General features: G+C 60.3%; 58 protein-coding genes and 1 tRNA gene (2 of these 59 cut by a window edge). 35 read left to right on the top strand and 24 right to left on the bottom strand.

Annotation, left to right across the window (positions count from 1 at the left end; genetic code table 11):
- From FBZ97_RS30365 to FBZ97_RS30385, 5 genes are all read right to left on the bottom strand, one after another.
- Positions 1 to 1,221: the 5' portion of an ABC transporter ATP-binding protein gene (locus FBZ97_RS30365; RefSeq protein WP_113390794.1), read on the bottom strand. Its footprint begins 573 nt before the window's first position; only the first 1,221 of its 1,794 coding nucleotides appear in the window; the start codon lies at positions 1,219 to 1,221; its stop codon lies off the left edge, out of view.
- Positions 1,222 to 1,429: 208 nt separating this feature from the next.
- Positions 1,430 to 2,452, bottom strand: a complete 1,023-nt coding sequence (locus FBZ97_RS30370) for a glucokinase (RefSeq protein ID WP_113390795.1) — start codon at positions 2,450 to 2,452, stop codon at positions 1,430 to 1,432.
- A 34-nt stretch (positions 2,453 to 2,486) separates the two neighbouring features.
- On the bottom strand, positions 2,487 to 2,867 hold the full coding sequence (locus FBZ97_RS30375; protein WP_113330590.1) for a methylglyoxal synthase: 381 nt from the start codon (positions 2,865 to 2,867) through the stop codon (positions 2,487 to 2,489).
- Between the two features lie 99 nt (positions 2,868 to 2,966).
- Positions 2,967 to 4,001 (bottom strand): penicillin-insensitive murein endopeptidase, encoded by a 1,035-nt coding sequence (mepA, locus tag FBZ97_RS30380; protein ID WP_145323286.1) that lies wholly within the window; start codon positions 3,999 to 4,001, stop codon positions 2,967 to 2,969.
- A gap of 143 nt (positions 4,002 to 4,144) precedes the next feature.
- Positions 4,145 to 4,714: an isochorismatase family protein gene (locus FBZ97_RS30385; RefSeq protein WP_145323288.1), complete on the bottom strand. Its 570-nt coding sequence runs from the start codon at positions 4,712 to 4,714 to the stop codon at positions 4,145 to 4,147.
- 52 nt (positions 4,715 to 4,766) lie between these two features.
- On the opposite strand from FBZ97_RS30385, the gene FBZ97_RS30390 reads away from it, so the two are divergent.
- The 9 genes from FBZ97_RS30390 to pncB all read left to right on the top strand — a co-directional run bounded on the left by FBZ97_RS30390 (position 4,767) and on the right by pncB (position 14,706).
- Complete coding sequence (locus tag FBZ97_RS30390) at positions 4,767 to 5,387, top strand: TetR/AcrR family transcriptional regulator (RefSeq protein WP_145323290.1); 621 nt, start codon at positions 4,767 to 4,769, stop codon at positions 5,385 to 5,387.
- Positions 5,388 to 5,496: 109 nt separating this feature from the next.
- Positions 5,497 to 7,335: an extracellular solute-binding protein gene (locus FBZ97_RS30395; protein ID WP_145323292.1), complete on the top strand. Its 1,839-nt coding sequence runs from the start codon at positions 5,497 to 5,499 to the stop codon at positions 7,333 to 7,335.
- Positions 7,336 to 7,506: 171 nt separating this feature from the next.
- The gene (locus FBZ97_RS30400; RefSeq protein ID WP_113351489.1) at positions 7,507 to 8,601 is read left to right on the top strand and encodes a microcin C ABC transporter permease YejB; all 1,095 of its coding nucleotides are present in this window, start codon (positions 7,507 to 7,509) and stop codon (positions 8,599 to 8,601) included.
- Positions 8,601 to 9,755, top strand: coding sequence for an ABC transporter permease (locus tag FBZ97_RS30405; protein ID WP_113397335.1), 1,155 nt, complete (start codon positions 8,601 to 8,603; stop codon positions 9,753 to 9,755). Before FBZ97_RS30400 ends, FBZ97_RS30405 begins: the two co-directional genes overlap by 1 nt.
- Before the next feature lie 69 nt (positions 9,756 to 9,824).
- A complete protein-coding gene (locus FBZ97_RS30410; protein ID WP_145323294.1) occupies positions 9,825 to 10,115 on the top strand; it encodes a hypothetical protein in 291 nt (96 codons plus the stop codon).
- A complete protein-coding gene (locus FBZ97_RS30415) occupies positions 10,112 to 10,609 on the top strand; it encodes a PIN domain-containing protein (protein ID WP_145323296.1) in 498 nt (165 codons plus the stop codon). Before FBZ97_RS30410 ends, FBZ97_RS30415 begins: the two co-directional genes overlap by 4 nt.
- Positions 10,606 to 12,234, top strand: a complete 1,629-nt coding sequence (locus tag FBZ97_RS30420) for an ABC transporter ATP-binding protein (protein WP_145323297.1) — start codon at positions 10,606 to 10,608, stop codon at positions 12,232 to 12,234. The genes FBZ97_RS30415 and FBZ97_RS30420 overlap by 4 nt, the downstream gene beginning before the upstream one ends.
- An 11-nt stretch (positions 12,235 to 12,245) precedes the next feature.
- Positions 12,246 to 13,205, top strand: coding sequence for a glyoxylate/hydroxypyruvate reductase A (locus FBZ97_RS30425; protein WP_145323299.1), 960 nt, complete (start codon positions 12,246 to 12,248; stop codon positions 13,203 to 13,205).
- Between the two features lie 196 nt (positions 13,206 to 13,401).
- A complete protein-coding gene (pncB, locus tag FBZ97_RS30430) occupies positions 13,402 to 14,706 on the top strand; it encodes a nicotinate phosphoribosyltransferase (protein WP_113351483.1) in 1,305 nt (434 codons plus the stop codon).
- 30 nt (positions 14,707 to 14,736) lie between these two features.
- On the opposite strand, the gene FBZ97_RS30435 is transcribed toward pncB, so the two are convergent.
- Entirely contained in the window at positions 14,737 to 15,708 is a 972-nt protein-coding gene (locus FBZ97_RS30435) for a hypothetical protein (protein ID WP_246661904.1), read from the bottom strand.
- Between the two features lie 238 nt (positions 15,709 to 15,946).
- On the opposite strand from FBZ97_RS30435, the gene FBZ97_RS30440 reads away from it, so the two are divergent.
- Positions 15,947 to 18,061 carry a mechanosensitive ion channel family protein gene (locus tag FBZ97_RS30440; RefSeq protein WP_246661905.1) on the top strand — a complete coding sequence of 705 codons (2,115 nt, stop codon included), beginning with the start codon at positions 15,947 to 15,949 and terminating at the stop codon, positions 18,059 to 18,061.
- Positions 18,062 to 18,159: 98 nt separating this feature from the next.
- On the opposite strand, the gene FBZ97_RS30445 is transcribed toward FBZ97_RS30440, so the two are convergent.
- Complete coding sequence (locus FBZ97_RS30445; RefSeq protein WP_145323303.1) at positions 18,160 to 19,227, bottom strand: LacI family DNA-binding transcriptional regulator; 1,068 nt, start codon at positions 19,225 to 19,227, stop codon at positions 18,160 to 18,162.
- Positions 19,228 to 19,378: 151 nt separating this feature from the next.
- On the opposite strand from FBZ97_RS30445, the gene FBZ97_RS30450 reads away from it, so the two are divergent.
- A complete protein-coding gene (locus FBZ97_RS30450) occupies positions 19,379 to 19,666 on the top strand; it encodes a hypothetical protein (protein ID WP_145323305.1) in 288 nt (95 codons plus the stop codon).
- 31 nt (positions 19,667 to 19,697) lie between these two features.
- Here FBZ97_RS30450 and FBZ97_RS30455 read toward each other — a convergent pair whose 3' ends face one another.
- From FBZ97_RS30455 to FBZ97_RS30470, 4 genes are all read right to left on the bottom strand, one after another.
- Positions 19,698 to 20,426, bottom strand: a complete 729-nt coding sequence (locus FBZ97_RS30455; RefSeq protein WP_145323307.1) for an SDR family NAD(P)-dependent oxidoreductase — start codon at positions 20,424 to 20,426, stop codon at positions 19,698 to 19,700.
- Positions 20,423 to 21,544: an alkene reductase gene (locus tag FBZ97_RS30460; protein ID WP_145323309.1), complete on the bottom strand. Its 1,122-nt coding sequence runs from the start codon at positions 21,542 to 21,544 to the stop codon at positions 20,423 to 20,425. The genes FBZ97_RS30455 and FBZ97_RS30460 overlap by 4 nt, the downstream gene beginning before the upstream one ends.
- A gap of 136 nt (positions 21,545 to 21,680) precedes the next feature.
- On the bottom strand, positions 21,681 to 22,487 hold the full coding sequence (locus tag FBZ97_RS30465) for an alpha/beta hydrolase (protein WP_145323311.1): 807 nt from the start codon (positions 22,485 to 22,487) through the stop codon (positions 21,681 to 21,683).
- A gap of 84 nt (positions 22,488 to 22,571) precedes the next feature.
- Complete coding sequence (locus FBZ97_RS30470) at positions 22,572 to 23,453, bottom strand: LysR family transcriptional regulator (protein WP_145323313.1); 882 nt, start codon at positions 23,451 to 23,453, stop codon at positions 22,572 to 22,574.
- Positions 23,454 to 23,551: 98 nt separating this feature from the next.
- Here FBZ97_RS30470 and FBZ97_RS30475 point away from each other — a divergent pair, with 98 nt between their 5' ends.
- The 4 genes from FBZ97_RS30475 to FBZ97_RS30490 all read left to right on the top strand — a co-directional run bounded on the left by FBZ97_RS30475 (position 23,552) and on the right by FBZ97_RS30490 (position 26,361).
- Complete coding sequence (locus FBZ97_RS30475; protein ID WP_145323314.1) at positions 23,552 to 24,301, top strand: sulfite exporter TauE/SafE family protein; 750 nt, start codon at positions 23,552 to 23,554, stop codon at positions 24,299 to 24,301.
- 79 nt (positions 24,302 to 24,380) lie between these two features.
- Positions 24,381 to 24,965 (top strand): isochorismatase family protein, encoded by a 585-nt coding sequence (locus FBZ97_RS30480; protein WP_145323316.1) that lies wholly within the window; start codon positions 24,381 to 24,383, stop codon positions 24,963 to 24,965.
- 68 nt (positions 24,966 to 25,033) lie between these two features.
- A complete protein-coding gene (locus FBZ97_RS30485; RefSeq protein ID WP_145323318.1) occupies positions 25,034 to 25,483 on the top strand; it encodes an Rrf2 family transcriptional regulator in 450 nt (149 codons plus the stop codon).
- Entirely contained in the window at positions 25,480 to 26,361 is an 882-nt protein-coding gene (locus FBZ97_RS30490) for an NAD(P)/FAD-dependent oxidoreductase (RefSeq protein ID WP_145323471.1), read from the top strand. The genes FBZ97_RS30485 and FBZ97_RS30490 overlap by 4 nt, the downstream gene beginning before the upstream one ends.
- 48 nt (positions 26,362 to 26,409) lie before the next feature.
- Here FBZ97_RS30490 and FBZ97_RS30495 read toward each other — a convergent pair whose 3' ends face one another.
- Positions 26,410 to 26,862, bottom strand: a complete 453-nt coding sequence (locus tag FBZ97_RS30495; RefSeq protein WP_145323320.1) for a helix-turn-helix domain-containing protein — start codon at positions 26,860 to 26,862, stop codon at positions 26,410 to 26,412.
- A 109-nt stretch (positions 26,863 to 26,971) separates the two neighbouring features.
- On the opposite strand from FBZ97_RS30495, the gene FBZ97_RS30500 reads away from it, so the two are divergent.
- Positions 26,972 to 28,270, top strand: coding sequence for an MFS transporter (locus FBZ97_RS30500; protein ID WP_145323322.1), 1,299 nt, complete (start codon positions 26,972 to 26,974; stop codon positions 28,268 to 28,270).
- Positions 28,271 to 28,281: 11 nt separating this feature from the next.
- Here the strand turns inward: FBZ97_RS30500 and FBZ97_RS30505 are convergent, their stop codons facing one another.
- On the bottom strand, positions 28,282 to 29,184 hold the full coding sequence (locus tag FBZ97_RS30505) for a LysR family transcriptional regulator (protein ID WP_145323324.1): 903 nt from the start codon (positions 29,182 to 29,184) through the stop codon (positions 28,282 to 28,284).
- A 122-nt stretch (positions 29,185 to 29,306) separates the two neighbouring features.
- Between FBZ97_RS30505 and attM the strand changes: the two genes are divergently transcribed.
- Positions 29,307 to 30,098 (top strand): N-acyl homoserine lactonase AttM, encoded by a 792-nt coding sequence (attM, locus tag FBZ97_RS30510; protein WP_145323326.1) that lies wholly within the window; start codon positions 29,307 to 29,309, stop codon positions 30,096 to 30,098.
- Positions 30,099 to 30,114: 16 nt separating this feature from the next.
- Here attM and FBZ97_RS30515 read toward each other — a convergent pair whose 3' ends face one another.
- Both FBZ97_RS30515 and FBZ97_RS30520 read right to left on the bottom strand, forming a co-directional pair.
- Positions 30,115 to 31,056 (bottom strand): NmrA family NAD(P)-binding protein, encoded by a 942-nt coding sequence (locus FBZ97_RS30515; protein ID WP_186449570.1) that lies wholly within the window; start codon positions 31,054 to 31,056, stop codon positions 30,115 to 30,117.
- A 255-nt stretch (positions 31,057 to 31,311) separates the two neighbouring features.
- Positions 31,312 to 32,145, bottom strand: coding sequence for a helix-turn-helix transcriptional regulator (locus FBZ97_RS30520; protein WP_113391007.1), 834 nt, complete (start codon positions 32,143 to 32,145; stop codon positions 31,312 to 31,314).
- Positions 32,146 to 32,238: 93 nt separating this feature from the next.
- Between FBZ97_RS30520 and FBZ97_RS30525 the strand changes: the two genes are divergently transcribed.
- On the top strand, positions 32,239 to 33,135 hold the full coding sequence (locus tag FBZ97_RS30525) for an SDR family oxidoreductase (protein ID WP_145323328.1): 897 nt from the start codon (positions 32,239 to 32,241) through the stop codon (positions 33,133 to 33,135).
- A 123-nt stretch (positions 33,136 to 33,258) separates the two neighbouring features.
- Here FBZ97_RS30525 and FBZ97_RS30530 read toward each other — a convergent pair whose 3' ends face one another.
- Positions 33,259 to 33,885 carry a TetR/AcrR family transcriptional regulator gene (locus FBZ97_RS30530; RefSeq protein ID WP_145323330.1) on the bottom strand — a complete coding sequence of 209 codons (627 nt, stop codon included), beginning with the start codon at positions 33,883 to 33,885 and terminating at the stop codon, positions 33,259 to 33,261.
- 220 nt (positions 33,886 to 34,105) lie between these two features.
- On the opposite strand from FBZ97_RS30530, the gene FBZ97_RS30535 reads away from it, so the two are divergent.
- The 3 genes from FBZ97_RS30535 to FBZ97_RS30545 are packed head-to-tail and all read left to right on the top strand — an operon-like array spanning position 34,106 to position 36,834.
- Positions 34,106 to 35,692 (top strand): FAD-dependent monooxygenase, encoded by a 1,587-nt coding sequence (locus tag FBZ97_RS30535; protein ID WP_145323332.1) that lies wholly within the window; start codon positions 34,106 to 34,108, stop codon positions 35,690 to 35,692.
- Between the two features lie 30 nt (positions 35,693 to 35,722).
- Positions 35,723 to 36,259, top strand: a complete 537-nt coding sequence (locus FBZ97_RS30540) for a dihydrofolate reductase family protein (RefSeq protein WP_113391011.1) — start codon at positions 35,723 to 35,725, stop codon at positions 36,257 to 36,259.
- 41 nt (positions 36,260 to 36,300) lie between these two features.
- The gene (locus FBZ97_RS30545) at positions 36,301 to 36,834 is read left to right on the top strand and encodes a TetR/AcrR family transcriptional regulator (protein WP_246661906.1); all 534 of its coding nucleotides are present in this window, start codon (positions 36,301 to 36,303) and stop codon (positions 36,832 to 36,834) included.
- Between the two features lie 26 nt (positions 36,835 to 36,860).
- Here FBZ97_RS30545 and FBZ97_RS30550 read toward each other — a convergent pair.
- Positions 36,861 to 36,950: transfer RNA gene (locus FBZ97_RS30550), tRNA-Ser, on the bottom strand.
- Positions 36,951 to 37,183: 233 nt separating this feature from the next.
- On the opposite strand from FBZ97_RS30550, the gene FBZ97_RS30555 reads away from it, so the two are divergent.
- The 9 genes from FBZ97_RS30555 (at position 37,184) to deoA (ending at position 45,832) form a co-directional block, all read left to right on the top strand.
- Positions 37,184 to 37,501: a hypothetical protein gene (locus tag FBZ97_RS30555; protein ID WP_069610959.1), complete on the top strand. Its 318-nt coding sequence runs from the start codon at positions 37,184 to 37,186 to the stop codon at positions 37,499 to 37,501.
- Between the two features lie 370 nt (positions 37,502 to 37,871).
- Positions 37,872 to 38,867 (top strand): BMP family ABC transporter substrate-binding protein, encoded by a 996-nt coding sequence (locus FBZ97_RS30560; protein WP_092714625.1) that lies wholly within the window; start codon positions 37,872 to 37,874, stop codon positions 38,865 to 38,867.
- Positions 38,868 to 38,946: 79 nt separating this feature from the next.
- Positions 38,947 to 40,458, top strand: a complete 1,512-nt coding sequence (locus FBZ97_RS30565; RefSeq protein WP_113391014.1) for an ABC transporter ATP-binding protein — start codon at positions 38,947 to 38,949, stop codon at positions 40,456 to 40,458.
- A 7-nt stretch (positions 40,459 to 40,465) separates the two neighbouring features.
- Positions 40,466 to 41,569 carry an ABC transporter permease gene (locus FBZ97_RS30570; protein ID WP_113330623.1) on the top strand — a complete coding sequence of 368 codons (1,104 nt, stop codon included), beginning with the start codon at positions 40,466 to 40,468 and terminating at the stop codon, positions 41,567 to 41,569.
- Positions 41,570 to 41,579: 10 nt separating this feature from the next.
- Positions 41,580 to 42,551, top strand: a complete 972-nt coding sequence (locus FBZ97_RS30575; RefSeq protein WP_113330647.1) for an ABC transporter permease — start codon at positions 41,580 to 41,582, stop codon at positions 42,549 to 42,551.
- 4 nt (positions 42,552 to 42,555) lie between these two features.
- Positions 42,556 to 42,948, top strand: coding sequence for a cytidine deaminase (locus FBZ97_RS30580; protein ID WP_145323334.1), 393 nt, complete (start codon positions 42,556 to 42,558; stop codon positions 42,946 to 42,948).
- Positions 42,945 to 43,751, top strand: coding sequence for a purine-nucleoside phosphorylase (locus tag FBZ97_RS30585; protein ID WP_145323336.1), 807 nt, complete (start codon positions 42,945 to 42,947; stop codon positions 43,749 to 43,751). The genes FBZ97_RS30580 and FBZ97_RS30585 overlap by 4 nt, the downstream gene beginning before the upstream one ends.
- A complete protein-coding gene (gene deoC, locus FBZ97_RS30590; RefSeq protein WP_113330625.1) occupies positions 43,748 to 44,521 on the top strand; it encodes a deoxyribose-phosphate aldolase in 774 nt (257 codons plus the stop codon). Before FBZ97_RS30585 ends, deoC begins: the two co-directional genes overlap by 4 nt.
- 3 nt (positions 44,522 to 44,524) lie before the next feature.
- Positions 44,525 to 45,832 carry a thymidine phosphorylase gene (gene deoA / locus FBZ97_RS30595; protein ID WP_145323338.1) on the top strand — a complete coding sequence of 436 codons (1,308 nt, stop codon included), beginning with the start codon at positions 44,525 to 44,527 and terminating at the stop codon, positions 45,830 to 45,832.
- 47 nt (positions 45,833 to 45,879) lie between these two features.
- Here deoA and FBZ97_RS30600 read toward each other — a convergent pair whose 3' ends face one another.
- From FBZ97_RS30600 to FBZ97_RS30630, 7 genes are all read right to left on the bottom strand, one after another.
- Positions 45,880 to 46,404, bottom strand: a complete 525-nt coding sequence (locus FBZ97_RS30600) for a TIGR02281 family clan AA aspartic protease (RefSeq protein WP_113351456.1) — start codon at positions 46,402 to 46,404, stop codon at positions 45,880 to 45,882.
- A gap of 126 nt (positions 46,405 to 46,530) precedes the next feature.
- A complete protein-coding gene (gene upp / locus FBZ97_RS30605) occupies positions 46,531 to 47,160 on the bottom strand; it encodes a uracil phosphoribosyltransferase (RefSeq protein WP_015338410.1) in 630 nt (209 codons plus the stop codon).
- 109 nt (positions 47,161 to 47,269) lie between these two features.
- Positions 47,270 to 48,250 carry an adenosine deaminase gene (locus FBZ97_RS30610; protein WP_145323340.1) on the bottom strand — a complete coding sequence of 327 codons (981 nt, stop codon included), beginning with the start codon at positions 48,248 to 48,250 and terminating at the stop codon, positions 47,270 to 47,272.
- Positions 48,247 to 49,467, bottom strand: coding sequence for a phosphopentomutase (locus tag FBZ97_RS30615; protein WP_145323342.1), 1,221 nt, complete (start codon positions 49,465 to 49,467; stop codon positions 48,247 to 48,249). The genes FBZ97_RS30610 and FBZ97_RS30615 overlap by 4 nt, the downstream gene beginning before the upstream one ends.
- 132 nt (positions 49,468 to 49,599) lie before the next feature.
- Positions 49,600 to 50,172, bottom strand: coding sequence for a TadE/TadG family type IV pilus assembly protein (locus FBZ97_RS30620; protein WP_145323475.1), 573 nt, complete (start codon positions 50,170 to 50,172; stop codon positions 49,600 to 49,602).
- 14 nt (positions 50,173 to 50,186) lie between these two features.
- The gene (locus FBZ97_RS30625; protein WP_145323344.1) at positions 50,187 to 50,807 is read right to left on the bottom strand and encodes a TadE/TadG family type IV pilus assembly protein; all 621 of its coding nucleotides are present in this window, start codon (positions 50,805 to 50,807) and stop codon (positions 50,187 to 50,189) included.
- A 154-nt stretch (positions 50,808 to 50,961) separates the two neighbouring features.
- Positions 50,962 to 51,390 carry a pilus assembly protein N-terminal domain-containing protein gene (locus FBZ97_RS30630; RefSeq protein WP_145323346.1) on the bottom strand — a complete coding sequence of 143 codons (429 nt, stop codon included), beginning with the start codon at positions 51,388 to 51,390 and terminating at the stop codon, positions 50,962 to 50,964.
- Between the two features lie 403 nt (positions 51,391 to 51,793).
- Between FBZ97_RS30630 and FBZ97_RS30635 the strand changes: the two genes are divergently transcribed.
- The 5 genes from FBZ97_RS30635 to FBZ97_RS30655 form a co-directional block, all read left to right on the top strand.
- On the top strand, positions 51,794 to 51,985 hold the full coding sequence (locus FBZ97_RS30635) for a Flp family type IVb pilin (RefSeq protein ID WP_145323348.1): 192 nt from the start codon (positions 51,794 to 51,796) through the stop codon (positions 51,983 to 51,985).
- 208 nt (positions 51,986 to 52,193) lie between these two features.
- The gene (locus tag FBZ97_RS30640; protein ID WP_145323350.1) at positions 52,194 to 52,385 is read left to right on the top strand and encodes a Flp family type IVb pilin; all 192 of its coding nucleotides are present in this window, start codon (positions 52,194 to 52,196) and stop codon (positions 52,383 to 52,385) included.
- Between the two features lie 88 nt (positions 52,386 to 52,473).
- Positions 52,474 to 52,986 (top strand): prepilin peptidase, encoded by a 513-nt coding sequence (locus FBZ97_RS30645; RefSeq protein WP_145323352.1) that lies wholly within the window; start codon positions 52,474 to 52,476, stop codon positions 52,984 to 52,986.
- A gap of 164 nt (positions 52,987 to 53,150) precedes the next feature.
- Positions 53,151 to 53,966 (top strand): Flp pilus assembly protein CpaB, encoded by an 816-nt coding sequence (gene cpaB / locus FBZ97_RS30650; protein WP_145323354.1) that lies wholly within the window; start codon positions 53,151 to 53,153, stop codon positions 53,964 to 53,966.
- A gap of 14 nt (positions 53,967 to 53,980) precedes the next feature.
- Positions 53,981 to 55,463 carry the 5' portion of a type II and III secretion system protein family protein gene (locus tag FBZ97_RS30655; RefSeq protein ID WP_113391041.1) on the top strand. The gene runs 44 nt beyond the window's last position, so the window shows 1,483 of its 1,527 coding nt (coding positions 1-1,483); its start codon is at positions 53,981 to 53,983; its stop codon lies off the right edge, out of view.

Here is a 55,463-nt window from a genome sequence, read left to right on the forward strand (position 1 = left end):
GCTGCCAGCCTTGGGATCATAGAAGCGCGGGATGAGATTGATGACAGTGGACTTGCCGGCGCCGGAAGGGCCGACGAGTGCGGTGGTCTGGCCACCCTCGGCCGTGAAGTTGACACCGCACAGGACGGCCTCGTCGCCATAGGCGAAATGAACGTCGCGAAATTCGATGCGAGCGTCGGTTACGACGAGCGGTTTGGCATCGGGGAGGTCGCGCTGGCGCGGCTCCATGTCGAGCAGCTCATAGATCATCCGCGCGTTGACGACCGCGCGCTCCAGCTGCACCTGCAGCTTGGCAAGGCGGCGGGCCGGATCATAAGCGAGCAGCAGCGAGGTGGCGAAGGAGAAGAACACGCCCGGCGAGACATTGTCGTAGATCGAGCGGTAGGCGGCATAGGCGAAAAGGCTGGCGATCGCAAAACCGGCGACCGTTTCGATCAGCGGTCCGTTGCGCTCCGAAAGACGGGCGATGCGGTTCTGCCGGTGCTCTGCAGCGGTGATCAGCTTGTTGATCTTGCGTTCGAGCTCCTCTTCCATCGTGAAGGCCTTGACGATGGAAACGCCTTGAATGGTCTCCTGCATCGCGCCGAGCACATGGCTGTTCAGGACCACTGCGTCGCGCGTGGCAGCGCGCAGGCGCTTGGAAATATAGCGTAGCGTGAGGAAAAGCGGCGGCGCGATGACGACGAATGCAATGCTGAGCACCGGGTCCTGGAAGACCATGACGCAGAGCAAGGAGATGAAGGTCAGGAGGTCGCGCGCCGTCGACGTGATCGTCAGGTTCATGACATCGCGGATACCAGAGACGTTCTGGCTGATGCGGGCGGCGAGCTGGGCGGAGCGCGCTTCGTTGAAGAAGCCGACCGACAGTGTCATCAGGTGCGAATAGAGGCGGCGCTGGTAGCGGGCGATGATGTTGTTGCCGATCTTCGACAGGATGACCGACTGGAAATATCCGGCAAAACCGCGCACCACGAAAACGAGGAAGATGCTGAAGCAGATTTTCCAGGCATCGACGATATCGCGGGCGATGAAGGCGCTGTCGATGACAGATTTGACGATGTAGCCGATGTAAGCAGTCGAAAGCGCAACGAGGATCAGGCAGGTAATCGCGATGGCGTAGCCGCGAATATGATCGCGGCCGTTCTCGGCGATAATGCGCTTCAGCATGCCGGTGATGGCTTCGCTGTCGACGTTTTTGCTTTTCGGGTCAGGCAATTTCAATAATCGGCTTCCTGTCTTGAACCAAGCGAGCCGCATCTGGCACGTGCTTTCGCGGTTCTATTAAAGACTTAGCACGGCTTTGGCTAGACGTGGCCTGCCGGGCTGGTTAAGGCCGATCGCGGAGCCGCGCCCATTATAGAGGATGCCGGCCCCTTCAAAAAGTATGGTGCGCCGGGTTTCAGCGCACCATGAGCTGTTTGGCAAGCAATCAACGCCGCCAGCGACGGCCGTCCGTGGCAAGGCCAAAGCTTGTCGGTTTGCGGGCATAGATCGCAAGGCCGGAAAGTGCTGCCAGCGGATTGACGACCACATGGGTCGGAATCGTCTTCATCAGCTCCGTGTGCGGTGCCTTGTCCTCGAAGGCGGCGCGGAATTCCGGCTTCTGCAGCGCCGGCAGGATCTTCTGCGGAATGCCACCCGAGAGATAGACGCCGCCGCGCGCCATGAAGATCATGGCGATATCGCCGGCGACGCGGCCAAGATAGGTGACGAACAGCGTCAGCGTCTCCTCGGCCTGCCTGTTGGTGCCGGCAAGCGCGTGGTTGGTGATGTCAGCTGGCTCCTTCAGGCTCGGTTCGATGCCGTCAGCCGCGCAGATCGCATGATAGAGGTTCTGCAGGCCGCGACCGCAGATCACCTGCTCGGCCGAGATGCGGCCTTCGATGGGTTCCAGATGCGGCCAGATCTGCAGGTCGCGTTCCGTGCGTGGCCCGAGATCGATATGCCCGCCTTCGCCCGGTACTGGCACCCACTGATGCTGGGTATGGACCAGGGCTCCGACGCCAAGACCGGTGCCCGGCCCGAGCACGGCGCGCGATGCAACCATGTTACCGGAAGCTTTGCCGATGGTCTGGCGATGCTCATCGGAAATCTCGGCGATCGCGAGCGCCTGCGCCTCGAAGTCGTTGATGACGAGCACGTCCTCGATGCCGAGATTGGCGATCATCGTCTTCGGACGGATCACCCAATCGCAATTGGTCAACGGAATCTCGTCACCCTGCACGGGACCTGCCATGGCAAGAATTGCCGAGCGGGGCCGAACCTTGCTGTTTTCGAGGGCGAGCTTGATCGCATCGTCGATCGTGGCGAAATTCGCCGTCTGCACGACCGGGAAGTGCTCCTGTTCGGAGTCCGCATCGACGAGGATGGAGAAACGCGCATTGGTGCCGCCGATATCGCCGATCAGGATTGGGAAAGGCAGGGGGGCATCGCTGTGATTGAGCTCGGGCATGGCCAGGTCCGTGGTCTGCCGCCGGCAAGGCGGATTAATGGTTCAGGGTTTTGATCAGCCGCTCGGCAGTGGATTCGTTGAGCGCCATCGGAATGTCGTAGAGAACGGCAAGCCGCGTCAATGCCTTCACGTCGACGTCGTGCGGCATGGGGGTGAGGGGATCGATGAAGAAGACGAGCATATCGATCTCGCCGGTGGCGATGAGCGCGCCGATCTGCTGGTCGCCACCGAGCGGGCCGCTTTTCAGCCGGGTGACCTTGAGGTCCGGGCAGGCATCCAGCACGCGGCCGCCTGTCGTGCCCGTGGCGACGATGTTCCAATCGGCAAGGGCGGCTTCGTTACGCCGCGCAAATTCTGCCATCGCATCTTTTTTCTGATCATGCGCGATCAATGCGATGCATTTGCTGCCGGCCATGAAATCCTTGCTCCGCTCGATGTTTTCAATCGATTTACGCGCCTTCTATACCAAGGGGGCGCGTTTTGAAAGACGCCTCCGGCAAGGACGGTGCAGGACTTACTGCTGCGGAATCTGACCGGGCGGCGTATCGCCCGAAACCGGCATTGTGTCCGTCTCCACTGAAGCGTCGGCAGCTTTCGCGCCGGAGGCGGTGGAGCGTGCGGAAGCAATCGCAGGCGCCGCCAATACGGCCTGGCAGGCCTTGGGCAGATCGGCAACCATGACTTCGCGCGGCTTTTGGGGCGGCTTGTCGCTGGGCTTCGGCTTGGCCCAGGGCTCAGGCCCGAACCACCAGGCGAGCGACTTGTCGCAGCCATCACCGGCGGCGACCGGCGCCTGCCCTGTGCAGCCGATGGAGCCGGCGGGGCAGCGGAGGCGAATATGGAAATGCGAGTCGTGCCCGTATTCCGGGCGCAGCTTGCCGAGGTTGGTGCGATCACCTGTCCATGTCTCGCACATCTTCTTCTTGATCGCCGGGTTGACGAAGATGCGCTCGACCTCCGGATAGCTCGCTGCGCGCATCAAGAGGCGGGCATGCGCCGGGGTCCAGACCTTGTCGTTGATCGTCAGGAACTTGTCCTTGGCGAGCATCGTGGTGAAAGGCAGGGCTTCGCGCTCTTCCGCCGTCATCTTCCGTCGCGGCATCGGCGTCAGCCAGACGTCGGCGTCGAGGCCGATCTGATGCGAGGCATGGCCGTTGATCATCGGGCCGCCGCGCGGCTGCGAGATATCGCCGACAAGCAAACCCGGCCAGCCGTCATTCTTCGCAGCATCGCGCGAGAGGCGCTCGAGCAGGCCGATCATCTCCGGTCGTCCCCAGCGACGATTGCGCGACAGGCGCATCGCCTGCCATGTCGGGCCGTCCGCGGGCAGGGCGACTGCGCCCGCAAGGCAGCCCTTGGCATAGAAGCCGATCGATTGCGGCGGTCCCTGCGTCGGCAGCGTCACGGCGCCGAAAACAGCCTTGGCGCTGCCGGGGGAAGGGGTGGCCTGCTGTGCCAGCGCATCGCCGGCGACAAGGCCCATCCCGATCAAGGTGGCGAGAGAGAATTTGCCGATCGTTCGAAAGGCGCGAGCCAGAAGTGAAGCCATGCATATCCTTGAAAGGCGGTCGGCATTAGCCGAAGTGATTTGCCGTGAGACTATCCTGAAACAGGATGGAAGTGAATCCGCGCCAATCACGGATGGCCACCGGTCGGCCGCCTTTGCTTGCATAGACCTTTGCTTCGGATGGATCAGTTCGCCAGGATTTCCGCCGTCTTGCGGATACGCGACAGCCGCGGCAAGACCTTCGTGCAGGCGAAATCCTGCATGTCCTGCGAGAAGGTCGTGACCGCATCTTCGGCAACAATGACGGCGTAGTTTGCCGCGAAGGCATCGCGTACGGTTGCTTCGACACCGAAATTGGTGGCGACTCCGGTCAGGATCAGCGTCCTGACGCCGCGACGGCGAAGCTGCAGGTCCAGTTCCGTGCCGTAAAAGGCACTCCACTGGCGCTTGACGATGGCGACATCGGGCGTCAGCGCTGCCATCTCGGCCGGAGCCTCGAGTGCGGCCGGCGGCAAACCTCCTGGGGGAAGCGCAAAGCTTTCGTCTGTCGGCTGATTGACAGCATCGGCATAGTCTGTGGAAAATCCAACCGTCACGAAAACGGTCGTTCCGCCATCGGCCTTCAGTCTGTTTGCGATGGCGACCGTATTGGTGACGATCTGCTGGGCGGAGTAGGGCGCGAGCGGCCGGCTGAGGACGAGGCCTTGCAGGTCGATAGAAACGAGAGCGGTAGTTTTGGGGTCGTAAAGTGACATCGGGCGGTAGCTCCATAAAATATGAGGATATCCTCACAATGGAAATATGAGGATGGCCTCACAAAAATCAAGTGAAGAATTGAAGACGCGCACGCCGAAGCGGCAGCGCGGCCATGATCGGGTCGTCATACTGCTGGAGGCGGCCGCAAAGGTTTTCGCGCGCAAGGGCTATGAGGCGGCAACGATGACGGAGATTGCGGCCGAGGCAAATTCCTCTATCGGCTCGCTCTATCAGTTCTTCCCGACCAAGCCCCTGCTTGCCGAAGCACTGCATATAGAACGCCTGGAGCGATTGAAGGCCGGGCTTCGAGGTATGGCCGAGCGGAGCACCGGCCTTTCCGCAGCCGATAGCGGCGAGGCGATCTTCCATGCACTCGGTGCTTTCATGGAGGAATATCCGGAGTTTTCGGTACTGGCCGGTCGCCGTGATATTCCCAAGGAGCGCAAGGCGCGCTCACGGGCAGAGCTGAAGGAGCTGATCGCCAGCGTCCTGCGGCAGGCGCAGCCGCCGATATCGGACGATATCGTGCTGATGTCGGGTATCGTGCTCGAACTGCTTCGCATCGTCGTCGCCGTCGCCGCCGAGCCCGATGCTGCCGAGGATCGCCGCGTCGCCGGCGAATTGCGGCTGATGTTGCGCAAACGTCTTGAAGAAGCTGCGGCAAAGGGTTGATTCCCGGAAACAGTCTTCGGCCTCTTTACGAAGAGGCGCATTATTGCGTCCTGTTTTTTGCCCTCATTTGCCTTATGCTGATTCTCCAGAAATCATCGGGAGATCATGAATGGCGTTGTCGCGGTTGAAAGCAGGCTTGGCCGTTTCTCTTTTTTGCCTGCTGGCAATGCCTCTAGCCACGAAAGCCGAAGAGCCGCAATTCCGCATCGGCACGGCCATTCTCGGCGACTTGAAATATCAGCCCGGCTTCAAGCATTTCGATTATGTCAATCCGGATGCGCCAAAGGGCGGGGAGCTTAAGCTTTCGGACGAGGGCACGTTCGACACGCTCAATCCGGTGCTGTTTAAGGGCAACCCCGTCAGCGGATTGTCAATGGTTTTCGATACGCTGATGAAATCGTCCAATGACGAGGTTGCCACCTCCTATGGCTTGCTTGCCGAGGGCGTCTCCTATCCAGATGACATATCGAGCGCGACCTTCCGCTTGCGCGCCGAGGCGAAATGGGCCGACGGCACACCAGTAACCCCTGATGATGTGGTTTTTAGCTTCGATCGCACCAAGGAGCTCAATCCTCTCGCGACCAGTATCTATTCTCACGTGACGCGAGCTGAAAAGACGGGCGACAGGGACGTCACCTTCTACTTCAATGAAAAGAACAATCGGGAACTTCCTTTTATTGCCGGCCAGCTGCTGATCGTGCCGAAACATTGGTGGGAGAGCGCCGGCGCCGATGGAAAGCCACGCGATATCTCCCGCACAACACTCGAGCCGGTCATGGGATCCGGACCGTATAAGATCGTCTCCGTGCAGCCGGGATCGTCAATCCGATATGAACTGCGAGATGACTATTGGGGCAAGAACCTGCCGGTCAATATCGGCCAGAATAACTTCGGGACGGTTTCCTACACCTACTACGCCGATAAGGATGTGGAATTCGAAGCCTTTCGCGGCGGGAATACGGATTTCTGGCGGGACCAGTCGGCAAGCCACTGGGTGACCGCATACGACTTTCCCGCCGCCAAGGACGGCCGCATCAAGCGCGATGAACTGCCCAACTCGCTGCGTTCGGTCGGCATCATGCAGGCAATGGTGCTCAATCTCCGGCGGGATCAGTTCAAGGATCAGCGTGTACGTGAGGCGCTGAACTACGCCTATGACTTCGAAGAGATGAACAGGGCGCTTGCCTTCGGCCAGCTGAGCCGCGTCAACTCCTTCTTTTTCGGCACCGAGCTTGCCTCTTCGGGGCTGCCCGCGGGCGAGGAGTTGAATATCCTCAACAGCGTCAAGGATAAGGTGCCGCCCGAAGTCTTCACCACGCCCTATACCAATCCGGTCGGCGGCGATCCACAGAAGGCGCGCGACAATCTGCGCAAGGCGATCGCGCTTTTCAAGGAAGCCGGTTATGTGTTGAAGGGCAATCGCATGGTCAACGAAAAGACCGGCAAGCCGTTCACGATGGAAATTCTGCTCGGCAGTCCTTCGCTGGAAAGATCAAACCTGCCCTACGTTCAGAACCTGCGCCGCATTGGCATTGATGCGACCCTCAGAACGGTCGATTCATCGCAATACATAAATCGCATTCGCAGCTTCGACTATGATGCGACCTGGAACGTGTGGGGCACGGCGCTGCCGCCCGGCAGTGAACAAATCGATTACTGGGGCTCGGCTTCCGCAAACCGCCAAGGCTCTCGCAACTACGCCGGCATTTCCGATCCGGGTGTCGATATATTGATCGGTAAGCTTGTCTCTGCCGCGACCCTCGAAGAAAAGACTGCTGCCGCCAAGGCGCTTGATCGCGTACTGCTCGCCCACCACTACGTCGTCCCGCTGTTTTATGGGACGACGAACAAGATCGCCTATTGGGACAAATTCGAGCATCTGCCCGAGCTGCCCTATTACTCGATCGGCTTTCCCGATGTCTGGTGGTCGAAAAGCGCCGGAAAGTGAGCCTCTCTTGCAATGAGGGGCTCGCTGGCTCCAAATGCTCGAGGCTGATTCGGATGGTTTCCAGCTGAAATGATTGCGCCGGTCTCGATCCGGCGGAAGGGACTATGATTTGATCGACGGACGGATTGAGGCGAGGCGGAACATACCCCTGCTTGCGGGAGCGGCGGACTGATGGGCGCCTATATTCTGCGACGCCTCCTGCTGATGATCCCGACCATCGTCGGCATCATGGCGATTTCCTTCACCATCGTGCAGTTTGCGCCGGGCGGTCCCGTCGAGCAGGTCATCGCGCAGCTGACCGGTCAGGGCGACAATGCCAATGGCCGCCTGTCGGGTGGCGGTACGGACCTGGCTGCACAGCAATCCTTCGATGACAGCAGCTCGAAATATCGCGGCGCACAGGGTCTCGATCCCGAGCTGATCGCCAAGCTCGACAAGCAGTTCGGCTTCGACAAGCCGCCGCTGGAGCGCTTCGGTCAGATGATGTGGAATTATATCCGCTTCGATTTCGGCGAGAGCTTTTTCCGCAATACCACCGTCATCGATCTCATCGGCCAGAAGCTGCCGGTGTCGATCTCGCTCGGCATCTGGATCCTGATCTTCTCCTATGCCATTTCCATTCCGCTCGGCATCCGCAAGGCGGTGCAGGACGGATCGACCTTCGATGTCTGGACGTCGGGCATCATCATCGTCGGCTATGCCGTCCCGAGCTTCCTGTTCGGCATCATGCTGATCGTGCTCTTTGCCGGCGGCTCCTTCTTCGACTGGTTTCCGCTGCGCGGCCTCGTTTCGGATAATTTCGCCGATCTCAGCTGGTGGCAGAAGATCCTCGATTATCTCTGGCATCTGGTGCTGCCGCTGATTTCGCTGTCGCTCGCCGCTTTCGCCACCACGACGCTGCTGACCAAGAACTCCTTCATCGAGGAAATCAAGAAGCAATATGTCATCACCGCCCGCGCCAAGGGCCTTTCCGAACGGCGCGTGCTCTATGGCCATGTCTTCCGCAACGCCATGCTCATCGTCATTGCCGGCTTTCCCGGCGCCTTTATCTCCGCCTTCTTCACCGGCTCGCTGCTGATCGAAAATATCTTCTCGCTCGATGGCTTGGGGCGCCTGAGCTATCTCTCTGTCGTCCAGCGCGACTATCCGGTGGTCTTTGCCACTCTCTTCATCTTCTCGCTGCTCGGCCTCGTCGTCAGCCTCGTCTCAGATCTAATCTACACCTGGATTGATCCGCGCATCGATTTCGAGCGGAGGGACGTGTGATGGACGCAGCCAATCAGCAGACGCTTCCGACGACGGTGAAGCCGCCCCGCAAAGGCCTTTTCTCGCCCACCAACATTCGCCGCTGGGAGAATTTCAAGGCAAACCGCCGTGGCTACTGGTCGCTCTGGATTTTCCTGGTCCTGTTCGTCCTCAGCCTCGGGGCCGAATTCATCGTCAACGACCGGCCGATCCTCGTCTCTTACAAGGGAGAGATCCTAGCGCCGGTCTTCGTGGATTACCCCGAGGAGAAGTTCGGCGGTTTCCTGGCGCAGACGGATTATCGCGCCCCGGATATTCAGGATGAGATCAATGCCCATGGCTGGATGATCTGGCCGCCGATCCATTATTCCTATCAGACCGCCAATTCCAACCTTCCCACAGGAATGTCGGCGCCGACGCCGCCTTTCTGGGCAATGAGCAAGGAGACGCGCTGCTCGGGCTATCCCGGCGGCGTTGCCGATCCGAACTGCAACTGGAGCAATTTCAATTGGCTCGGCACCGACGATCAGGCCCGCGATGTACTCGCCCGCCTGATCTACGGTTTCCGCATCTCGGTGCTATTCGGCCTGGCGCTCACCATCTGTTCGGCAGTCGTCGGCGTCTGCGCCGGTGCGATACAGGGCTATTTCGGTGGCTGGACCGATCTCCTGATGCAGCGTTTCATCGAAATCTGGTCGTCCATGCCGGTGCTCTATATCCTGCTGATCATCGCCTCGGTGCTGCCGCCGGGCTTCTTCATCCTGCTCGGCATATTGCTGCTGTTTTCCTGGGTAGGGCTCGTCGGCGTCGTGCGCGCCGAATTCCTGCGGGCGCGCAATTTCGAATATGTGCGCGCCGCCCGCGCGCTCGGCGTCAACAACCGCACCATCATGTATCGCCACCTGCTGCCGAACGCGATGGTGGCGACGCTGACCTTCGTTCCCTTCATCCTGTCGGGCTCGATCACCACCCTGACCTCGCTGGATTTCCTGGGCTTCGGCATGCCGCCCGGCTCGCCGTCGCTGGGTGAAATGATCGCCCAGGGCAAATCCAATCTGCAGGCTCCCTGGCTGGGGCTCTCGGCCTTCTTCACCATGTCGATCATGCTGTCGCTGCTGATTTTCATCGGCGAAGCCGTGCGCGACGCCTTCGATCCGAGGAAGACGTTCCGATGAGGAGTGCTCGCAATTGGTCAGCGCACAAGATAAACTGCAGTCGGCGACGACAGGCAATGGATGGATGCGATGAATAAGGTGGTACTGGAACATTATCCGGCGTCTAGGTTGCCGGACGATATTCGCGGCAATCTGCCCAAGGAAGCATTGGTGCGCGTTGTGGTGGAGGCGGAAGAGAAGTCTTCCACCGACAGCCGTTCGCCATTTGCTTCGCTCTCTCCGAAAAGTGCACAGTCCGCGAATCTCAAGGCTCTCTTACGGGATCGCAGGGCGCACCCCGATAGATACGCCGGAACTGCCACGACTGAAGAGATCGTTGCCCGTATTCGTGAACTGCGCGATGAGTGGGATGATAGATGACCGCACCACGGGGCATCTATTGGGACACGAATGTCGTTGTCGCGTTGATGGAGCAAAGCGGCATCGTTCACGATCTTCTCTGGGCCATCTTAGAGGTGATCGAGAAGAAACCCGTCTACGTCTCCACCAGCGCGCTGACCTTTGCCGAATTGAAGGTCAAACCGTTACAGCAGCAGAATTTCGAGCTTTTGAGAACCTATGAAGAATGGTCGTCGTCGCGTTCCTGGCTGGACATCTGGTCCATCACGCCGCCGATCCTTGATGGTGCGGCCTTGCTGCGGGCAACGCGTGGCGGTTTGAAATTGCCGGATGCGATCCACCTCGCTACCGCGCTTCATAGCCGTTGCACTCACTTCCTGACTGCGGACAAGGGGATCGGCGATATCACAGACCTTGTCCATCCTTTCTCGGGGCCGTTGGATGTCACCCCTTTGACGATCCTTCGCCCCGATGAGCCCACTCTGACATCCCTCCTAAAAAGCATGGCCGAATGACCGAATCGCTGCTGTCAGTCCGCAATCTCTCCGTCGCCTTTCATCAGGGCGGGCAGACGTCGATCGCCGTCGATGGCGTCTCCTTTGATATCCGCAAGGGCGAGGTCGTGGCGCTGGTCGGCGAATCCGGCTCAGGCAAATCGGTCTCGGCCAATTCGATCTTGAAGCTCTTGCCCTATCCGGCTGCAAGCCACCCTTCCGGCGAGATCCTGTTCAAAGGCAGGGACCTGCTGAAGGCATCGGACAACGAGCTGCGCGCCGTGCGCGGCAACGACATCACCATGATCTTTCAGGAGCCGATGACCTCACTCAATCCGCTCCACACCATCGAGCGGCAGATCAGCGAGATCCTGGCGCTGCATCAGGGCATGGTGGGCGAGCCGGCCCGCAGCCGCACGCTGGAGCTCTTGAACCAGGTCGGCATCCGCGAACCGGAAAAGCGCCTAAAGGCCTATCCGCATGAGCTGTCGGGCGGCCAGCGCCAGCGCGTAATGATCGCCATGGCGCTTGCCAATCGTCCCGAACTCCTGATCGCCGACGAGCCGACGACGGCGCTCGACGTCACCGTGCAGGCACAGATCCTCGAACTGCTGCGCGAGCTCAAGGGTCAGCATGGCATGTCGATGTTGTTCATCACCCACGATCTCGGCATCGTCCGCAAGTTCGCCGACCGCGTCTGCGTGATGACCAAGGGCAAGATCGTTGAGACCGGCACGGTGGAGGATGTCTTCACGCGGCCGCAGCATGATTATACCCGCCATCTCCTCGCCGCTGAACCACGCGGTGAACCGCCCGCAAGCGATACGAACAAGCCCGTGGTCATGGAAGGCAACGATATTCGCGTCTGGTTCCCGATCAAAGCGGGCTTCATGCGCAAGGTTGTCGATCATGTGAAGGCGGTCGATGGCATCGATCTGAAGCTCCGCGCCGGCCAGACGCTCGGCGTCGTCGGCGAATCCGGCTCAGGCAAGACCACGCTCGGCCTCGCGCTCGCCCGGCTTATTTCCTCCAAGGGCCGTATCGCCTTCGTCGGCAAGGATATAGCCGGCTATTCGTTCCGCGAAATGCGGCCGCTGCGCAACCAGCTGCAGGTGGTCTTCCAGGATCCTTATGGATCGCTCAGCCCGCGCATGTCGGTCGGCGAGATCATTGCCGAGGGGCTCAAGGTGCATGAGCGGTCGCTTTCGGCCGATGAGCGCGACAAGCGCGTCTGCTGGGCACTGGAGGAGGTCGGCCTCGATCCGTCCACCCGCTGGCGTTTTCCGCACGAGTTCTCCGGCGGTCAGCGTCAGCGCATCGCCATCGCCCGGGCCATGGTGTTGAAGCCACGCTTCGTCATGCTCGACGAGCCCACCTCGGCGCTCGACATGAGCGTGCAGGCGCAGGTGGTCGATCTGTTGCGTGACCTGCAGCAGAAGCACGATCTCGCCTATCTCTTCATCAGCCACGACCTGAAGGTGGTGAAGGCGCTCGCCAACGAGCTGATCGTCATGCGCTTCGGCAAGGTCGTCGAGCAGGGCGCATCCGCCGATATTTTCCGGGCGCCGAAAGAGGATTACACCAGGGCGCTTCTCGCTGCCGCCTTTAACATCGAGGCGGTGCCGACCGCCGCCATCCAGCAATAGAGACCATCATCATGCCGGCCAAAAGCCCCGTTCTCGTCGACCTCAAATTCAACCCCGAGACCGTCGCCAGGGCACTCGAAACCGCTTTTGCCGATCGCGGCAGCATCAATCTCGCTGACCCCGCCAGCAAGGGGCTGGATCTGAGGCATGTCGACTATGCGCTGCTGTGGAAGCCGGATGCCGATCTTTTCGAGCGCGCGCCCAATCTCAAGGTCATCTTCTCGGGCGGCGCCGGTGTCGATTCCATGATGTCGATTGCTGGTCTGCCTGACATCCCGATGGTCCGTTTCGTGGATCGCAGTCTCACGACGCGGATGAGCGAATGGGTAGTCATGCAATGCCTGATGCATCTGCGCGATGTGCAGGGGCATTTCAGGAATCAGCGACAGCATGTCTGGGCGCCGCAGCATGGTCCGGAAGCCGCTGACGTTACTGTCGGCGTCATGGGCCTCGGTGTTCTCGGCTGCGATGCAGCCGCGAAATTGAAAGTTATGGGCTTCAACGTCATCGGCTGGTCCCGCAGCAAGAAAGAGATCGACGGTATGGAAACCTTCGATGCCGCCGGGCTGGATGCGTTTCTGGCACGTACCGACATTCTCGTCGGCCTGCTGCCGCTGACGGCAGAGACGACGGGAATTTACAACGCTTCGCTCTTTTCAAAGCTGCATCGCAACGGCCCGCTCGGCAAGCCGGTCTTCATCAATGCCGGCCGCGGCAAGAGCCAGGTTGCGGCCGATATCGCTTCGGCTGTTCGCACCGGCATCCTCGGCGGCGCCTCCCTCGATGTCTTCGCCGTCGAGCCTCTGGCTGCGGACGATCCGCTTTGGGACCTGGAAAATGTCATCATTACGCCGCATGATTCCGCTGTGTCTGACGAAAAGGCACTGATGCGCTACGTCGAGGAGCAGATCGCCCGCTTCGAACGCGGCGAACCGCTGCAGCATCTGGTAGATCGCGGTCGGGGTTACTAAGTCTATGGCGGTGGTCGGGGCCTTATGTCTCGGCTGGCGCCGGCAAAATGCGACGCATTTGCCCTGGTATCAATTTTCTTTCAGCGACTGGACTTTCGCTCAACATTTTTTGATAACAGGGCGCTACAACCGCATGCCGGCACGCCGCTGGCGAAAAGCATGACGTCCGCAGGGCAGGAGACGGGGCAGGAACGACATGACCAAGACGGATATCGCCACCCGCGTCTATAACCATACCTGGAAGCTTGATCCGATCATCCGCAGCCTGATCGACACGGATTTCTACAAGCTCCTCATGCTGCAAATGATCTGGAAGCTCTATCCAGATGTCGATGCCACCTTCTCGCTTATCAATCGCACCAAGAGCGTTCGCCTCGCAGAAGTGATCGACGAAAAAGAATTGCGTGAGCAGCTCGACCATGCCCGCACGCTCCGCCTCTCCAAGAAGGAGATGATCTGGCTGGCGGGTAACAGTTTCTACGGCCGCGCCCAGATCTTCGAACCGGAATTCCTCGCCTGGCTGTCGAATTTCCAGCTGCCGGAATACGAGCTCTCGAAGCGCGACGGCCAGTATATTCTCGATTTCCACGGCTCGTGGAAGGAAACGACGATGTGGGAAATCCCCGCGCTCGCCATCATCAACGAGCTTCGTTCGCGCTCGGCTCTAAAGGCGCTCGGCCCCTTCACGCTCGATGTGCTCTATGCCCGCGCCAAGGCCAAGATGTGGGAAAAGGTGGAGCGGCTGCGCGAGCTGCCCGGTTTGCGCATCTCCGATTTCGGGACGCGCCGCCGTCACAGCTTCCTCTGGCAGCGCTGGTGCGTCGAGGCATTGAAGGAAGGCGTGCCGCACGCATTCACCGGCACGAGCAACGTGCTATTGGCCATGGATTCCGATCTCGAAGCCGTCGGCACCAATGCCCATGAGTTGCCGATGGTCGCCGCAGCACTTGCGAAAAATGATGAAGAGCTCGGAAAGGCACCCTACAAGGTGCTGCGTGACTGGAACCGCCTCTATGGCGGCAATCTGCTCGTCGTCCTGCCCGATGCCTTCGGTACGGCTTCCTTCCTGCGCAATGCGCCGGAATGGGTGGCCGACTGGACCGGCTTCCGCCCCGACAGCGCCCCGCCGATCGAAGGCGGCGAGAAGATCATCGAATGGTGGAAGAAGATGGGCCGCGATCCCCGCCAGAAGCTGTTGATCTTCTCTGACGGCCTCGATGTCGATGCCATCATCGACACCTACAAGCATTTCGACGGTCGCGTCCGCATGAGTTTTGGTTGGGGCACCAACCTTACCAACGATTTCGCCGGCTGCGCGCCCACCGAACTCAAGGGCCTCAATCCTATTTCGATCGTCTGCAAGGTCATCGAGGCAAATGGCCGCCCGGCCGTGAAGCTCTCGGACAATCCCCAGAAGGCGACGGGCGAGCCTGCGGAAGTCGAGCGTTATCTGAAGTTCTTCGGTGCAGAGGATCGCGTCGATCAGGAAGTGCTGGTTTAAGGCGTTTTCCGTCCGCAATGCGTAAAAGGTCTAGTGGCGGATCGCCGCTTCCATCCGGGCGACACGGCGAAATAGCGTCCAGCGGCCATTTTCCCAGCGATATTGATCCGGCGAAATAACGTAGGGCACGTCGCTGAGATCGGCGCTGATCAGCTCCAGAAGCTGCAGGCCCTCGATATCGTTCTCATGCGTGAAGAACACCTTGTCGCGCGACAGGAAGGCGGCGATCGGCGCGGCGCCGCCGGATTGCTCCTGCACCTGCGCCCAGAAATTCGGCAGGAACGCAATGCTGGACTCGAACTGGCCGTCCACCTCGACATATTGGAACCGGCTGCGTTTGGCGATCTGAACGCCGGTCTTGGCAAGGAATTTCTGCAGGTTGGCCTGTGCCGTTTCGGCGAGTTCTCGGACATCGATGCCCCAGTCGTCGAGTGCTTCGGCCATCACGTAGTTGACCGTCGTCTCGCCGTTGACGACGAAGAGCTTGATCAGGTTTTCGGCCTCGTCAAGGTAGACGAATTGTGGTGGATTGGGCTCGTCCTTGGCGGCCTGCATCATCTGCTGCCGCGCAACCTCGACGAAATCGCGCGCTTTCAGGACCGGCAGGACCTTGGCGAGCTCGCCGCTGTCGACCATGGCTTCCGTCATGTTGAGATAGTTGAGGAGCGCCTGCGCGCGTGCCGGCCCGCGCTTTTCGCGCAGCGCCAGCAGCGCATTGCTCAGGAATTTCGTCATCGTATCGCCGTTGCGGCTGTGCAGCGTCAGACTGCCGGCGGCAGCATCGTAATCCACGCGGATCAGATCGCCGAAGAACGGCAGGCGTTCCTGCAGATAGGCGGCAAAGGCTGCTTCATCCTGCAAAGCTTCGTCGGGAATGTTGAGATCGAGGGTTTTGGCAACGGCCGCGCTCTCTGGCTCCTGCATCGGATAGGGTTGGCCGGGGCGCATTTCCGCGCGCTTGCCTCTGCCGAAGAGCCTTTTCAGGAAATTGAACACGCGCATCCCCGAGTACCGAACGGTATTGCTGTAGAACCTAGCGCGGCAGCCGTTGCGGGGCAATGGCGGCATGATGGGGGTGGGGGTCGTAAGTGCCTGCTTGCCCGTACAAAAAACGCGTATAGTCTGCAGGAGCGGGCCGAATGGTCAGATTGCGGGAAGGGCAGCGTAAATGAGAAATGTCGGGGGCGGCAGGTGGACGATCGGAGGCCTGTTTTTTTGTCTTTTTGCATTGGCTGCACCTGTGACTGCGTTCGCGCAGAATGCCGCTGCCCCACAGCCGGCCGCCCCGCCGCCCGACAAGGTTCGCGAGCTGATCCAGCTGATGAACGAGCCGGATGTCAGGCAATGGCTTACTGCGCAGCTCAATAGTCAACCGACACCCGCCAGCGATAAACCCGCAACCATCAGCGATCCGACGCCGACCGACGGCAATCAGATGTCGGTTCTATCAGGCATGCTCGGCCATACGCGGCATCACCTTGAGCTAGTCTCCGGCGCTGCGATGACGTTGCCCTACGAGGTCATGACCGCATCGGAAAAGCTGGAAGGCGAAGGCAAGTCGGTCGGCCTCGTGCGCATCATCATTCAGATTGTCCTGCTCTTCTTCCTGGGGTTGGCGGCCGAACTCGCCGTTGCACGCTTCATCAACACCAGGCATATGCAGCGCACCGAGAGGGCTGCCGGTACCGAGACGGAACTGCAGGCAGCGCGCTTCCAGTTTCTGGGCGGCGTCGTGCCCGCCATCATCCATGGCCTGGTGACGCTCGTTCCGCTTCTTGCCTTCGATTGGCCGCCAGCCATTGAAAATTTTGCCATCGCTTGCGTCATTGCGATGGTGTCGATCAGGCTGGCCATCTCCATCGGCAAGCTTGTCATGGAATTGATAGCGATGCGTCGCGCCAACGACGTTCTGGATGAGGACGGCGGTGCCGCCCGCATCGCCGAACGGCGGCGCGTCGCCTCCTATTGGTATCGACGCTGCACGCTGTTTGCCATCTATTTTGCCTGCGGCTGGGCGATCATACAGGCCGTCACGTCGCTGGACTTTTCTGTCGGGGCGCGCGACCTCATCGGCTACACCCTGGGCATCGGTCTGTTTCTGATCGCCACGGCTGCCGTGTGGTCGAGGCCGCTTCCGCCGGAAAAGCGTGGAGCGAAGACGATTTCCTGGCTGCTGACGATTTTCTTCGCGGCGCTATGGTGTCTCTGGGTGGCCGGTTTCGATGGCCTTTTGTGGCTCGGCATCTATGCGATATTGCTGCCGCGCGTCCTCTCGGTATCGACGAAGGCGATCGAAGCCTTGCATGATGCCGCCGACGGCATCTTCGGTACCGGCAAGATCGCGGCCGTGTTGCTCGACCGCGGCTTGCGCGCGCTGATCATTACCTTTGCGGCTTTATGGCTCGGCCACATGCTGGGGGTCGAGGCGCATGCGATGATGAGTGGCAGCGAATCGAATGTCGGCCGCATCGCTCGCGGCATTCTGGGCGGCATCATCATCCTCCTGGTTGCCGATCTCGTCTGGCAGCTGGCAAAAACCTATATCGACGGCAAAGTCATGCAATCCCTGCCGGCCGCCGGCGAATCGGATGAGATGAGGGCGAGCCGCGCCCGGCTGCAGACGCTGCTTCCGATCTTCCGCAACATTCTTGCCGTCGTCATCGGCATCATTGCGGTCATGATGGTGCTGTCGGGCCTCGGCGTTCAGATCGGGCCGCTGATCGCCGGCGCCGGCGTTGTCGGCGTCGCGGTCGGCTTCGGCGCACAGACCATAGTCAAGGATGTCATCAGCGGTATCTTCTACCTCTGGGACGATGCTTTCCGCATCGGCGAATATATCGAAAGCGGCCATTACAAGGGCGTGGTGGAATCCTTCAGCCTGCGTTCGGTCAAGCTGCGTCACCAGCGCGGCCCGCTGGCGACGATACCCTTCGGCTCGCTCGGTGCGGTTAACAACATGAACCGCGACTGGGCAATCGATAAGATCATCGTCAAGGTGACCTACGATACGGATCTCGTGAAACTGAAGCGCATCATCAAGGACATCGGCCAGCGCCTGCTCGACGACGAGGAGCTGAAACCGAGCATCATCCAGACGCTGAAGATGAAGGGTGTCGAGCAGTTCGGCGATTTCGCGATCGAGATCAGGCTGGCCATCACCGCCAAGCCCGACGAGCTCTCCGTCATCCGCCGCAGCGCGCTGGCCTTGATCAAGCAGTCCTTCGACGAGAACGGCATCCAGTTCGCCTTCCCCACCGTGCAGGTGGCAAGCGACAAGGACGCCGCTGCCGCCGCTGCCCGGCAGCTCATCGAAATGCGGGCTGCAAACGTGGATGGCGCGCAGCAGGCGAGCTAGAGAAATTCCAGCAAAAGTGCGAAGCGGTTTTGCGTCCGGAATTGCGTGAAAACAAAGAGATAGAGCGGTTCAGAGATTCCGTGAAAAACTGAACCGCTCTAGATCCGGTCGTGTCTCGGAGCCGCCGTGCTGCCGCGCACGATCAGCGTGACGCCGATCATCTCGCGCTCAGCCGGTACGGCATCGTGAAGAACGGCCTGCACCGCGCGTTCCGCGATCTCGGCAAAGGGCTGGGCCATCGTCGTCAGGCCCGGCTCCACCATGCCGCCTTCCGGCACGCCATCGAAGCCGATGACGGAGACGTCCTGCGGCACCGAAAGGCCCCGTGCCCGCAGCCAGTTGATCGCCAGAAGCGCGATGTTATCGGACATGGCAAGGATCGCCGTCGGCGGTTCCCTCGCAGAAAACAGGTGGTCAAGCCCGGCTTCGACGCTTGGCTTGTCGTTGAGCGTCTCAAAGATCGGCACGTTTTCGCGCCCAATTCCGAAGGCTTCGAGTGCCTGCCAATAGCCGAGCGCGCGATCGCGCGAGGTGGAATACATCGCCCGCCCGATCCCGGCGATGCTGACCGGCCCGACATGATCGTCCGAAAGTTCGGTCGCGAGCACGCCGAAACGTCTGTGGCCGAGTTCCGCCAGATGCCGGGCCGCAACGGCTGCACCACCCAGATTGTCGACGCTGATCGAGGGGATCGAGGCATCTTCGTCATTCAGAGCGAGAGCGACGAAGGGCAATTGCCGCTCGCGCGTCAACTGAACCAGCTTTTCGCCGCCTTCCACGCAGAGCAGAATGAAGCCGTCCACCAATGCACTCTTGATATTCCAGTCCACCGTCTGCCGGTCTTTGGCCGAAACCAGAGCGAGGCCCGTACCGCTGGCATCGCAGACCTGGGACACGGCAGCCAGGAGCGCCCTGGCCCAGGGATCGTTGAAGAAATAGGAAAGCGGCTCGACGGCGGCTACACCGATGGCATTGACCTTTCCGGCCCGCAGCAGCCGGCCTGTCAGGCTCGGCCCGGCATAGCCAAGCCGCTTGGCCGTCTCGAGCACATGCTCGCGCATTTCTTCGCGCACCACTTCGGGCCGGCTGAAAACATTGGAGGCGGTTCCCTGCGATACGCCTGCTGCCTTGGCGACGTCCGCGAGCCTGATGGTGCCTTTGGCCAATGAAATCCTCCAATTGTTTCCGGCGGATACTAGCAATGAAGTTGTATCGGTTCAATTCTTCTTGACAGCGGATTTTTGAAGCGTAGGATTGAACCGATTCAAGAAAGCCGCGTAACCTGGAATTGAATCGATTCAAAATAAGGACAAACCAGTGCTGACCAATTATCTCTTCAAGGATCTCTATGATGAACGATGGGGTGATCCCTGCAATCCGAATGCCGTCGATCCGCCTTCAGAACGTGGAGGCGGGGCTGACAAACAGAGCGTGCTGAGCCGGCTGGCGCAGTTCTTCCGCGGCCGGAAGCGACCATCGGCGTGGTCCTTCACGATTCCGAGCGAGATATCGGCCGCGGAGAGCGAAGCAGAGATCCAGCATCGCACCGGGTTAGAAGACCCGAAATTCCTGGCCATCGCTAAAGCCCTGTCGCGGAATTGCTAGAGCAACGCCATGAGTTGCTCCGACGGCGGCCTCAGAAGTTTTCCTTGTAAGGACGCAGATCGAGTTCCTGTGTCCAGGCAGAAGGATGCTGCCGGTGAATATGCCAGTAGCTCTCGGCAATGGCATCGATGTTCAGCAGCCCATCGGCATCCGCATCCGGCCGGCGCGAACGTAGCCGCTCGCCGTCTATGCCGCCATCGATGATGGTGTGGGCGACATGAAGGCCGAGCGGTCCGAATTCCCGCGCCATGCTCTGGCTGATCATTCGAAGACCGGCTTTGGCAGCGGCGAACTGGGCGAAACCCGCCTTGCCGCGCAGGCTCGCGGAGGCGCCGGTGAAGATCACGGTGCCGCGGCCGAGCGGCGCCAGATGCCGCGCGGCCTCACGGCCGACGAGGAAGCCGCCAAAGCAGCAGACACGCCAGAATTCCTCGAACTGAGCGGCCGTCAGATTACGAAAACCGATCTGGCGATTGATGCCGGCGTTGAAGACGACGAAGTCAGGCGCGGCAATATCGTCTCGAGCGGTAAAGGCATGATCGAACAGCCGGATGACCGCAGCTTCATCCGTGGCGTCCGTTTCGATCGCCTCGGCACTGCCGCCGGACGCCTGGATGGCAGCCGCCACCTGATCGATCTTTGCCGCCGTCCGGCCGGCAATGACGACATGATAGCCCTTGTCCGCGAGAAGCCGGCAGAGCGCCGCCCCCAGCCCCTGTTCGGCTCCTACTCCGACGATGATAGCGCTCGGCGTGCTCATTCGGCGGCCTCCCTGGCATCCAGCCTCGGATAATCGGTGTAACCCTCGGCGCCGCCGCCGTAGAAGGTCGGGCGATGATAAGGATTGAGCGGGGCACCGAGGCGAATGCGCTCCGGCAGGTCGGGATTGGCGATGAAGAGACGACCGAAGGCGATGGCATCGGCATGGCCGGCGGCAAGTGCTGCCTCGGCAGTATCCGGCCGGAAATTGCCCGCGGCGATCAGCTTGCCGGACCAGGCGGGTCGAAAGAGTTCCGCAGCCGAGGGCACATTCTTGTGGTCTACTTCGGCTTGGCCGGCACCACTGGCGCGCGGCTCAATCAGATGCAGATAGGCGAGGTTGAGGCGGTCCAGTTCGCGAATGACATGGCCGTAGAGGCGCAATGGATCGTCCTCGCCGCTGTCATTGGCGATGCCGAAGGGCGAAAGGCGCACACCGACGCGATCCGAACCCCAAACTTCGGACACCGCCTCGACCACCTCAAGCAGCAGCCGCGTACGATTCTCGATCGAGCCGCCATATTGGTCAGTGCGCTGGTTGGTGCGGGCCTGCAGGAACTGTTCGATCAGATAGCCATTGGCGCCATGAATCTCGACGCCATCAAAGCCCGCCTGCTTGGCATTGGCGGCAGCCTGGGCGTAGACGTCGATCAAAAGCGGCATCAGGTCGATATCGATCGCCTGCGGCGTCTCGAAGGGAACGCGCTCGAAGGAAGCGGTAAACGCATCACCCTTGGCGGCAATGGCTGAAGGAGCGATCGGCGCCGCTCCGCCCGGCTGGTGTGAGGAATGGGAGATGCGGCCGACATGCCAGAGCTGCAGGAAGATCTTGCCGCCCTTGCAATGAACCGCATCCGTCACGGCCCTCCAGCCGGCGATTTGTTCGGCCGTGTGGATGCCCGGCGTTGCCGGCATGCCCTGACCTGTTCGGGAAATCTGCGACCCTTCGGAAATGATGAGCCCGCCCTCGCTGGCGCGCTGGGCGTAATATTCGGCATTCAATGCCGAAGGCACATTGCCCGGCTGGCTCGCCCGCATGCGGGTCAGCGGCGCCATGACGACGCGATGCGCAAATTCATAAGGGCCAATGGAAAGAGGCGAAAACAAAGTGGCTGTCATAAAATTCTCCTGCCTGGAGCCAAAATTGCTCCCCGGGGCGGAAGGGCCTGTCAGCGGCGATTCGGTCTCGGGAGTTCGAATAAGATGATGATCATCATTTATCCGAACGATCGGACGTGCGCAACTGAATCTGCCGTCAGGCTGAAATCGTTGCAAGAAAGCCGAGCAGGGCGGCGTTGAACTGCGCCGGACGCTGCAAGGGGGCAAAATGGCTGACGCCGGGCAGAAGGATCAGCTTCGCGCCTGGAATGTGCCGCACGAGATAATCGGCATGCTCCCGCTTAATGAACTCGTCATGCTCGCTTTGCACGATGGCGACAGGCACATTGATCTCCGTGAGATCTTTGACCGTGTAGTTCGGCTCGGTCCGCTGCATCAGGCCAACCGCTTCGACGAAAGCATCGAACTCGCTGGGTGTGGCGGAGAGGGCGGCATAATCCTTCGTATGGCGGGAGAAGCAGCGCTCAATGATCGGCGTCGCCACGAATTCCTTGGTACCGCTCGGGTCCATGTTGCAGGCAAAGAAGAAGACACCGGAAACGCGTTCCGGATGGGTTTTTCCAAGCACCATGCCGATACAGGCGCCGTCGCTCCATCCGGCGATTGCCGCCTTGTCGATCTTCAGCCTGTCCATGACGGCGAGAACGTCTGTGGCCATGAGCTCGTAGGTATAAGGCCGCTCGTCGCGTGTGCTGCGGCCATGGCCGCGGCTGTCGATGACGATAGGCTGATGGCCAGCGTCGAAGAGCGCGGGTACTTGGTAGCCCCAATTGCCGCTGTTTCCGAGCCCGCCATGCAGGAGGATCACCGGAGCGCCGCTGCCGTAGGACGCATACCAGATACGCGCGCCATCATGATCGACATGGCCTTCCACCTCGGTATGCGGCAAGGGAGCGGCCCCTTCGGCTTCGAAGCGGTGAAGCTCGTCGTCGTGAAATTCCATACCGACCTCCCATTGCGCCGTCTCTCCCCGACAGCCACGTGGCGAGACTAGTCGATCCCAACGCGTCTTTTCAACAGGCTACGGTCATATCGTTGCCAGATGCTCGAAAAGATCGCGGGCCGGCGACGGAAGCTCTTCGAGGGAGCGTGCGCAGAGTGAAAGCCGGCGCGTTGCCCATGGGTCGGTGAGGCGGAGGGCTGCAATTTTCGCGGATCGGCTGCAGCGACGCGCCGCCGTTTCGGGCACGATGCCGAGGCCGATGCCCTGGCCGGCCATGTGGCAGATGGCTTCAAATGTCCGCATCCGCACCCGCATTTTCAACCGCCTGCCGAGTCGGGCCGCCTGCGCGTCGATGTGATCCTGCAGCGCTCCGCCGGCAAGTCCGACGAAATGCTCATGCAGGATCTCCGTGAAAGCGATCTGCTTTGCCGCTGCCAGCGCATGATCGCTAGATATCACCACCACCAGCCGGTCGATCGCGAAGGGTCGCAATGTCAGGCCGGAGGTATCGGCCGCGTCCGACAGGATACCTATCTCGGCCAGCCCGGCCGAAACGGCCCGGGCGATCTCGATGCTCTGGCGCTCCTTGAGATCGATGTCCGTTCGCGGGTTTCTGGCCATCCATTCGGCAAGGCGCGGCGGCAGGTATTCGACAATCGCCGCGGTGTTGGCGAGAAGCCGGACGGTTGCGCGCAGGCCGCTTGCGTGCTCGCCAAGCTCGCCGCGCATTTGCGTGAGCTGCCGCTGGATCAACCGGGCATGATGGGCCAATGCCTCACCGGCGGGCGTCGGACTCACGCCGCGTCGCCCGCGCTCCAGAAGCCGTACGCCGCCATTTGCCTCCATGTCACGCAGCCGCTCGCTGGCGGCCGGCAACGAAAGCCCGATATCGGCGGCTCCATGCGTGATGCTGCCGGCATCGACGACGGCGAGGAAAAGGCGAAGGTCGGTCAGATCGAAGCGCATGACGTGCAGATTACCGCATGTCCAGTCTTCGGAATAGCCGAAGGCTGGCTTCGCATCATCCGCATTGTGCCAGTCTTTGTCTCTGCTACTGAAAGGGAATGATGGATCATTCGATATGGCTTCTCGCGGCGATCTTCGCGACCTTCTTCATCGCCGGCATGGTCAAGGGCGTCACCGGCATGGGGCTACCGACCGTGGCGATGGGCGTGCTGGGCACACTCATCTCGCCGCTAACGGCAGCGAGCCTCCTGATCGTGCCCTCCTTCGTCACCAATGTCTGGCAGCTTCTAGCCGGTCCGAGCTTCGGTGTGCTTGCGCGTCGTTTCTCTCCGCTGGTGAGCACCATCATCGTCGGAACCTTCGCCGGCTCATATCTGCTCGCCGCTGGCGATACGCATATGACCTCGGCAGCACTGGGAGCGGCCCTCCTTCTTTATGCTGGTTACGCCTTGCTTGCCCGCCAGCTTCGCGTGCCGCAGACACTGGAACCGCTGCTATCGCCGGTCATCGGCATGGTCACAGGCCTCTTGACGGGCGCGACCGGCGTTTTCGTCGTGCCAGCCGTGCCCTACCTGCAGGCGCTCGGGCTGGAGAAGGAAGTTCTGGTCCAGGCGCTCGGCCTCTCCTTCACTGTCTCCACCGTGGCATTGGCCGCCGCGCTTGCCTGGCACGGCGCATTCCATGTCGACAATCTCGCACTCTCCACCCTGGCGATCGCCCCGGCGCTTGCCGGTATGTGGGCCGGCCAGGTCATCCGCAATCGCGTCAGCCCGGCCACTTTCCGCCGCGGGTTTCTGGTCTGCCTTCTGCTGCTTGGCGCCGAGATGATTGTCAAAGCCGCTTTTTGAGGCGGTCTCATATTGCTGGGTTGCCCTGCAGGTACCCATATGCTTCCGAGTTTGTTTCAAGGTAAGGCCTGACCGATCGATGGAAAGAGAGCAGCAAGAGATTTCCGATGACCGTCCGCCGGCCGATGCCCTGCTTGTTGTCGACGTGCAGAATGCTTTCGTGGAGGGACCGAGTGCGGTTCCCGGCCATGCCACCTTGAGAGCGATGGTCGAACTCCTGCTGGATAAGGCGCGGTCGGCATGGGCGCCGGTGATTTTCCTGCAGAACGATGGTCCGCCCGGTGCACTGGATGAGCCGTTTCAACCGGGGTGGAAACTCCATTTTCCGCCGCTATCTGGCGAGGTGGTCATCAGGAAAACGGAGGATGATGGCTTCGACGGCACCGATCTTGACGCTATTCTGACCGCTTTCGGCGCGAAGCATCTGGTGATCTGCGGCGCGCTCTCGGACATGTGCGTTGCCGCAACGGCGCGGGCGGCGCTTGAGCGCGGTTATGGTGTGCTGCTGCCGCATGATGCGCACGCCACTTATGATGTTCCCGCCGGGCCTGGCTCGCAGGGCGTGCCTGCAGCCATGGCGGCAAGGGCAGCCGAATGGTCGCTCGGCGACGAGATTAGGATTTGCGCTTCGGCACGCGAGGTTCGTTTCAAACAGCGGGCTTAGCCGCAGCCCTGCTTCATCACAACAGGCCACCCTTGAATGTCGGATCGAATCGTAATAATTGAAGTTACATGAAACGCGATAGCCGACTTTCTTCCGTTCTCCACGCCCTGCTCCACATGGCCGAGCAGGATGGACCATTGACCTCCGAAGCCCTGGCGCAATGCATGCACACCAATCCTGTCGTCGTGCGTCGTACCATGGGGCTATTGCGCGAGGTGGGCATTGTCCATTCCGCCAAGGGGCACACTGGCGGCTGGACGATTGCGGCCGATCTCAAAAGCGTCACGCTGCGCCAGTTGCATGAGGCACTCGGCGAACCGGCCGTCTTTGCCATCGGCAATCGCAACGAAACGCCGGAGTGCCTGGTCGAGCAATCGGTCAATTCCGTCCTCGATGATGCTTTTGCCGAAGCCGAGGTCTTGCTCCTCCAGCGCTTTGAAAACGTCACACTTGCCGATCTCGCCGCCGAATTTGCGCGGCGTCACACGCAATGGCGCTCAGAAAGGGCTTTATCATGACCTATGACGTCATCGTCATTGGGGGCAGCTACGCGGGAATGGCGGCCGCCCTCCAGCTTCTTCGTGCCCGCCGCAAGGTGCTTGTCATCGATGCAGGCAAGCGCCGCAATCGTTTTGCCCGGGAATCCCACGGATTTCTCGGCCAGGATGGCGTCGACCCCGCCGAGATCGCCCGCAAGGCGCGTGAGCAGCTTTCCGCCTATCCGACGCTGACCTGGATCGAAGGCACGGCCGAAAAGGCTGAGGGCGAGAAAGATGCCTTTGTCGTCACCACCGCTGACGGTGCACGCCATGACGGCCGGCGCCTTCTCTTCGCAACCGGCGTCTCCGATGCCTTGCCCGAGATCGAGGGACTGGGCGAACGTTGGGGCAAAAGCATCTTCCATTGCCCCTATTGCCATGGCTACGAGCTCGATCAAGGCCGCATCGGTTGCATCGCCACCGGCTCGATGTCGCTACATCAGGCGCAGTTGCTGCCGGAATGGGGAGACGTGACGTTCTTCCTCAACGGCAGCTTTGTCCCCGATGAGGTGCAGCGCGCCGATCTCGCCGCTCGTGGCGTGACGATCGAGGAAACCCCGGTCGCAAGGCTGGAAGGAGAGGCCGACGTGCGGCTCAGCGATGGACGCCTGCTGCCGTTTGCCGGGCTCTTCACTGCGTCGCGTGTGTCGCCCTCAAGCCCGATTGCGGAGCGGCTTGGCTGCGCGTTGGAGGAAACGCCTTTCGGGATCCAGATCCAGACAGACGCCATGAAGGAAACGACCGTGCCGGGCGCCTTTGCCTGCGGCGATGCCGCTCGCTTCCCGCATTCGGTGTCGCTTGCCGTCGGCGACGGCGCCTGGGCAGGTGCGCAATTACACCGGTCGCTGGTGTTTTAAGCTTCGGTTCGAAGGACTATTCGTCTGCCGAACACCGGCGTTCTTGTCCTATTCCGCTTCCGGCACCTTCAAGATAATTGTTTCGTCCGGGCCGATGGATCTGCCGTCCTGCGCCCGTATGTCGAGCTGCACCGGCTGACCCGTCGCCCGGTCCACCAGCAGTGAATGCTCTTCCGCCGGCGCGAAGAGATGGCGCTCGCCGAACTTCCGCAATGCCACCATGACCGGGAAGAGATCCTTTCCCATCGCCGTCAGCCGATATTCCATGCGCGAGCCGCCTTCGCTTGTTGGTACAAGCTCCAGGATGCCGCTCGCGACAAGCGTGCGCAGGCGCTCGGTGAGAATATTCTTGGCGATCCCCAGGCTCTTCTGAAACTCGCCGAAGCGGGTCAGCCCATCGAAGGCGTCGCGCACGATCAGGAGCGACCACCAGTCGCCGATCACGTCGAGCGAACGCGCGCTTGGGCAATAGTCACCCTTCAGGCTTTTCCGCGCGACCATCGGCTCAGCCTTTCCGGTCTTTTGTTCGCAAGAATGGTTGCATGATTAAACCAATAATGTTACTCGATCGTTGGTTTCATTATTAAACCGAAGAATCGGGAGTTTTGCAATGACGATCGATCAGGACGCGCCGCCGGCCGGCAGCGCGGAGGACATTCTGCGCCCTCACTCCTCACGAAAGGGTTGGTTTAAGGGCGCCGAATACTCCGGAGAGGCCAATTCGCCTTTGACGCGAGCGACGATTTTCCTGTTTGCCGTCGCGAGCGGCCTCGCTGTCGCCAATGCCTATTTTGCCCATCCGCTTCTCGATGTCATGGCTGATGATCTGAAGCTGTCGCGCACGGCTGCCGGCCTCATCGTCGGCGCAACACAGCTCGGCTATGGGCTCGGCCTGATCCTGCTGGTGCCGCTCGGCGACCTTGTCGACCGGCGCAAGCTCATCATCGTGCAATCGCTGTTGAGCGTGGCGGCCCTCATCAGCGTCGGCTTCTCGTCCAGTGCGGCGATGCTGCTCGCCTCCATGGCCGCCGTCGGCTTTCTGGCCGTCGTGACACAGGCGCTGGTCGCCTATGCGGCGAGCCTCGCGCACCCTACCGAGCGCGGCCATATCGTCGGCATGGTCACAAGCGGCATCGTCCTCGGCATCCTGTTGGCGCGCAGCGTTGCCGGCACGCTGACCGATTTCTCCGGCTGGCGGACCGTCTACATCGTCTCCGCCGTGCTAACATTGGTAATCACGCTTCTCCTCTGGCGCGTGCTGCCGAGGCAAGAGAAGCCGAGGCGCGGACTTTCCTATGTCGGCCTCATCCGCTCGTTGGGCACTCTGCTGATTGAAGAACCGGTCCTGCGCATCCGCGCCGTGATCGCCATGCTGATCTTCGCCAATATCACCACGCTGCTCGCCCCTCTGGTGCTGCCGCTGACCGAGCCGCCTTACTCGCTGTCTCACACCGAGGTCGGCCTGTTCGGCCTGGCCGGAGCGGCGGGCGCGCTCGGCGCCGTCAGGGCAGGGCGCTGGGCCGACCGCGGCCATGGTCAACGCACGACAGGCATTGCACTGGCGCTGATGCTCGTTGCCTGGCTACCGATTTCAATGCTGGATCGTTCGATCCTCTGGCTCATTCTCGGTGTCCTCGTCATCGATTTCGGCCTGCAGGCGGTGCACGTCACCAATCAGGGCATGATCTATCGTGTCAGGCCGGACGCGCAGAACAGGTTGACCGCCGCCTATATGATCTTCTACTCCATCGGCAGCGCAGTGGGATCATCGACAGCGACGATCATCTATGCTCATGCCGGCTGGCCGGGCGTCTGCATCTCGGGTGCTGCCATCAGCCTGACAACGCTGCTCTTCTGGGCGCTGACCTTGCGGGCAACGCCAAAAGTGGCGACCCAGGGCGTCGGCTAGCTTTCCAGCGCTCAGGCTTGCTTGATCAGAATCCCCGGCAACTGTTCTTCCAGCAAGGAGAGAACCGCCAGAATCCGCGGCGGAATCGGTCTTATCGCCGGATAGAGCGCATTGAGATCGAAGCCCGGCACTGTAAAGCCGGGCAGCAGACAGATCAGTCTGCCATCGGCAAGATCCTCGGTGCAGACCGGCTCCTGCAGCACGCCGATACCGGCGCCATCGAGCAGCAGGCGGTGCAGCGGCCGCCAATGGCTGGTGCTCAAGGCGATATCGACGGCGGCAAGTTCGGACTGTCCGTCCGGGTCGATCAATGGAATCCGGCCGTTGTTGAACAGGCCGGAGACCCGCAGGAAGGCGTGGTCGGCAAGTTCGTCGGGCATCGTGGGCGTCCCATGCTCATCGAGATAGGCAGGCGATGCCACCAGCACGCGGCCGACATGGCCGAGCTTGCGGGCAATGAAGCTGCCCTCGTCGAGATCCCCCAGGCGCAGCGAGATGTCGACGCCCTCCGTCACGGGATCGACGATCCTGTCGTTGAGGATCAGGTCGATTTTGAGCAGCGGATGATGCTTGCGCATCTGCAGCAGGATCGGCGGAAGGATGATCTCGCCGACGCCATGCGGCGCGGCGATCTTGAGCGTGCCACGCAGTGACTGATCGCCATCCACGACTGTCAGCGCATCGTCGGCACTTTCGAGCACCTGCTTGCTGCGCTCATAAAAGGTGGCACCGACATCCGTGACGGAAAGCTTGCGGGTGTTTCTAAGCAGCAGCCGCGCGCCGAGATATTGCTCCAGCCGATCAATCCGCTCGCTGACGGCAGGCTGCCCCATGCCGAGATCGCGGGCGGCGGCCGACATGCTGCCTCTTTCCACCACCCTGACATAGACGCGCATCGCCACCAATAGATCCATGTGCGCCAATATATCGGATCAGCCGATAAATGTAAGTGGATGGTGCCGCCTAGTGGCAGAGCCTTCGATCACCGAAAACGACGCGTGTTTCCGCACCCAATCGCAAATCACAGGTCAGGCTTATGAGCGACATCAGGCTTTGTATGTTTCAATCGGGCACGCAGCGCTGCAAGGCCCACGACATCAGGATGAATCAGGGTGGCGGCGCCGATTACGAAATCCCGGTTCCCTGGTTTCTGCTGACGCATCCGAAGGGCAATGTCATCATCGATGGAGGGCTGGCGGGCGAGGGTTTAGGCGATCCGCGTGGCTATTGGGGCGATGCGGTCGACGGCTACCAACCCTTCATGACCGAGGAGCAGGGATGCGTTGCGCAGCTGGCGAAGCTCGGCATATCCGGTGAAGATATCCGCTTCGTCGTGCTTTCTCATCTGCATTCCGACCATAGCGGCGCGATCGGCCGCTTCCCCAACGCGACCCACATCGTCCAGCGCCTCGAATATGAATATGCCTTCGCGCCGGACTGGTTCGCCGCCAGTGCCTATGTTCGCCGGGATTTCGATCGTCCCGGCTTGAAATGGCACTTTCTGGAGGGTGCCGCCACCGATGGCTACGATCTCTATGGTGACGGCGTGCTGCGGATGATCTTCACGCCGGGCCATAGCGTCGGCCACCAATCCTTCCTGGTACGGCTCCCGAAGACGGGGGCAATATTACTGACCGTCGATGCCGCCTACACGCTCGATCACTGGAACGAAAAGGCTCTTCCTGGCTTCCTGGCTTCCGCCGTCGACACGGTGCGATCCGTCGGCAAGCTTCGCACGCTTGCCGAACAGACCGATGCGATGGTGGTGACGGGGCATGATCCCGAAGCATGGCCTCGGTTCAAGCATGCCCCGGCCTATTACGATTGAAGGCGTATCCTGTCGATCAGCCCTGGCCGCCTGATGGCGCTTGTTTCGTATCGAAGAACTGTGCCCGATGTTGGCGAACCCATTCCTCGATGCCTGTCGGCTTGAAATCCTCAAGGCCGGCTTGCGGCTTGAACGGCACGGCCAGCATCGCATCCGCCTCTCCCCGATGCGATGCGAAGAAGCGGAATTTCGAGGCGACGCGGCGCCCCGTTCCCGGCCCCATCGCAGCGTCGACATCCCGCTCGAACTCGTCGAGCGGCTGTTGGCGATAGGCGATGAGGCGACCGAGTCCAGCACCGATCCGCGAGACGAGTTCGTTTCCATCAACGCTTTCCGGCCCGGCAATGCGATGATCGCCAGAGGTGATGCCACGTTCCAGAAGGGTAATGGCGGCCCGGGCGCAATCATCGACCGAGGTCCAGGCGATACGCTGGGCTTCGGCAATCGGCGGCGCGAAGATCCCTTCGCCAACAATGTCTTTGCGCGCTGATGGCTTCAGGAGATTATCGAGATACATGGTCGGGCGGACGATTGCGAAGGGCAGGCCTGACGCGCGGACCACATCTTCGAGCATTGCGTTGGCAACAAAGCTTGGCTCCTGGCAAGGTGCCGGGCGGCTGGCGCTGGCGAGCTTGAGAATGAGGGATTTCAGGCCTTGGTCGAGAGAAGCGGATATCGCATTATCCGCCTGGATGCGCATGTCGCCTTGTGATCCGATCGGAATCTGCAGCACGGCGTGGGTGATGCCGGTGCTGGCGGCGCGAAGCGAAGCCGCATCGCGAAGATCCCCCTCGACCAGCTCGACGCCGAGCGCCGAGAGTGCGGAGGCGCGTCTTCGGTCTCGCATAAGTGCGCGGACCTTGAAGCCGCGCCGAAGTGCTGCGTGAACGACTGCGCTGCCTTGGACCCCCGCGGCGAGATAGACAAGGATGGGCTGGGACTGATCGATAGTGGACATGGTACGGCTCCTTCGAACATGGTCTGCTGAGGGAGCATCGGCAAATGGCTACCGTGCAGACCCGAAACGCGCACGAGGCGCAGGGACTGTCGGGGTATCCGCGCAAGCGCGGAACAGAGCTTCTCCATGAGGGAGAAGGGCCTGGGCCTACCGAGACCAAGCCAGCCATTTTCGACGACGGGAATTTAGGACGCCTTCCTCGCCGCCGTCAATCGAAAGATGAGCGAGTGACGGTTGGTTGCGCCAAGCATATCCTTATGGCCGGGGCAGCAGCGATCTGATCCGCTCGGCATCGTCAGGCGTTGCCGGATTGTAGACGATCATGCTGAGATCCGTCCGGCCGTCGACCGAAAAGGCCGAATACTCGAATGCCAGCGGGCCGAGGATGGGATGGCGTATATGTTTGACGGCTTCGGTATGGGTGCCGGGAACGTCGTTTTCGCGCCACATGGCCCTGAATTCCGGGCTGATGCGGCAAAGTTCCGCCACGAAAGGCTCGATTTCACTCGATGCGCCTGCGCGCGCGGCATCGACACGGAATGCGCCCAGCGCGAAACGGGCGACGCTTTCCCAATCATATTGCACGGCGCGCGCACGCGGATCGAGAAAGATATAGCGCAAAATGTTGCGTTCTTCCGGCGGCAGCGATCCGTAATCGATCAGCATCACCGGTGCTGCCCGGTTCCAGGCGATGACGTCCCAGGTGGCGGTCCGGATAATGGCGGGGCTCGGCTCCAGTGCATCGAGCACGCGCTGCAGCCGCGGCGTAACGCCATCATTTTTGCGGTAACGCGCTTCTGGCGGACGCCCAAGGCCGAGCAGGAACAGGTGCTCGCGCTCCACTTCCGTCAGCATCAGCGCGCGGGCGATCCGGTCCAGCACGTCGGCGGAAGGCGCGCCGCCACGGCCCTGCTCCAGCCATGTGTACCAGGTCGGGCTGATATTGGCGCGCTGCGCCACTTCCTCGCGCCGAAGTCCGGGCGTGCGCCGCCGTTCGCCGGCAAATCCCAGGGCGGATGGGTCGAGTTTCGCGCGGCGGTCCCTCAGATAGGTCCCGAGCACGTTTTCGGTTTCGATGAGATCGGTCATCCTGTTAGTGTCTTTACTATGATAAGGTCACTACTTTACCAGAATAAACGATAGGCACAGATTTGTCTCCGACGAAATAAGGAGACAGTGCATATGCGTATATTCGTTACCGGTGCGACCGGAAATGTCGGCTCGCATGTCGTCAAGGAATTGATCGGTGCGGGCCATCAGGTGCTCGGCCTTTCGCGTTCGAAGGAAAAGGCGGTCGCGCTCGCCGCTGCCGGCGCCGAAGTCCTTCACGGCACGATCGAGAATGCGGAAATCCTGAAAAGCGGCGCCTCGCAATCCGACGGCGTTATCCACCTTGCCTTCAACCATGACTTCACGAGATTCGTCCAGAATTGCGAGGATGACCGCCGGGTCATCGCAACGCTGGCCTCGGCACTTGCCGGTTCCGCCCGCCCGCTGGTCATTACGTCGGGCACGCCGATCGCCAACACGGTGCCGGGCGAGCCGGCCAGAGAGGATAACCCGATTGCCGGTTCCGACATGCATCCGCGGGCAGCCTCCGAAGAAGCGGGAATCCTGGCAAGCGAGATCGGGGTCAATGTCTCGGTCGTGCGGTTGCCTCAGGTGCATGATCCGGTCAGCCAAGGGCTTATTACGCCCTTGATCCAGATATTCCGGGAAAAGGGTGTCTGCGCCTATGTGGGAGACGGGCTCAGCCGCTGGCCGGCGGCGCATTTTACCGATGTCGGCCGTCTTTACCGCCTCGTCGTCGAGCGCGCCGAACCGAATGCCAAATATCACGCGGCCGCCGAGGAAGGCGTGCCCATGCGCGATATCGTCGAGACGATCGGGCGGCGCCTGAACCTCCCGGTCAAATCCATCGCCAGGGAAGAGGCGCAGGATTATTTCGGCTGGCTCGCCATGTTCGCCGGCCGCGACATGCCGGCCTCCAGCGCCAAGACCCGGCAGAAGCTGGGTTGGGAACCCAGCGGCCCGACGCTGCTTCAGGATCTTGCAGAGCTGCAGGTCTCCGCCGCGTGATGCCGGCGCCATCGGCCACGATCCGCGGGATGGTCGATGGTCCGACGGACCATGTATTCGAAGACCCGGCCGACTCTTCGGCCGGGTTTCGTCTTTCAGGCTGCGATCCAGAAAGCTTCAAAGTCAGACATACGGCGTCCCGGCAAGAGCGGCGTCGACACCGGCAAAGCCCCGCTCCATGACACCAAGCAGAGCGGCTTGAGGATCTCCTTTTTCCCGAAAGACGCGCAGCGCCTCGCCATAGGCGGTCACCAGCGTCGCCATCAGCATTGCGCCTGCAAGATGTGCATCCGCATCGGAGCGCGGCCGGCCCGCCGCGTCGGAGAGCATTCTCGAGAGATCGTCAGCAAGCGTCACCTGCAGCCCGCGTGCATATGCCGTCAGCGTCGGGCTCTCCGCCACCATGCGCCAGAATTGGATGGGGCGTTCCGTAATCCTAAACAGAGGATGCTGCGTTTCCTCTAGGTCCCGCATCAGCGCCTGGAACGCGCGGACTGGTGGCTCTCGGCCGCGATCGGCGAGCGCTTGCCGGACCAACTCCCGTATTTCGTCTTCACGATCGAAGACCAGATCCTCCTTGCGGCGGAAGTAGTTGAACACCGTCTTCCTGGCGACATCAGCCTCGTAGGCGATATCGGCGACGGAGACTTTGTCGAAGCCATGTTCGACAAACAGGCGTGTCGCGACGTTGGAGATCGCTTGGCGCGTCATCTCCTTCTTGCGGTCCCGGAGTTTGATTTGGTTTGACATGACGATATTTTATACCATAAGTAAATTTATACCGAGTGTAAAAATTGCATTGCAATCACGAAATCGGTGAAATTGGCACCGGTTTTATGACTGTTCCCGTGACTGGAAACGTCGCCACCCGAATGGGGTGGACGTTTTTCAGCGACTCGCGCCGGCTCAGATGGGCCGAAGCCGGAATGTCTGACGCCCTTGCGGCGCTGTTCGCCTGAGGAGTTCTGCCTTGATTCATGATGTTCTGATTGCCGGCGGCGGACCCGTCGGTTTGTTTCTCGCCTGCGAGCTGCGTCTCGCCGGTCTCTCCGTATCGGTGCTGGAGCAGGCTGAGGATCGGCGCTCGCCCTTGAAGCGCCTTCCCTTCGGCATGCGCGGCCTTTCCTCGCCAACCATCGAAGCCTTCTATCGTCGCGGTCTGCTGGATGATATTGCCGCGCCCAAACCTGCCAAAGACGGCTCGGGCGATCGCGCTTCACTGGCCGCACACTGGATGCACCAGTCGCGCCGCCCAGGCGGCCATTTTGCCGGCATCCAGTTCTTTTACGACAATATCGACACGTCCAAGTGGCTCTATCGTCTGCCAAGCCCGGCCGGCACCAGCTTGATGGTCGAGATGGAAAGCTTCGAAGCTGTCCTTGCGGCGGGTGCGGAGGCCATGGGCGCCGAGATCAGGCGCGGCTTCGGTGTCGAGAGCTTCGAGCAGTCGGATGAAGCTGTTGTCGTTCGCGCCGGAGACGAGACCTTTCGCGGGCGCTGGCTCGTTGGCTGTGACGGCGGCCGCAGCATCGTCCGCAAGACCGGCGGCTTCGAGTTCGTCGGCACCGATCCCGAATTCACCGGCTATTCCGCCGAAATCGAGATGGCGGAGCCGGACAAGCTTCGTCCTGGCCGCCATTACACCGCGACGGGCATGTACACCTATGCGCCTCCCGGGACGATCACGATGGTCGACTTCGATGGCGGCGCTTTCCACCGGACCCAGCCGATCACGCTCGACCATGTGCAGGCGGTGCTGCGGCGCATCTCCGTCACCGACGTCACTCTAACGGCGCTGAAGCTTGCTACCACATGGACGGACCGCGCCTATCAGGCGACCAGCTATCGCAGGGGACGCATTCTGCTTGTCGGCGACGCCGCGCACATCCATTCCCCCTTGGGCGGCCAAGGGCTCAACCTTGGACTTGGCGATGCGATGAATCTTGCATGGAAGCTTGCCGCCACGATCCGCGGTGATGCGCCTGACGGATTGCTTGATACCTATTCCAGCGAACGGCATCCTATTGGTGCGCAGGTGCTTGATTGGTCACGCGCGCAAGTCGCACTCATGCGGCCAAGCCCGAGCTCGCGTGCCCTCGAAGCCATTATCCGCGATCTGATCGAGACGCGCGACGGCGCCACCTATTTCGCCGAGCGCGTCTGGGGCGTTTCTCTCCGCTATGAACTTGGCGGGAGCCATCCGCTCATCGGCCGCAGCGCTCCCGATTTTGAGCTCGCCGATGGGACAAAGCTCGGCAATCTCCTCAGGACGGGCAAGGGCCTGCTTCTGGATTTCGATGCTCGTGCTTCCCTTGAAGCGCTTGCAAGCCGCTGGAGCGACCGGATTACCTATATCGCCAGCGACGCCAGGGATCGGCTTGGCTTGAGCGCCTTGCTCGTGCGGCCCGATGGCGTCGTTGCCTGGGTTTGCGAGGCAGAGCTTGACATGGATGCCGCTGCCGAAGCGGCGTTGCGATGGTTCGGCGAACCGGGACGCATCGGCGGCTCTCAGCGAAACCTTGCATCAGCCATCCTTGACAGCGCTAGCAAGCCATAATTATACAATGTATAAATATGGAGGTGCGAAATGATCACTGGTCACGTTTTTATTGCAGCCAGCCTGGACGGGTTCATCGCTCGCGATGACGGCGGCATCGAGTGGTTGCTCGAGTATGACGCGTCCGGCGAAGACCATGGCTACAATGATTTCATCAGGGACATCGACGCCATCATCATGGGCCGCGGCACCTTCGAGGCGGTCCGCGACATGAAGCCGTGGTTCTATACGCGCCCGGTGCTCGTCCTTTCGGCCGATTTGGCGGAGCAGCCGGTTCCGGCTGAGTTGGCCGGCAAAGTCCGTTTCACGCGGAAGTCGCCGCAGCAGGCTATGGCCATGCTCGAAGCGGAAGGCTGCCGCCATGTCTATGTGGACGGCGGACGGATCATCCAGTCTTTCCTTCGGGAAGGCTTGATCAGCGATCTGGTGATCACCCGCGTTCCCATACTGCTCGGCAGCGGCCGCCCGCTGTTCGGCCCGGTCTCGCGCGACATCAATCTCACGCACGTAAGTACCCGCCCGTTTCCCTCCGGGCTGGTACAATCGACCTACACAATTGCACCATGACCAAGCGAAGCCGAGGCAGGCCACGTGCCGACGAGAACAGCGTGTCGCCGGCAAGGATCCTTTCAGAGGCCTTGGCTCTGCTTGATGACGAGGGTTTTGAAAATCTGACGATGCGCGCAGTCGCTATGCGTGCGAACGTCAACCCGATGACGATCTATCATCATTTCCAGGATCGGGACGGATTGATCAAGGCATTGGCGGAGAGCGTCTATGCCGATGTTGCCATGCCTCCGGAAGGAACGGTTCGGTCGCGGATAGAGGGCCTGCTGGGAGCGTACCGGGCAAAGGTGCTGCGCCATCCCGGTCTGACGCTTGCCATCTTCAACCGGCCCGCCGTGTTCCCTGACCATGCAAGAAGGATCACGGACAGCCTGACGGATCTGCTGAAAGAACTTGGCCTTTCGCCGTCGCGTGCTCTGCTATGGGTGCATATTCTGGTCGATTACACCCATGGTGCAGCCCTTGCCGTCGCCATAGAAAGTGAGGGCGACGGTTTCCAGTCGACACCAGCCGACGTGGAGCAGGCGAACTATCAACGAGCGATCTCTGAGCTGTTGGATTGCCTGGAGGCGTAATGCAAGCGGGAGAGAGTGGATGAAAATGGCGGACAGGGAGGGATTCGAACCCTCGGTACGCTTTCACGTACACACGCGTTCCAGGCGTGCGCCTTAAACCACTCGGCCACCTGTCCTTTGGCGTTTCGCACCCGGTCAGGAAGCAAATCGTCGGAACGGCCGCGATATATACCGATGAATTCCTGGCAATCAACCCGAATCTGACAGATTTTTGACTTGTTGGCGCAAAACTCTGCATCTCCTCCCCATTGCGCTTATTTTGCACGCAACTTATCTAATGAAATAGATGAGGCGGCATAAGACCGGTCGGCCCGCGAAGGCTGAACATAGTGAGTATCGGGAGGAGTTTATGCGTTTCCTGTTGCGTTTTGCCAGCCTTGTCGCGCTGGTGGTGGCTGTGATCGCCGGCACCATCGATTCCATTCAGTCCGTTGCGGCTTCCGCCGTGGTCATGACCCCGATGGGCGATGCGTGGAACGATGTCAGCCCGTCGTCGCTCGCAAGCCTCCGCTCGATGATTGCCTATTATGTTCATCCCCGTTTCTATGACATGGCGATGCAATGGCTGCTGTTTCAGCCGGCCTTCGCCGTCTTCCTGGTGATTTCCCTGTTGCTGTGGATGGTCGCCTACAAGCGCCAGCCTGCAGCCGGCCGCTTCAGCGCGTGAGGGGTTCGGCGCGTGACTTTCGGTCTGTGCCATTCAGGGAATTGAATGGCGTCGGAAGGAATTGGCGGCGGCTCCGTCGCAATGCGGCGAGCTGCAGAACTGGCGGTTGCGGAGAGCTGAGCGGCAGCTGTTCTGACCAATAAAATTGCAGTTTTGGCCCGAAATTGTTTAAAAAACGGGTCGTTTGGATGGGTTTTCACCAATTCCCACAAATCTTTACCAACTGAAAAATTTCTCGTGAATTTTTCGTGCAGCCATGCAAGGATGCGCGCCAGCTTGGCCTCGGGGGAGGCCGGCAGTTCCGCAGACTTGCCCGATCAACGGGCTTGCGGGAGGACCCAACAAGATAGAAACAATAGGGCTGCACCACATGAAAAAATCCCTTTTGACCCTTTTCGCCCTGGCTGCCATGTCGGCAACGGCGCTTGCGGCCGATATCAAGCCGGCAATCGTCTACGGAACCGGCGGCAAGTTCGACAAGTCCTTCAACGAAGCTGCCTATAACGGCGCTGAAAAGTTCAAGAAGGAAACCGGCATCGCTTACCGCGACTTCGAGCCGACGGGCGACACCCAGGGCGAACAGGCACTGCGCAACTTCGCCAGCAAGGGTTTCAATCCGGTTATCGCCGTTTCTTTCGCCTGGACCTCCGCGCTGCAGAAGGTTGCTGCCGAATATCCGAAGACCGAATTCGTTCTGATCGACGATAGCCTCGATCTGCCGAACGTCCGCTCGGTCAAGTTCAAGGAAAACGAAGGCTCCTATCTCGCCGGTGTCATGGCCGCCATGGCTTCGAAGACCGGCAAGGTCGGCTTCGTCGGCGGCATGGACATTCCGCTGATCCGCAAGTTCGAATGCGGTTACGAGCTTGGCGCACGCGCCACCAATCCGAAGATCGAAGTCTTCCAGAACATGACCGGCACGACCGGTGCCGCCTGGAACGATCCGGTTCGCGGCGGCGAGCTCACCAAGAACCAGATCGACCAGGGCGCCGATGTTGTTTACGCGGCTGCCGGTGCCACTGGCCTCGGCGTGCTGCAGACGGCTGCTGACAACAAGAAGCTGTCGATCGGCGTTGACTCGAACCAGAACTACCTGCATCCGGGTTCCGTTCTCACGTCCGTCGTCAAGCGCGTCGACCTCGCAGTCTACAATGCCTTCAGCGATGCCAAGAACGGCAAGTTCACGGCCGGCACCCAGGAACTGGGCCTGAAGGAAGATGGCGTCACCGTCGCCATGGACGACAACAACAAGCCGCTCGTCACTCCGGAAATGCAGACTGCGGTCGACAAGGCGCGGACCGATATCGTCGCTGGCACCATCAAGGTCCACGACTATCTGACCGACAACGCCTGCCCGAAGAACTGATATGAATTAAGGGCGTATGACGGAGCAAAACGTCATACGCCCTTTTCTTATCCGGAAACCGGTTTCTGGAGCCCCTATAGTGAACCAAATCTCCGCCATCGAGCTCGTGGGCATCGACAAGAAGTTCGGTGCTGTCCACGCCAATAAAGATATCAACCTGACCGTCGCCAAGGGCTCGATCCACGGGATCATCGGCGAAAACGGTGCCGGGAAATCGACTCTGATGTCGATCATCTACGGCTTCTATCATGCTGATAGCGGCGAGATCCGCATCAACGGCAACCCGATCGCCATCCGCGACAGCCAGACGGCGATAGCAGCCGGTATCGGCATGGTGCACCAGCATTTCATGCTGGTCGACAATTTTACCGTCCTCGAAAACGTCATGCTGGGCGCCGAAGGCGGCGCACTTCTCGCCAAGGGCGTTGCGGCCGCGCGCGCCGAGCTCAACCGGCTGGAGAAGGATTACGGCCTGGAAGTCGATCCGGACGCCTTGATCGAGGAGCTTCCCGTCGGTCAGCAGCAGCGCGTCGAAATCCTGAAGGCGATGTATCGCGGCGCCGAGATCCTCATTCTCGACGAACCCACCGGCGTTCTGACTCCGGCCGAAGCCGACAATCTCTTCCGCATCCTCCGCGTGCTTCGCGATCAGGGCAAGACGATCATTCTCATCACCCACAAGCTGCGCGAAATCATGGCGATCACCGATACGGTATCAGTCATGCGCCGCGGCGAGATGGTTGCCACCCGTAAGACGGCGGAAACCACTGTCGAGGAGCTGGCCGAACTGATGGTCGGACGCCGCGTGCTGTTGCGTGTCGAGAAGGGCGCTCCCAATCCGGGCGAAATCCTGCTCTCGGTGCGCAATCTCACCGTCAAGGATGGCCGTGGCGTCACCATGGTCGACAATGTCTCCTTCGATGTCCGCGCCGGCGAGATCGTCGGCATCGCCGGCGTCGCCGGCAACGGCCAGTCGGAATTGCTTGAGGCCATCGCCGGTATCCGCAAGCCGGCTTCGGGCGAGATCCTTCTGCACGGCAAGCCGATCGGCAACGCCGATCCTGCAGCTCTTCGCGATCTCGGCCTTGCCCATATTCCCGAAGACCGCCATCACATGGGCCTCGTCCTCAAGTTCGAGGAATATGAGAATTCCATGCTCGGCTATCACCGCGACCGCAAATACGGGCGCGGCGGCATGCTCGATCTCGACGCCATGCGCAAGGATGCGATCGAGAAGATCGAGAAATACGATATCCGCCCGCCGAACGCGCGGCTGAAGACCGCCAATTTCTCCGGCGGCAACCAGCAGAAGATCGTCGTCGCCCGCGAGATCGAGCGCGACCCGAAGGCGCTGCTGATCGGCCAGCCGACGCGCGGCGTCGATATCGGTGCCATTGAATTCATCCATCGCCGCATCATCGAGATGCGCGACGCCGGCAAGGCGATCCTGCTGGTGTCGGTGGAGCTGGATGAGATCCGTGCGCTTTCGGACCGTATCCTCGTCATGTTCGCCGGCCACATCGTCGGTGAAAAGTCGGCTGAGGCCGGTGAACAAACACTCGGCCTAATGATGGCCGGCATTGCCGCGTGAGGCGTATATGAGCACGGCTTCCGTTCCGCTCCCGAACTGGATCACCTACGGCCTGATCCCTCTTCTCAACCTGATTGTTGCCTTCCTGATTTCCGGCCTCGTCGTCTGGTTCATCGGCGAGAGCCCGCTCGATGCGCTCGTGCTGCTGCTGCAGGGCGCGCTTGGCAGCGGCGAAGGCATCGGCTTCACGCTGTATTATGCGACGAGCTTCATCTTCACCGGCCTTTCGGTCGCTGTCGCCATCCATGCCGGTCTGTTCAATATCGGCTCGGAAGGTCAGGCCTATCTCGGCGGTCTTGGTTGTGCCCTTGTGGCGCTGACACTTGACCGCTACGTGCCCTGGTATGTGACGATGCCCTTTGCTGTGATCGGCGCGGCGATCTTCGGGGCGCTCTGGGCCTTCATCCCGGCCTGGCTTCAGGCCAAGCGCGGCAGCCACGTCGTCATCACAACGATCATGTTCAACTTCATCGCTTCGGCGATGATGAACTTCCTGCTGGTGCATGTGCTGATTGTGCCCGGCAAGATGGCTCCCGAGACCCGCACCTTTCTGGAGGGCGGCCAGCTGCCGAAGCTCGGCTGGTTGATGGATCTGTTCGGCTCGACCATCGGTGCTGCGCCGCTCAATGTCTCCTTCCTGATCGCGCTCGTCATGTGCTTCCTCGTCTGGGTGCTCATCTGGCGCACCAAGCTCGGCTATGAAATGCGCACGCTGGGTCTTAGCCCCACCGCTGCGGTCTATGCCGGCATTCCCTATGCCCGCACGGTCATCATCGCCATGCTGCTTTCCGGCGGCCTTGCCGGCATGATGGCGCTCAATCCGGTCATGGGCGCTTCCGCGCGTCTGCAGGTGGAGTTCGTGCTCGGTGCAGGTTTCGTTGGCATTGCCGTGTCGCTGATGGGTCGCAATCATCCACTGGGCATCATCGTGGCGGCGATCCTGTTCGGCATTCTCTATCAGGGTGGCGATGCGCTCTCTTTCGACATGCCGAACATCACGCGCGACATGATCGTGGTGATCCAGGGTCTCGTCATCCTGTTTGCCGGTGCGCTCGAATATATGTTCCGACCTGCGCTTGTGCGCATCTACCAGACATTCGCCAGGACGTGAGGATCGGACGATGGATTATTATGATCTTCTCATCAGCATATTGGGCTCGACCATCCGCCTGTCGATTCCGTTGATTTTCACAGCGCTGGCAGGCCTGTTTTCCGAGCGTGCCGGCATCTTCGATATCGGGCTTGAAGGCAAGATGCTGGCTTCGGCCTTCGCTGCGGCCTGCGTCGCCTCGATCAGCGGCTCGCCGTGGGCCGGTCTTGGCGCCGGTGTTCTCGTCTCCGTCCTCGTCGGTCTGCTGCATGGCTTCGCCTCGATCACCAATCGCGGCAACCAGATCGTCTCGGGCGTCGCGATCAACTTCCTGATGGCCGGCCTGACCATCGTTCTCGGTCAAGCCTGGTTCGGTCAGGGTGGCCGCACGCCGACTTTGCCTGCTACCGCCCGCTTTTCCGGCATCACCCTGCCGGGCGCCGATGCCCTTCGTGACGTTCCGTTCATCGGGCCGCTCTATGCGAATGTCATCTCGGGCAACAATATCCTGACCTATCTGGCTTTCCTCACAGTGCCGATCTCCTGGTGGATCCTCTATCGCACCCGCTTTGGTCTGCGGCTGCGTGCGGTCGGTGAAAATCCGGGCGCGGTCGATACCGCCGGCATCTCGGTCGAATGGCTGCGCTATCGCTCCCTGATCGTTGCCGGCATTCTCTGCGGCTTCTCCGGCACCTATCTCGCCATCGCCCAGTCGGCCGCCTTCATCAACAACATGTCGGCGGGCAAGGGCTATATCGCTCTCGCCGCACTGATCTTCGCCAAATGGAAGCCGGTGCCAGTCATGTTCACCTGCCTCCTGTTTGGCTTCCTCGATGCCTTCGCCAATTTCATGCAGGGCAAGGCGGTTCCAGGCATTGGCGAGGTGCCGGTACAGATTTTCCAGGCGCTGCCCTATATCCTCACCTGCATCCTGCTTGCAGGCTTTATCGGCGTCGCCAAGCCTCCGAAGGCCGGTGGCGTGCCCTATACCAAGGAGCGCTAAACCCATGTCGCATGATCTGTTCGAGGCCGCGCGTGGCGCGATGGCGTTCGCACATGCTCCCTATTCGAGATTCCCGGTCGGCGCGGCGATCCGCGCCGAGGACGGCAAGATCTATACCGGCGCCAATATCGAAAACCTCTCCTTCCCGCAGGGCTGGTGCGCCGAACCGACAGCGATCGGCCAGATGATCATGGGCGGCGCCAAGAAGATCGTCGAGATTGCGGTCATCGCCGAGAAACTGCCGCTCTGCCCGCCTTGCGGCGGCTGCCGGCAGAAGATCGCCGAATTTGCCAGCAAGGAGACGCGCATCTATCTTTGCGACGAAACCGGCGTGAGGAAGACCATGACCATGGACGAGATGCTGCCCTTCAGCTTCGAAACGGAGGTGCTCGGATGAGCGCGGCCGTCGATATCCTCACCGAGAAGCTCGGCGAATTGAAGCCGCGCTATGGCATCATCCTGGGCTCCGGCCTCGGCTCTCTCGTGGATGAGGTCAAGGACGCGCTGCGCATTCCCTATGCCGACCTGCCCGGCTTCCCGGTCAGCGCCGTATCAGGCCATGCCGGTACGCTGGTCGCAGGCAAGCTCGGCGATGTCCCGGTCATCATGCTCTCCGGTCGTGTGCATTATTATGAAAAGGGCGACGCCAATGCCATGCGCGCGCCGATCGAAACCCTGAAAGCGCTTGGCGTCGACACGCTGATCCTGACGAACTCGGCCGGATCGCTGCGGGAAGAGATGCCGCCGGGATCGGTGATGCAAATCACCGATCACATCAACTATTCCGGCATGAACCCGCTGATCGGCGAGGAAAGCGACAGGCGCTTCGTCGGCATGACGAGCGCCTATGATACCGACCTCATCATGCGCATGCGCAAGGCGGCGGAAAAGGCCGAGATCAAGCTTTCGCACGGCGTCTATATGTGGTTTTCCGGCCCGAGCTTCGAAACGCCGGCAGAGATCCGCATGGCGCGCATCCTTGGCGCCGATGCCGTCGGCATGTCGACGGTGCCGGAAGTCATCTTGGCGCGTCTTTTCGGTCTAAGGGTTGCCGCTGCCTCCGTCATCACTAACTATGGTGCTGGCATGACCGGCGGAGAACTCTCGCATGAAGAGACGAAAGACATGGCTCCGGTCGGCGGCGCACGCCTTGCCGCCATCCTGAAAGAAATGATCGCGGATGAAGGAGACTCAGAATGACGGGCCATTCCCTGAGAGAAACGGCAGCCGTTGCGCTTTCCCTTCTCGACCTGACCAATCTCAAGGATGACTGCACGCCGGCGCAGATCGAGGCGCTGTGCGCCCGCGCGCAATCCCCCTATGGCAATACGGCCGCCATCTGCATCTGGCCGCGCTTCGTCGCGCAGGCGCGCGGCATTCTCGGCACCGATCATGCCGTGAAGATCGCGACCGTGGTGAATTTCCCCGGCGGCGATATGGAGGTGGCCGATGTGGCCGCCGAAGCGCGCGAAGCGATTGCCGATGGCGCCGACGAGATCGATCTGGTCATTCCTTATCGTGCCTTCCTGGCCGGCAATGAACAGGCCGTCACCGATATGGTCGCCGCCGTGCGGGCAGAATGCAAAGGCCCGGTGCTTTTGAAGACCATCCTCGAAACCGGCGAAATCAAGGATACCGCGCTGATCCGGCGCGCGTCGGAACTTGCGATCGACGCCGGCTCCGATTTCATCAAGACGTCCACCGGCAAGGTTGCTGTCAACGCGACGCTCGAGGCTGCCGACATCATGCTGCGGGCCATCCGCGCCAGCGGTCGCAAGGTCGGCTTCAAGCCTGCCGGCGGCATCGGCTCCGTTTCCGATGCGGCGCTTTATCTGAGCCTTGCCGAGACCATCATGGCACCAGATTGGGCCATGCCTTCGACCTTCCGTTTCGGTGCATCGAGCCTGCTCGACGATATTCTGAACGTGCTGGCTGGCGGCGAGTCCAAGACGGCCTCGTCAGGCTACTGATCCATGATCCCGCAGGAGATCATCCGCCGGAAGCGTAACGGCGCCACCCTCTCGGCCGCCGATATCGATGCGTTTATCGGCGCATTGGGGCGTGGCGAACTGGCCGAAAGCCAGATCGGCGCCTTTGCCATGGCCGTCTGGTTTCGCGGCATGACGCGCGAGGAGACGGTGGCGCTGACGCTCGCCATGGCCCGCTCCGGCGATACGCTCTCCTGGGATGGCATCGGCAGGCCGATTGCCGACAAGCATTCGACCGGCGGTGTCGGCGACAATGTCTCGCTGATGCTCGCACCCATTGCCGCCGCCTGCGGTCTTGCCGTGCCGATGATTTCCGGCCGTGGTCTCGGTCATACTGGCGGCACGCTCGACAAGCTGGAATCCATCCCCGGCTACGGGATCACGCCGGATGCGGCCCGTTTCCGCAAGGTGGTCGAAGAAATCGGCTGTGCCATCATCGGCCAGACCGGCGCGCTGGCTCCCGCTGACGGCAAGCTCTATGCGGTGCGCGATGTGACCGCGACCGTCGATTCTGTACCGTTGATTACAGCGTCCATTCTGTCGAAGAAGCTGGCGGCCGGGCTGGAAACGCTGGTGCTCGACGTCAAGATCGGCAGCGGCGCCTTCATGACTTCGCTTGAGGAGGCGGAGACGCTGGCGCGCTCGCTGGTGGAGGTGGCGAATGGCGGCGGGGTTAAGACTTCGGCTTTGATCACCGACATGAACCAGCCTTTGGCCGATGCGGCCGGCAACGTGGTCGAGCTTCGTAACTGTCTGGATTTCCTGAAGGGCAACAAGGCAGGCATGCGGCTCGAAACGGTCGTGCTAGCCTTCGCATCCGAAATGCTCGTTCAGGCCGGCATTGCTGCGAACGCTGCCGAGGCGGAGGGCAGGGCGCGCGAGGCTTTGGCATCCGGCAAGGCGGCAGAGATATTCGGCCGCATGGTGCATGGCCTTGGCGGTCCGGTCGATCTGCTTGAGCGTCCGGAGCGCTATCTGGTGAGCGCACCGGTGCAGAAGCCGGTTCTGGCTGCTGCCGATGGCTGGCTTGGTGCCTGCGATGCGCGCGGGATCGGCATGAGCGTCATCGATCTCGGCGGCGGTCGCCGTCGTCCGCAGGACAGGATCGATCATCGCGTCGGCTTTAGCGACATCCTGCCGCTCGGCACGAAGGTGAGCAAAGGTGACCGCATCGCCACCGTACACGCGGCGGACGAGGCAAGCGCGGAGAAGGCAGTGGCCGATCTTTCGGCCAACTATCGCCTTATGGAGGCGGCGCCGGCTTTGTCGCCCGTCATCCTCGGCAGGATCTGACGGACGCAGCCAGATAGGCGTAAGCGGCGCCCGTGAGGTGGATTGTCTTACTGCTTCAGCACCAAATTGCCGTTCTGAACCCCGAAAGAGTTCAGCTTCTTCATGAAGCTCATACCGATCAGCGTCGTACCGAGCGCACTGTCCTTCGCCACCACGGCATCGACATTGCGAACGCGGATCGTCCCGATTTCCAGACGATCGAGTTTGATGTAGGCGACTTTGGAAGCGCCATTCGCGGTCTGGGCCGTGTAGCGATAGTCGAGATCGACGCCGCTGAAGCCGAGGCTGCGCGCCGTGCTCTCGTTCATTGCCACATAGGTCGCGCCGGTATCGATCATCCCGTGCACGGCGCGGCCGTTGATGGTGAAATCGCCTTCATAGTGACCGCCCGCATTGGCGCGCAGCTGAACGCTGCCATAGGAAACGGGAGCTTCCGCCTTCGGTGGAGCAAGCGAAACCGCTTCGACCGGTGCGGGTTTCGCGGCATGTTCGCTATAGCTGCTTACCAGCATCGGCACCTGGGTCGCCGCAACGGCGATGACACCGGCAAAGGCAAGAACACGAACGAGCATCGGCAAGGCCCCTCCTGCGGGCCATGCCATCTATAGGCCAAGTGTGCTGAAAGGACGCTAATGCAATCAATAAAAAGCCCGACAGTTGAATAACTGCCGGGCTTCCTAAAAAGTATTAGAGCGGATTTACTTCGTGCCGTACATACGGTCGCCGGCATCGCCGAGACCGGGCACGATATAGCCCTTCTCGTTGAGATGGCTGTCGATGGCGGCGGTGAAGACCGGCACATCCGGATGTGCCTTGCGGAAATTGGCGATGCCTTCGGGAGCCGCCAGCAGGCACAGGAAGCGGATATTGTGCGCGCCTCGCTCCTTCAGCTTCTCGATCGCGGCAATAGAGGAATTGCCTGTTGCCAGCATCGGATCGACGACGATGATCAGACGCTCGGAGATGTCCTCGGGCGCCTTGAAGTAATATTCGACCGGCTGCAGCGTTTCGTGATCGCGATAGACGCCGATATGCGAGACGCGCGCCGAGGGCACGAGATCGAGCATGCCTTCGAGCAGGCCGTTGCCGGCGCGCAGGATCGAGGCGAAGACCAGCTTCTTGCCCTCTAGGATCGGCGCATCCATCGGCTGCAGCGGCGTCTCGATGGTCTCGATCGTCAGTTCGAGGTCGCGCGTCACTTCGTAACAGAGCAGCGTCGAAATCTCGCGCAGCAGTCGGCGGAAGCTGCCCGTCGACGTGTCCTTCTTGCGCATGATTGTGAGCTTGTGCTGCACAAGCGGGTGATCGATGACAGTGACGCCGTCCATGGTTTCAGCCTTCCAGTAATTCCGTGATATGAGATGGTTCTTCCACGGAAATCGCCTCTGGTGCAAGAAAATAGGCCACTTTTGGAGATTTCATCCCCAATATGGGGCCTTAACTGTGCATTTGGAGCTTCGCCAGCAGCGTCGTCCGCGTCGCCTCGTCCACGAACGCCGCTTCGATCGCCGTGCGGGTCATGGCATCGATCTCGTCGTCGCTAAAACCGAAGGCTGACGACGCCAGCTCGTATTCGCGCTTCAGAGATGTGTGGAAGAAGGGCGGATCATCGGAGCTGATCGTCACCTTCACGCCGGCGTCACGCAGCCTGCGCAGCGGGTGCGACTGGAAATCCGGGAAAACGTTGAGTGCAACGTTGGAGCCGGGGCAGACTTCCAGCACGGTGCCGAGATCGGCAAGGCGCTTGACGAGATCCATATCCTCAATGGCGCGCACGCCATGGCCGATACGCTGCGGGCGCACCAGATCCACCGCGTCGGCGACGCTGAATGCGCCGCAGACCTCGCCGGCATGGATGGTAATGCCAAGACCGGCCTCGCGGGCGATGTCGAAGGCGCGGGCGTAATCGGCGACTCGGCCCATGCGCTCCTCGCCGGCCATGTTGAAACCTGTTATCAGCGGATTGTCGCTCTTGACGGCATATTCCGCCGCCTTCATGACGCGCTCAGGCCCAAAGTGGCGTTCGCCGGTTACGATCAGCCGAGCCTCGATGCCGGTCTTTGCCTTGGCGGCACGGATGCCGGCGGAAACGCCTGCCATATAGGCGTCGGCGCCGAGGCCGATACGATCGCCATGATCGGGCGAAACGATGAGCTCGCTATAGATCGTGCCAATGCCGGCCAGCTCTTCCAGATAGGTTTCCGTCAGCAGCGCATAGTCTTCCTCGGTGCGATAGACTTCTGAAACCTTGTCGTAGCAGAGGAGGAATTCGGCAAAATCCTTCCAGAGGTAAACACCGTCCTTAAGGAAGGCGCTGGTGTCGACCCCGTATTTCTCTGCTTGTGCGAGCGTCAATGCCGGTGGAGCTGCGCCTTCCAGATGGCAATGCAGTTCCACTTTCTTCAAATGCGATGTCAAAGGAAGCTCCTCCCGTGCGGCCCTGCCGCAATTCCCAGATGTTTCGCAACCGTTTCGCCGATATCGGCATAGGTCTGACGGACGCCGATGGAACGGGATCGAATGCCTGGCCCGTAAGCCATGACGGGCACGCGCTCGCGTGTGTGATCGGTCCCGCGCCACGTCGGATCGCAGCCGTGATCGGCGGTCAGGATAACGAGATCGCCCGCTTTCAGCTTCTTGTGCACTTCAGGCAGCCGCGCGTCGAACGCCTCGAGTGCTGCGGCATATCCCGGCACGTCGCGGCGGTGACCATAGACCATGTCGAAATCGACGAAATTGGTGAAAACCAGATCACCATCCTCGGCTTCGTCCATGGCCTTCAGCGTGGCATCCATCAGCGCCATGTTGCCATTAGCCTTGATGACCCTGGAAATGCCCTGATGGGCGAAGATATCGCCGATCTTGCCGACGGCATGCACCGTGCGCTCTGCCTTGACGAGACGATCGAGCAGCGTCGGCTCTGGCGGCAGCACGGAGAAATCGCGGCGGTTTCCGGTCCGCTCGAAGGTCGCTGCGGTCTCGCCGACGAAGGGGCGGGCAATGACGCGGCCGATATTGTGAGAATCGAGCAGGGTGCGCACGATCTTGCAGAGGCCGATCAGCCGATCGAGCCCGAAATGCTGTTCGTGTGCTGCAATCTGGAAGACGGAGTCCGACGAGGTGTAGCAGATCGGCTTGCCGCTACGGATGTGCTCTTCGCCAAGCTTGGCGATGATATCCGTGCCGGATGCATGGCAATTGCCGAGAATCCCTGGCAGATCGGCGGCTTCGCAGATGGCCTTCACCAGCTCCGGCGGAAAGGCATCGCCCTCTGCCGGAAAGTAACCCCAGTCGAACATGACGGGCGTACCGGCGATCTCCCAATGACCCGATGGTGTATCCTTGCCGCGGGAGGTTTCATTGGCGCAGCCATAAAGGCCGTAGAGTTTTTCCGGCATAGGCATGCCGGCGGGATAATTGCCCGTCGCCGCCTTGGCGATCTCCAGCAGGCCGAGACCGGACATGATCGGCAATGTCAACGGACCCTGACGCAGGCCCTCGCGATCGGCCGCGCCAGCGGCGCAGAACTCGGCGATATGGCCAAGCGTATCGGCGCCCTCGTCACCATAGCTTGCCGCATCCGGGCCGCCGCCTACACCGAAAGAATCCAGAACGAAGAGAAAGGCGCGCGCCATAGATCACCCGATAGAATGCCGTCACCCGGCAGGTCTTCCGGGCTATTGGACGTCACCCATATAACGGAGGCATCGACTTGGCAATTTTCCGTTTGGAAGCGGCACTTCGGGTGCGGTTTTGCGGTCGGGCTTTCAGCAGTCGCTGCAGCTGATCGAATTGCCGACGCGCTGCCGGTAGTAATATTGCCGGCTGATGGTGATCCGGTTTGTGCCGCTTGGCAGGAAATTGGCACCGAAGCTGAGGAGCTGATAGGGCAGGGCGAGCTCGCTACGGACAAGGAATGTGCTCGCCTGGTTCATGTTGGCCGGCACCGTGACCGTGGAGCCTGGTGTATACGGTCTGGTTCCGTCCTGCGCCCAGGACCAGGCGACGGTCGCCTTGCCGGCCGTGTCGATCGCAATGCCGGTGATCTTCAGCGTCAGGCCCGTCGTGCTATAGGGCGCGAAGATCGCGCCGGCAACGGAAGGCATGCCCGCAAGCACGGACTTGGTGACCGACGGCTGCTGCGAGACGATGTCCGCGATGGAACCTGCAGAACGGCTGGCACGTTTCGAGGCATTGAGGCCGACGGTAAGCTCGAATGCACCGAGATAAAGCATCAGCAATACGGGAAAAAGAATGGCGAATTCGATCGCGCCGACGCCATCTTTGTCGCGAGCGAAGCGTCTTAGTATGCCAAGGCGCGTACTTTCTTTCCCGATCATGCTCTTGAGGCCGCTCACGGATAATTCTCGTTCTGAAAGGCTGCGGTTGCGACGATGAGATAGACCAACGCCGAGCCGTCGGTTGGATGCACGTTGGTAAGATAGGGGCGCAGCAGATCCGTTATGATCTGCCAGCGATAATAGGCGCGCACCATGTTCAGTGATTTGGCGCCGCCGGGTGTAAATGTGAATCCGGTGGTGCTGAGATCGGAATAAGGATCTGTCGACGACTTGCGGGGGATCGTCGTCGGCATGGACGCAAAACTCGAATAGCTCTCCACATCGAGATAGAGGTTCGCCGGCGTCTGTACTTCGGTGGAGGAGCAGGTAATGAGCACGGAAATCTGATTGCAGAATGCCTGCCGGAACTGCTGCGAAGTTGTATTGGCTGCCGTAATCTGTCCGGTCCGGATCTGGCGCGACAGAGTATCGACGGCGTTTGAGACGACTTGCTCCGCGGTAAAGGCGACGAAGGTTTCGATAATGGCAAAGACGATCAGAAAATAGGGGATCGCAAGCAAGGCAAATTCGATCGCTGCTGTCCCGTCCCGAGAACGCACCAATTCACGCAAGCTGCTTCGGGCACTGCGACGTGCGCGGCCTGTATTGGCGTGAGGGATATTATCTGGCGTCATGGGAAGTCCGCGGCGATTTACACGCGGACGACACTAGAATTGCTTTCTTGATAATCCGTTTCTCTTCTCTCTTCATATTTAGAGGAAACAAGGATTATCGTTTGCTGCTCAATTCTTTGAAAGTACTTTCGAATATTTGAGTTATCGAATGTTTCTATTGTCCGGCTGCAGCCGTTGGGGTCGTCGTCGTATTGTTCTGCTGGGCATGCTGTTCGCAATTGGGCGTGCACGACAGCACGGCGCGATCCGTCTGGCGGAAGACACGGACCGTATTGCCTTCGTCGATCGATACCAGGATCTGCTCGTCCACGATGGCATTGCCGTCGGTATCGAGCAGGATGATATTCGTCGTCCCGAAGCTGCGGCCGGTCAGTACGATGGTTTTCGGATCGGCCACCGTTGCATCGGCGACTTGCGAATTGCCGACGATGACCTTGCTGACAGGGCGATCCAGCTTCAATACGCGCGCGTGATCCATATAGACGCGCAGCATGCTTTCTCCGGCAGCGTGGGAAAGCTGCGGCATCATGCCGGCCATGGCAACAATGCCGGCAAGGAATGCTGTTCTGCCGCCGATTGGCATGGCTTGGCCTCTTGGAAAGCTATGGCGAAAAGAATTTCCCGATAGAATGAGAAAGAATGGTGAATGAACGATTAAGCTGACCCGGCGTCGTTCGATTATGGCTCGGATGTGTCATTCGCGCGTCCTATCATCCCATCATTGCGAAAGTCGTGTACTGTTTTAAGACAAATTGCATATCGCGCTAATATTCACCTATCTAATAATTTCTATTTGGCTGAAAAACTTCTTTAAAACGGAAAGAAGAACATAAAACTTGCATTAACTATTCTATTTTCGCTTTTGTATTTACTGTGTATTAACCTAATTCTTTAAAGCGATAGAAACGGCGCGGGGCTACCGTGCAGTTCATCCGATCAACGGCAACAGTTGGCGGACGTGCTGTCAACAAAGTGGAGTTAAACTTATGTCCAAGCTTTTTTCGCGTTTCCTGAAGGATGAATCCGGCGCGACCGCAATTGAATACGGCCTGATCGCTGCCCTGATCTCCGTCGCCATCATCACCGGCGCGACGACCCTCGGTAGTACGCTGAGCACGACTTTTTCAAATATTGCTAAGCAGATGAACACCTCTGGCGCCGGTATTGGTACCAAGTAATACGGTAGCTGCTAAGGCTTAATACTTCTCGGAAGCCGTTCTAAGGGACGGTTTCCGAATAGCAAGTACATGCCGAGCATGACGCGTTGAGGATGCGTTATGGTTAACATCCTGCCATACGTGTAGATTGTAGATAGCGTAGAGCCGACTTCTGCTAGCAATAACCGGTTAATGCGGATTGTGATTTCAACACAGTGGAGTTAAACGCATGTCTAAGCTTACCAAGCGCTTCGTAGAAGATCAGTCAGGTGCGACAGCAATCGAATACGGCCTTATCGCCGCCTTGATCTCGGTCGCAATCATCGCAGGTGCAACGACCCTTGGTGGAACACTCAACAGCATGTTCCAGAATATCGCTAACCAAATGAATAAGTCGGGCACAGGTGTCGGCACACAGTAATAATAAAGTTCATTAATTACAACGTTTGGTAATGACCGCCGGTTCAAACGGTATGGGTTTGAAAATTGCAGCCAACATAGGGGATGACATGTTCGAGACGACGGTTTTACTCATGTTTCCGCTCTGCATGTCGATAGCAGCTATTTCCGATCTGCTGACCATGACGATCCCAAACCGTATTTCTTTGATTCTCGCAATCGGATTCTTGACGCTGGCCCCTGCATTTGGTTTATCATTCGCGGAAATCGGTATGCATGTTGCTGGTGCCAGCACCGTTTTCCTCGCTTGCTTCGCATTATTTGCATTGAATGTCATGGGCGGCGGTGATGCAAAGCTTTTGGCCGCAGCGGCACTCTGGTTCGGCTTTGATTCCTCCCTTTTAGAATTCCTCGTCTACATTGCGTTTATCGGTGGCGTGGTAACGGTTTTGATCGTGCTGCTTCGTGCGCAATCCAGTACCATTATGGCAATCGGTCTTCCCGTGCCAGGCTCATTGCTGGTTGCCAAGAAAATCCCATACGGGATTGCGATTGCCATCGGCGGCATCCTTGCTTTCCCTTCTTCGCCACTTTTGATTGCCGCTACTCGCGTCACCCTTTGAGCTTAAAACCAGTGAGTATAGGCCAGGGTGGAATATAGGTAATTTCTAATATACAACAAGTAATCATGGTTAAATAACAATAAATGTAACCAGCCATTAACCATAATTACACCAATTGCCGGTCATTCTGCAGGGCGAAGAATCCTGTTCCTCAAGGAATGACCATGAAACCCGCTCGCATAATGATACTCGCAGTGGCAGCCGTCGCGGCCGGGATGGCCGGTCTGCTCGCGATGCGCCTGGCTGGTTCGCGCGATATCGTTCCCCAGCAGATTGCGGCGGTGGTGGAGAAGGAGGCGACGATCAATGTCCTCGTTGCCGGTGCCAATCTGCCCGTCGGTTCGCGTCTGAACGAGCAATCGATCCATTGGATGCCCTGGCCGGAAAGCGGCATCGTCAAAGGTCTCATCACTGAACGCGAGCGCCCTAATGCGTTGAAAGATCTGACCGGCGCGGTTGTTCGCCTGCCGATCTTCGAGGGCGAGCCGATCCGCGAGGAAAAGATCGCCGATTCCAACAGCCGTATCCTTTCTTCGTTGCTACCGGCGGGCAAGCGCGCCGTCGCCACCGAGATTTCCGTCGCCACCGGCGCAGGCGGTTTCATCCTTCCGAATGACCGCGTCGATGTCATCATGGTGCGCAAGGGTTCGCAGCAGCAGCTCGTCACCGAAACCGTGCTCAGCAACGTTCGCGTTCTGGCGGTCGATCAGCAGATCGAGGAAAAGCAGGACGGAAGCAAGGCTGTCGTTGGGGCAACCGCGACGCTGGAGCTGACGCCGGACCAGACGAAGGTCCTGGCGGTCGCGCATCAGATGGCCGATCGCCTGACGCTGGCACTGCGCTCCGTTGCCGACGCGCAGCAACCCGATACGACGGCGGCCGATTATCTGCTGGCCGGGGACAATGGTGGCAGCATGATCCAGGTCATCAAATCGGGAGCGATCGTGACTGATGGCCCAACCGGGCCGAAACCGCAATGAGAAGGGGCGAGACGATGTTAAAGACAAGCAAGAAAGCCAGCCTGCCTCTCGCCTTTGGCCTCTCCTTCTCCGTTGCCTTTGCCGGGCTGCCTCTGGGGCCGGCCTTTCTGCGTATGCCTGCGGTCCTCGCGGGCGGTTCCGACAGTATCGTGACGATCGCCGGCCTCGGCACCAAGCGCACTTTGAAGCTTGGTCTCAACAAGGCGCTTGTCGTCGATCTGCCCGCCGACGCCCATGACATCCTTGTCTCCGATCCCAAGATGGCCGATGCGGTGACGCGAACCTCGCGCCGTATCTATCTTTTCGGCAAGACGGTCGGCCAGACCAACATCTTCATCTTCGGCGCCGACGGCAAGGAGATCGTCAGCCTCGATCTCCAGATCGAGCGCGATATTGCTGGTCTGCAGGATAATATCAAGCGCTTCATCCCGGACTCCGATATCAACGTCGAGATCATCTCCGACAACATCGTCCTCACTGGCATCGTGCGCACGCCGCAGGATTCGATCCGAGCACAGCAGCTCGCCCAAGCCTTCCTCAAGGGAGGCGAAGCGACGACACGAAACCAGACTGCCTCCGGCAGCGGCGACAACAACGCAGTCGCCATTTTCGCCGAAGGGCGGCAGACCTCGCAGATCGTCAACATGCTGCAGATCGAAGGCGAGGATCAGGTGACGCTCAAGGTGACCGTCGCCGAAATCAAGCGCAGCGTCCTGAAGCAGATTGGTTTCGACAACCTGGTCAGCAATTCCTCCGGCCTGGGCGTCGCTCAACTCGGCAATATCGGAAACAGCGGAACCACGAACTTCCTGGGAGTAAACGGCGATCCCACAAACGCTACCGGCGCGGGTGGTATCTCGACACTCTTCAAATACGCGCTCGGCAAATACAATATCAGCACCTATCTGAATGCTCTCGAGCAGGCAGGTGCCGTGCGCACCTTGGCGGAGCCGACATTGACCGCCATTTCTGGACAGGCTGCTACCTTCAATTCCGGTGGTCAGACGCTCTATTCCACGACCGACAAGGACGGCAACACGACGATTACGCCCTATACCTATGGTATCACGCTGGCCTTCACGCCTGTGGTCCTGGCCGGTGGCCGCATCAGCCTGCATGTGCAGACCCAGGTCTCGGAACCGGTCGCATCGTCATCCACCCCGACCTACAACCAGCGTGCCGCCAATACTTCGGTCGAGCTGCCATCCGGGGGATCGATCGCGCTTGCCGGCTTGCTGAGCGATAACGTGCAGCAGACGACCTCGGGAACGCCGGGTGCATCGAAGATTCCGATCCTGGGTGCCCTGTTCCGTCAGAAGAGCTTCCAGCGGGATGAGAGCGAGCTTGTGATTATCGCGACACCCTATCTCGTGCGCCCCGTAGCGCGCGACAAGCTTGCTCGCCCAGACGACAATTTTTCTCCGACGAACGATGCCGGTGTCTTCTTCATGAACCGTGTCAACAAGATCTACGGCCGCAAGGATGGTCCGCCGGTCG

Origin of the sequence: Rhizobium sp. ERR 942 (assembly GCF_007828395.1) — a bacterium.
GTDB lineage: Bacteria > Pseudomonadota > Alphaproteobacteria > Rhizobiales > Rhizobiaceae > Rhizobium > Rhizobium dioscoreae.

Bases quoted from the DNA above. Each gene is read 5' to 3' on its own strand.
- FBZ97_RS30370 (WP_113390795.1), bottom strand. From the start codon at position 2,452: ATGCCCGAGCTCAATCACAGCGATGCCCCCCTGCCTTTCCCAATCCTG.
- FBZ97_RS30375 (WP_113330590.1), bottom strand. From the start codon at position 2,867: ATGGCCGGCAGCAAATGCATCGCATTGATCGCGCATGATCAGAAAAAA.
- mepA (WP_145323286.1), bottom strand. From the start codon at position 4,001: ATGGCTTCACTTCTGGCTCGCGCCTTTCGAACGATCGGCAAATTCTCT.
- FBZ97_RS30385 (WP_145323288.1), bottom strand. From the start codon at position 4,714: ATGTCACTTTACGACCCCAAAACTACCGCTCTCGTTTCTATCGACCTG.
- FBZ97_RS30390 (WP_145323290.1), top strand. From the start codon at position 4,767: ATGGCCTCACAAAAATCAAGTGAAGAATTGAAGACGCGCACGCCGAAG.
- FBZ97_RS30395 (WP_145323292.1), top strand. From the start codon at position 5,497: ATGGCGTTGTCGCGGTTGAAAGCAGGCTTGGCCGTTTCTCTTTTTTGC.
- FBZ97_RS30400 (WP_113351489.1), top strand. From the start codon at position 7,507: ATGGGCGCCTATATTCTGCGACGCCTCCTGCTGATGATCCCGACCATC.
- FBZ97_RS30405 (WP_113397335.1), top strand. From the start codon at position 8,601: ATGGACGCAGCCAATCAGCAGACGCTTCCGACGACGGTGAAGCCGCCC.
- FBZ97_RS30410 (WP_145323294.1), top strand. From the start codon at position 9,825: ATGAATAAGGTGGTACTGGAACATTATCCGGCGTCTAGGTTGCCGGAC.
- FBZ97_RS30415 (WP_145323296.1), top strand. From the start codon at position 10,112: ATGACCGCACCACGGGGCATCTATTGGGACACGAATGTCGTTGTCGCG.
- FBZ97_RS30420 (WP_145323297.1), top strand. From the start codon at position 10,606: ATGACCGAATCGCTGCTGTCAGTCCGCAATCTCTCCGTCGCCTTTCAT.
- FBZ97_RS30425 (WP_145323299.1), top strand. From the start codon at position 12,246: ATGCCGGCCAAAAGCCCCGTTCTCGTCGACCTCAAATTCAACCCCGAG.
- pncB (WP_113351483.1), top strand. From the start codon at position 13,402: ATGACCAAGACGGATATCGCCACCCGCGTCTATAACCATACCTGGAAG.
- FBZ97_RS30435 (WP_246661904.1), bottom strand. From the start codon at position 15,708: ATGCGCGTGTTCAATTTCCTGAAAAGGCTCTTCGGCAGAGGCAAGCGC.
- FBZ97_RS30455 (WP_145323307.1), bottom strand. From the start codon at position 20,426: ATGAGCACGCCGAGCGCTATCATCGTCGGAGTAGGAGCCGAACAGGGG.
- FBZ97_RS30460 (WP_145323309.1), bottom strand. From the start codon at position 21,544: ATGACAGCCACTTTGTTTTCGCCTCTTTCCATTGGCCCTTATGAATTT.
- FBZ97_RS30465 (WP_145323311.1), bottom strand. From the start codon at position 22,487: ATGGAATTTCACGACGACGAGCTTCACCGCTTCGAAGCCGAAGGGGCC.
- FBZ97_RS30470 (WP_145323313.1), bottom strand. From the start codon at position 23,453: ATGCGCTTCGATCTGACCGACCTTCGCCTTTTCCTCGCCGTCGTCGAT.
- FBZ97_RS30475 (WP_145323314.1), top strand. From the start codon at position 23,552: ATGATGGATCATTCGATATGGCTTCTCGCGGCGATCTTCGCGACCTTC.
- FBZ97_RS30480 (WP_145323316.1), top strand. From the start codon at position 24,381: ATGGAAAGAGAGCAGCAAGAGATTTCCGATGACCGTCCGCCGGCCGAT.
- FBZ97_RS30485 (WP_145323318.1), top strand. From the start codon at position 25,034: ATGAAACGCGATAGCCGACTTTCTTCCGTTCTCCACGCCCTGCTCCAC.
- FBZ97_RS30490 (WP_145323471.1), top strand. From the start codon at position 25,480: ATGACCTATGACGTCATCGTCATTGGGGGCAGCTACGCGGGAATGGCG.
- FBZ97_RS30495 (WP_145323320.1), bottom strand. From the start codon at position 26,862: ATGGTCGCGCGGAAAAGCCTGAAGGGTGACTATTGCCCAAGCGCGCGT.
- FBZ97_RS30500 (WP_145323322.1), top strand. From the start codon at position 26,972: ATGACGATCGATCAGGACGCGCCGCCGGCCGGCAGCGCGGAGGACATT.
- FBZ97_RS30505 (WP_145323324.1), bottom strand. From the start codon at position 29,184: ATGGATCTATTGGTGGCGATGCGCGTCTATGTCAGGGTGGTGGAAAGA.
- attM (WP_145323326.1), top strand. From the start codon at position 29,307: ATGAGCGACATCAGGCTTTGTATGTTTCAATCGGGCACGCAGCGCTGC.
- FBZ97_RS30515 (WP_186449570.1), bottom strand. From the start codon at position 31,056: ATGTCCACTATCGATCAGTCCCAGCCCATCCTTGTCTATCTCGCCGCG.
- FBZ97_RS30520 (WP_113391007.1), bottom strand. From the start codon at position 32,145: ATGACCGATCTCATCGAAACCGAAAACGTGCTCGGGACCTATCTGAGG.
- FBZ97_RS30525 (WP_145323328.1), top strand. From the start codon at position 32,239: ATGCGTATATTCGTTACCGGTGCGACCGGAAATGTCGGCTCGCATGTC.
- FBZ97_RS30530 (WP_145323330.1), bottom strand. From the start codon at position 33,885: ATGTCAAACCAAATCAAACTCCGGGACCGCAAGAAGGAGATGACGCGC.
- FBZ97_RS30540 (WP_113391011.1), top strand. From the start codon at position 35,723: ATGATCACTGGTCACGTTTTTATTGCAGCCAGCCTGGACGGGTTCATC.
- FBZ97_RS30555 (WP_069610959.1), top strand. From the start codon at position 37,184: ATGCGTTTCCTGTTGCGTTTTGCCAGCCTTGTCGCGCTGGTGGTGGCT.
- FBZ97_RS30560 (WP_092714625.1), top strand. From the start codon at position 37,872: ATGAAAAAATCCCTTTTGACCCTTTTCGCCCTGGCTGCCATGTCGGCA.
- FBZ97_RS30570 (WP_113330623.1), top strand. From the start codon at position 40,466: ATGAGCACGGCTTCCGTTCCGCTCCCGAACTGGATCACCTACGGCCTG.
- FBZ97_RS30575 (WP_113330647.1), top strand. From the start codon at position 41,580: ATGGATTATTATGATCTTCTCATCAGCATATTGGGCTCGACCATCCGC.
- FBZ97_RS30580 (WP_145323334.1), top strand. From the start codon at position 42,556: ATGTCGCATGATCTGTTCGAGGCCGCGCGTGGCGCGATGGCGTTCGCA.
- FBZ97_RS30585 (WP_145323336.1), top strand. From the start codon at position 42,945: ATGAGCGCGGCCGTCGATATCCTCACCGAGAAGCTCGGCGAATTGAAG.
- deoC (WP_113330625.1), top strand. From the start codon at position 43,748: ATGACGGGCCATTCCCTGAGAGAAACGGCAGCCGTTGCGCTTTCCCTT.
- deoA (WP_145323338.1), top strand. From the start codon at position 44,525: ATGATCCCGCAGGAGATCATCCGCCGGAAGCGTAACGGCGCCACCCTC.
- FBZ97_RS30600 (WP_113351456.1), bottom strand. From the start codon at position 46,404: ATGCTCGTTCGTGTTCTTGCCTTTGCCGGTGTCATCGCCGTTGCGGCG.
- upp (WP_015338410.1), bottom strand. From the start codon at position 47,160: ATGGACGGCGTCACTGTCATCGATCACCCGCTTGTGCAGCACAAGCTC.
- FBZ97_RS30615 (WP_145323342.1), bottom strand. From the start codon at position 49,467: ATGGCGCGCGCCTTTCTCTTCGTTCTGGATTCTTTCGGTGTAGGCGGC.
- FBZ97_RS30620 (WP_145323475.1), bottom strand. From the start codon at position 50,172: ATGATCGGGAAAGAAAGTACGCGCCTTGGCATACTAAGACGCTTCGCT.
- FBZ97_RS30625 (WP_145323344.1), bottom strand. From the start codon at position 50,807: ATGACGCCAGATAATATCCCTCACGCCAATACAGGCCGCGCACGTCGC.
- FBZ97_RS30630 (WP_145323346.1), bottom strand. From the start codon at position 51,390: ATGCCAATCGGCGGCAGAACAGCATTCCTTGCCGGCATTGTTGCCATG.
- FBZ97_RS30635 (WP_145323348.1), top strand. From the start codon at position 51,794: ATGTCCAAGCTTTTTTCGCGTTTCCTGAAGGATGAATCCGGCGCGACC.
- FBZ97_RS30640 (WP_145323350.1), top strand. From the start codon at position 52,194: ATGTCTAAGCTTACCAAGCGCTTCGTAGAAGATCAGTCAGGTGCGACA.
- FBZ97_RS30645 (WP_145323352.1), top strand. From the start codon at position 52,474: ATGTTCGAGACGACGGTTTTACTCATGTTTCCGCTCTGCATGTCGATA.
- cpaB (WP_145323354.1), top strand. From the start codon at position 53,151: ATGAAACCCGCTCGCATAATGATACTCGCAGTGGCAGCCGTCGCGGCC.